Consider the following 57671-nt stretch of genomic DNA (forward strand, 5'->3'; position numbering starts at 1 on the left):
CACCCCCCGCGGGGGTCACCCACCCCAACCCCAAAACCCTCCGCTGGGGGCACGGGTTTTGAAACTACCAAGGGGTTAATGTCAATCCGACGTGCCCCTCGGGGGAGGATGCCTTCGTGATGGGGCTCAGTGCGCGAGCGAGATGCCCTGGGTGCTGGGGTTGCCGCTGTAGACGCCGTCGATCACGTCGGCGAAGTCGGCGAGGATCACGTTGCGCTTGATGCTCAGCTTGGGCGTGAGGTGGCCGCTGGCCTCCGTCAGCTCCGTGGCGAGGATGACGAACTTGCGGATGCTCTCTGCGCGGGAGACGTTGTCGTTGGCCGCGTCGATCGCCCGCTGGATCTCGGCGTTCACCGCCGGGTTCACGGACGCCTCGGCGAGGGTCATGTCCTTGTCCTCGCCGTTGTTCGCCAGCCAGGTCGGCAGCATCTCGGTGTCGAGCGTCACCAGCGCCGCGATGAACGGCTTCTGGTCGCCGACGACGATCACCTGTCCGACCAGCGGGTTGGCGCGGATCGGGTCCTCCAGCACGGCGGGGGAGACGTTCTTGCCGCCCGCAGTGACGATGATCTCCTTCTTGCGGCCGGTGATGGTCAGGTAGCCGTCCGCGTCGAAGGAGCCGAGGTCGCCGGTGCGGAACCAGCCATCGTCGAACGCCGCGGCCGTCGCCTCCGGGTTCTTCCAGTACTCCTTGAAGACGTTGATGCCGCGGACCTCGATCTCGCCGTCCTCGACCAGCCGGAGGTCGACGCCGGGGAGTGCGGGACCGACGGTGCCGATCTTGAACATGTCGGGCCGGTTCACGGTCGCGGGCGCCGTGGTCTCGGTGAGGCCGTAGCCTTCCAGGATCTTGATGCCGAGGCTGTGGAAGAAGTGGCCGAGGTGCGAGCCGAGCGGCGCGGAGCCGGAGACCGCGTACTTCACGCGGCCGCCCATCGCGGCACGCAGCTTGGAGAACACCAGCCGGTCGTAGAGCGCGAACTTGAGCTTGAGGCCGAAGGGCACCGAGCCCGCCTCGACGGCCTTGGAGTGCTCGACGGCGACCTCGGCGGCTGCGCGGAAGATCTTGCCGCGGCCGCCGGCCTCCGCCTTCTGCTCGGCCGAGTTGTAGACCTTCTCGAACACGCGCGGGACCGCGAGCAGGAAGGTCGGCTTGAAGCTGGCGAGCGCGGGCAGGAGCTGCTTGGTGTCCGCCTGGTGGCCCACCTTCACGCCCGCGGTGACGCAGAGCGCGGCGATGAACCGGGCGAAGACGTGCGCCGTCGTGATGAAGAGCAGGGTGGAGGCGCCCTCCAGGACTTCGCCGAGCGCCTCGGTGGCGTTGCGCGACAGCTCCACGAAGTTGGCGTGGGTGAGCACGCAGCCCTTGGGGCGGCCGGTCGAGCCGGACGTGTAGATCAGGGTGCCGATGTCCTCGCCGCGGGCCAGGTTCCTGCGCCGCTCGATCTCGGCGTCCGGGACGTCGACGCCGGCCGCGACGAGCTTGTCCAGGTCGCCCAGGTGAAGCTGCCAGACGTCCTGGATGAGCGGGAGGTCGGCGTGCACCTCGTCGAACCGGGAGAACATCTCCGCGGTCTCCAGGATGACGGCCTTCGCGCCCGAGTCGGACATGTTCCACTGCACCTGGGCGGGCGACGATGTCTCGTAGATCGGCACGAGCACGGCGCCGGCGAACCAGGTCGCGAAGTCGATCAGCGTCCACTCGTACCGGGTCTTGCACATCAGGCCGATCATGTCGCCCGGCTGGATGCCGGCGGCGACCAGGCCCTTGGCGAGCGCGACGACCTGGCGGTGGAACTCGGCGGCGGTCACGTCCTTCCAGCCGTCGCCGTCCGGGAGGCTGAACAGCGGCGCGTCCGGAGTCGCGGCGACCCGCTGCACGAGCAGGTCCGTCGCGTTGGCCTCAGGGTCGGCGGGGACGACGACGGGGGTTTCGAACTGGTTCACGGTAGCTCCCTCGATACCGGGCGGGCGGGCAATCGGGCCGAATCGCTCCGGCTCGCAGTGGTTGATTACACTCTAGATGGTGCGGCAGGGAGTCTTCCGAGACGGCCCGGTCCGCTCACCCCACCTTCGCCCGACCCACGCCCATCCGGAAGGGGCCCGCCTGTGCATGCCATCGGAATCGACATCGGCGGGACCAAGATCGCCGGAGCGGTCGTCGACGAGCTCGGCACGATTGTCCGCGAGGACCGCGTGCCGACCGACGCGAGCCGCCCGGAGGAGATCGAGAACGCCGTCGTCGCGATGATCGAGCGGCTGTCGGACGGGCCGGAGGAGATCGCGGGTGCGGGCGTCGCCGCCGCCGGCTTCATCGACGCGTCGCAGTCGACCGTGTACTACGCGCCCAACATCAACTGGCGGCACGAGCCGTTCCGGGAGAAGCTCGAGAAGCGCATCGACCTCCCCGTGCTCATCGAGAACGACGCCAACGCGGCGGGCTGGGCGGAGTTCCGCTACGGCGCGGGCCGCCTGGTCAGCGACATGGTCATCCTCACCATCGGCACCGGCGTCGGCGGCGCGATCGTCAGCAACGACCGGCTGTTCCGCGGCGGCTTCGGCGCGGGAGCGGAGATCGGTCACATGCGCGTGGTGCCGGGCGGGCTGCCCTGCGGCTGCGGCGCGCACGGCTGCATCGAGCAGTACGGTTCCGGCCGGGCGCTGCAGCGGATGGCCAACGAGCTCGCCGACGCGGGCGGCATCGGGCAGTCGCTCGCGGACATCCGCAGCAGGACGGGCGAGCTGAGCGGCAGCGACATCTCCGGACTGATCATGGCGGGGGATCCCGGCGCGCTCGCCGCCCTGCGCCAGCTCGGCGACTGGCTCGGCCAGGCCTGCGCGAGCCTCGGCGCCGTCCTCGACCCGCAGCTCTTCGTCTTCGGCGGCGGCGTCGCGCAGGCGGGGGAGCTGCTGCTGGAGCCGATCCGGCAGGCGTACCTGGAGAACCTCCCGGCGCGCGGCTACCACCCGGAGCCGGAGTTCAGGATCGCGGAGCTGGTCAACGACGCCGGGGTGGTCGGCGCGGCCGACCTCGCGCGCCTTCACGCGGCGCTCTGAGCCGGTCCTCCCTCTGAGCCGGTCCTCCCCCTGCGCCGGTCCTCCCCCTGGGCCGGTCCTCCCCCTGGGCCGAGCGGGGCACTAGGCTTTCGATCGATGTTCTACTGGCTGATGAAGAACCTGATCGCGGGGCCACTGCTCCGCGGCGTCTTCCGCCCGTGGGTCGTCGGCCTCGAGAACGTCCCCGCCAACGGCGCGGTCATCCTCGCCAGCAACCACCTGTCGTTCATCGACTCGATCTTCCTGCCGATCGTCGTCGACCGGCACGTCTCCTTCCTCGCCAAGAGCGACTACTTCACCCGGCGCGGCCTCAAGGGCTGGGCGACCAAGGCGTTCATGAACGCCACCGGCCAGCTCCCCATCGACCGCTCGGGAGGCAAGGCCTCCGAGGCCTCGCTCAACACCGGCCTCGCAGTGCTGGCGCGCGGCGAGATCCTCGGCATCTACCCGGAGGGCACCCGCAGCCCCGACGGCAAGCTGTACCGCGGGCGCACCGGCGTCGCGCGGATGATCCTGGAGGCCGGCGTCCCCGTCGTGCCCGTCGCGATGATCGACACCGCCGAGATCATGCCCATCGGCCGCCGCATCCCGCGGATCGGCCGGATCGGCATAATCATCGGGGAGCCGCTCGACTTCTCCCGGTTCGAGGGCATGGAGGGCGACCGCTTCATCCTCCGCTCGGTCACCGACGAGATCATGTACGCGCTGCACGGTCTGGGCGCACAGGAGTACGTCGACGTCTACGCCAGCACGGTCAAGGAGAAGCGCGCGGCGCTCGCCGACCCGGCCTCCCCGCCGCCGGTCGCGGTCCCGTCACAATCCGCTCCGACGGCGCCGGAGGCCCGTCCGGCGCGATAGGCTCGGTTATCCCAATCCACCCGACCGAGCGGAAACAGAACAGTGCTGCAGACCACAGATCCCGTCGTGAAAGCTGACGACTCCGTGATCGAGGGCCTGGACTATTGGCGCACGCTCCCGATCAAGCAGCAGCCGCAGTGGCCCGACGCGGAGGCAGCAGCCGCGGCGTCCGCGGAGATCGCGACCCTGCCCCCGCTGGTGTTCGCCGGCGAGGTGGACCAGCTCCGCACCCGGCTCGCGCGCGCGGCCGAGGGCAAGGCGTTCCTGCTGCAGGGCGGCGACTGCGCCGAGACGTTCGCGGGAGCGACCGCCGACCAGATCCGCAACCGGGTCAAGACGGTGCTGCAGATGGCCGTCGTGCTGACCTACGGCGCGTCCGTCCCCGTCATCAAGATGGGCCGGATGGCGGGGCAGTTCGCCAAGCCGCGTTCCAGCGACACCGAGACCCGCGGCGATGTGACGCTGCCGGCCTACCGCGGCGACATCGTCAACGGCTACGACTTCACGCCGGAGTCGCGAGCCGCCGACCCGCGCCGGCTGATCCAGGGCTACCACACGGCGGCCTCCACGCTGAACCTGATCCGCGCGTTCACCCAGGGTGGCTTCGCCGACCTGCGCGAGGTGCACAGCTGGAACAGGGGCTTCGCCGCGAACCCGGCCAACCAGCGCTACGAGGGCCTCGCCCGCGAGATCGACCGCGCCATCAAGTTCATGGAGGCCGCAGGCGCGGACTTCGACGAGCTGACCCGCGTCGAGTTCTACAGCAGCCACGAAGGGCTGCTGATGGACTACGAGCGCCCGATGACCCGCATCGACTCGCGCACCGGCACGCCGTACAACACGTCGGCGCACTTCGTCTGGATCGGCGAGCGCACCCGCGACCTCGACGGCGCGCACGTGGACTTCCTGTCCCGCGTCCGCAACCCGATCGGCGTCAAGCTGGGCCCGGCGACCACGCCGGAGACGATGCTGGAGCTCATCGACAAGCTCGACCCGAACCGTGAGCCCGGCCGCCTGACCTTCATCACCCGGATGGGCGCCGGCAAGATCCGCGACGCCCTGCCGCCGCTGCTGGAGGCCGTCAAGCGCTCCGACGCCAACCCGCTGTGGGTCACCGACCCGATGCACGGCAACGGCCTGACGACGCCGAACGGCTACAAGACGCGCCGCTTCGACGACGTCGTGGACGAGGTCCAGGGCTTCTTCGAGGCGCACCGCGCCGCGGGCACGCACCCGGGCGGCATCCACGTCGAGCTCACCGGCGACGACGTCACCGAGTGCCTGGGCGGCTCGGAGCACATCGACGAGGAGACCCTCGCGACCCGCTACGAGTCGCTGTGCGACCCGCGCCTGAACCACATGCAGTCCCTGGAGCTCGCCTTCCTCGTCGCCGAGGAGCTCAGCCAGGGCTGAACTCCTCGCGACGCCCCCGTCGAAGGGCACGTAAACGCCCCTAAAACGCGGTTTTAGGGGCGTTTACGTGCCCCTCGACGTTTGGGGGTGGGGGTCAGAAGCCGGCGAAGTTGACGGTGATGGTGGAGCCCTTGGGGGCCTCCGTGCCGGGGGAGGGCGACACCTTGGAGACCACGAACCCGCCGGGCAGGAGGTCGGCTGCCGGGCTGTAGTTGAGCTGGAAGCCCGCGGCCTGCAGGGTCGCCTTCGCCTTGTCCCAGGTCTGGCCGACCACGTCGGGCACCGGCACCGGGGCAGGCCCGCGGGACGTCTCGAGCGCGAGCGTGTCGCCCGGGCGCACCGGCTGGCTCTGCGCCTGGGCCGAGATCACGTCGTTCTTGTCGATCGTGTCGCTGTAGCTCTGCGGTCCAGCCGTGGCGTGCAGGCCGACCTTCTCGAGCGCGGCCGTCGCGGACGAGACCGACTTGCCTGTCACGTCCGGGATCGGCCCGACCGACACGACCATGTTCACCGCCGCCGCCTGGAAGTAGCCGCCGCCCCCGGAGATGTCGCTGCCGTCGGAGGCGCGGGTCGCGGAGATGACCGTATTCGCAGGGACTTTGGCGTCGAACTGCTGCGCGACGTCGCCGACCTTCGCCCCGGTCCCCGTGATCGCGGACTTCGCCGCGTCGAGGCTCGCGCCCGCGAGGGCGGGGATGGTGACCGGCTTCGGGCCCTGCGAGACGCGGACCGTGACGGTGCTGCCGCGGTTGGCCGACGCGCCCGCCTTCGGGTCGGTGCTGGACACCTGCCCGGTGGGGACCGTGATGCTGTACTCCTGCGCCTGAACGGTCTTGAAGCCCAGGTTCGTCAGAGTCGTGGCGGCCGTGGCAGGCGCCTGCGAGACGACGTTCGGCACCGTCACGAACGAGCCGGGGCCCGAGCCGAAGTACCAGCCCGTCCCGCCGGCGACCGCGGCCAGCACCAGCACGAGCGCGAACAGCCACCAGCCCTTGCCGCGGCGGCGCCGGGCGGCCTGGGTCAGCGTGTCCGTCGCGGTCGGCGTGCTGGACGCGACCTGCTGCCGGATGGCGGGGTTGATGATCTGGGTGTCGCCGTCGGCGATGTCGAAGGCGGGGGACAGCACCATCGTGGGCTGCATCACGACGTCGCCGCGGATCGACTTCTCGGCCTCCAGGAGCCGGTCGAGCATCTCGCGGGCGTCGGTGGGCCGGCGGTCCGGGTCCTTCTCGGTCGCCCACAGCACGAGTTCGTCCAGTTCCGGCGGGACGGCGGGGTTGGCGCTGCTCGGCGCGGGGACGGCGTCGTTGGCGTGCTGGTACGCGATCTGCATCGGCTGCTCGCCGTGGAACGGCTGCGTACCGGTGAGCATCTCGTACATCATGATGCCGAGGGCGTAGATGTCGCTGCGCGCGTCGGCGACGCCGCGGGTGACGAGCTCGGGGGAGAGGTAGGCGATCGTGCCGAGGAGGGCCTGCCCCGTCGCGGTGTTGGCGCTCGCGGCGCGCGCGAGGCCGAAGTCGCCGATCTTGATGCGGCCGTCGTCGGCGAGGAGGACATTCTCCGGCTTCAGGTCGCGGTGCACGATGCCGGCCTTGTGCGCGGCGGCGAGGCCGCTGAGCACGGCCTCCATGATGTCGATGGTCTGCTCGGGCGTCAGCTTGCCGTAGTCCTTGAGCAGGTCGCGCAGCGTGATGCCGGGCAGGTACTCCATGACCAGGTACGCCATGTCGGAGTCCTGGCCCTGGTCGAAGACGTTGACCACGTTGGGGTGGGCGAGCCGGGCGGCGGAGCGGGCCTCCTGCACGAAGCGGCTCTTGAAGGTGCTGTCGTCGGCGAGGTGGCCGTGCATGACCTTGATCGCGACGCGTCGTTCCAGCCGCAGATCGGTGGCGAGGTACACCGTCGCCATGCCGCCCCGGGCGATCCGCGAGCGCACCTGATAGCGGCCGTCGACGAGACGGCCGATCATCGGGTCTGTCTGGCTCGTGGTCACGGATCGAGTCTAGGGAACGGGGCGGTCGCGAAACCTGCAAAACACCGGTGTGCGCCGGGCCTGTGACCCGGCTGTGACCTTCGGCGCGCCGCGCCCGTCAGCCGAGCTGCGCCAGCCACGCGCGCGCCGACGTCTCCCACTTGGCGTAGGCGGTCGGGAAGGCCGAGATCTGCACTGCCTGGGCGGCCTGCGCGACGGTCATCGACGGCCAGCCCGGGATGTCGAGGAGGCCGCGCGTGTGGCCCTTGTTGGGGTTGTTCGCCCCGCCGTAGAAGGCCAGGGTCGCGCGGGCCGGGTCGAGCACCTGGGCCGCCGTGCCCCAGCCGGTGCTCGGCCGCTGCTGGAACAGGCCGAGGGAGTCGCGGTCGCCGTAGCGCACGTTCTTCAGGCCGGACTCCTGGGCGGCCGCCGCGAGGGCGATGACGATGCCCTGGGCCGGGACGCCCTCCTGGTGGCCGATGCGGATGATCAGCTGCGCGTTCACCCGCATCTCGTCGCTGAGCGCGACCACCTGGCCCGGCTGGATGACCGGTGCCGGCGCCGGGGCCGGCGCGGTGACGACCGCAGCGGGCGCAGGGATCGGTGTGGCTGCCGCGATCGGGGTGTTCACCGCCGCCGTGGTCATCCCCGGGATGGCGAGCTTCTGGCCCGGGTAGATGATGCTCGCGCCGCTCAGGCCGTTGGCGGCGAGGACGGCGGAGGTGCGGAGGCCGAACCTGGCAGCGATGCCGCTGACCGTGTCGCCGCGCGCGACGGTGTACGCCGTCCGGGACGGCGCGGGCGCCGCTGCGGGGGCCGGCGCTGCCGGGGCGGGAGCTGCGGCCGCTGGCTTCGGCGCACCGCTCAGCGCGAGCACCTGGCCGGGGAAGATCAGGCTCTTCCAGCTCAGCCCGTTGAGCGCGAGCACGGCGGCGGTGGACATGCCGAAGCGGGCGGCGATCCCGGAGACGGTGTCGCCGGTCTGCACGCGGTAGCTGGCGGGGGCGGCCGCGATCTCGACCTGGGCGGGGGAGGCCGTGGTGGCCTCCAGCGCCGTTGCGGCGCGGATCGTGTTCCGGGGCCCCGTGGCATCGCTGTTCTCGGGGACCCGGTCGCGCACCTCGCCGCTGGCGGCCTGCGCGGGGGCGAGGAGGTTCAGCGTCACCGCGATGGAGCCGGCGATCGCGATCGGCACCGTGCCCAGCATCCGCCGGTTGGTGCTCTCGCTCAGAGACATGGTCGACCCCCTTATGAGTGGCATAGCCGTTGTCCACGCTGACACACAGTGAGTAAGGAGTCAACCAGTGTGGCTGTTGTGACAACAGTTAACACAACCGTAACATTCACCCGATCGTGTGATCTGCCGCCGGACATGGCACGCTTGTCTGTGTGAACGAGCAGGTCCAGGCCACAGAGTGGCTCACCATCCCCGACCTCGTGGAGCAGCTCGGACTCGGCGTCAGCCGTGTCCGCCGCCTCATCGAGGACCGTCATCTCGCGGCGAAGCGCATCAACGGCGTCCTCAAAGTCCCCGCACTGTTCCTCCGAGACGGCGAGCCGCTCGGCGAGCTGCACGGCACGCTCATCGTGCTCGCGGACAACGGCTTCGACGACGACGAGGCGGTGGACTGGCTGCTCGCCGACGAGGAGAGCCTCGGAACGGCCCCCATCGAGGCGCTGCGCGCCGGCCGCAAGGCCGAGGTGCGCCGCGTCGCCCAGGCGCTGGCCTGATCGCGCTGGGCTGATCGCGCTGGCCTGATCGGACCTCCGGTCAGGACGCCCGGCGGGTGACCGTCACCGCGAGCTCGCGCAGCTGGGCCCGCGCCGCCGGGCCGATCGGCGCTTCGTCGAGCGCCTCGATCGCGCTCGCGACGTTGTCCGCGATCATGCGCTCCACCGTGTCGACGGCGCCGGAGTCCCGGATCGTCATCTGGAGGGTCTGGACCTGCTGCGGCGTCAGGTCGGGGTCGCCGAGCAGCTCGTCCAGGGTCGCCCGCGCCCCTGCGGGGACGGCCTGCCTGGTGAGCGCGATGAGGACGGTGCGCTTGCCCTCGCGCAGGTCGTCGCCGCTCGGCTTGCCGGTGACCTCCGCGTCGCCGAAGACGCCGAGGAGGTCGTCGCGGAGCTGGTACGCGATGCCGAGCGGGAGGCCGAAGCGGCGGAGCGCGTCGAGCTGGCCGACCGTCGCGCCGGCGAGGCTGGCGCCGATCAGCAGCGGCGACTCGATCGAGTACTTGGCCGACTTGTAGACGATGACGCGCTCGGCCCTGGCGAGCTGGTCGGCGTCCGGGCGCCCTGCCCAGCCGATCTCCTCGAAGATGTCGAGGTACTGGCCCGCGGTGACGTCGAGGCGCATCCGGTTGAACTCGGCCCGAGCCGACCGCCGCGCCGACGCGCTCACGGTCTGGGTCATGCCTTCGTCGAAGAGCTCGTCGCTGAGGATGAGCAGGTAGTCGCCGAGCAGCGTCGCCGCCCCGGTGCCGAACGTCGCACCCGAGCCCTGCCAGCCCTCCTGGTCGTGCAGCCGCTCGAAGCGGCGGTGCGCAGACGGGGCGCCGCGGCGGGTGTCGGAGTTGTCGATGAGGTCGTCGTGCACGAGTGCGGCGGCGTGGAAGAGCTCGAGCGCAGAGGCCACGGAGACGACCGCGTCGAGCGGCCCGCCCGCCGTCACCGCCGCGCTGTCACCCGGTTCGTCGGCGGCCGTCCGCACCGCCTGCCAGCCCCAGAAGCAGAACAGCGCCCTGAAACGCTTCCCGCCGCTGAGAAAATCCCTCGAAAAAGCCGCGATCGGGGCGAGTTCGTCGGCGATGGAGACGAGAATGGATGCACGTGCATCGAAGAATCCATCGATTCTTGACTGGATGAGGTCGACGAATCGGATGCTTTCAGACACACGTATAGCCTAGTCAGAGTGGTGCGGCTACAATCGGCCACACAACGCCTAGAACCCGCTAGAAAGAGGGGGATCCGGATGCCGCTTTCAGAACATGAGCAGCGCCTCCTCGAAGAGATGGAACGCAGTCTCTACCAGAATGACGCGGACTTCGTCGCGAAGGTCGGAGGCAAGCGGGCACGTCCCGCGTACCGGTCGATCGTCCTCGGAATCCTGGTCGCCGTCATCGGCGTGGCGGTCCTCGTGACCGGCGTCTTCGTCCAGCTCCCCATCGTCGGGATCCTCGGATTCGTGGTGATGTTCGGCGGCGTGCTCCTGGCCATCGCGCCGGGCAAGCGCGTGGCGATCGATCCCGACGCGGCGGCCGCCGGCTCGTCCGGCAAGCCGACCCGTGGCCAGCCCGGCTTCATGGACCGCATGAACGACCGCTGGGACAAGCGCCAGGACGGGCAGCAGTAGCCCCTCCACCGCACTCCACTCCGCACCCGCCTTTCGGGCCGATCTTCGGATCGGCCCTTTTTCGTGCGCTCTGCGCTCCCTGCGAGTGTTCTCACCCTCCATTTCCCTCCACCGCGTTCTCCCGCGTGATTTCGCGGCGCAAACACCCCTAAACGGGGCAAAATTCCCGATTGGGCAGATTTTGTGGATGGGAGTGGAGTAAAGTGGAGGCACACCGCAACCGTGGCCGGGAGAGTGGGGGGTGGCACCGATGTTCCTCGGTACCTATGCCCCCAAACTGGACGAGAAGGGGCGCATCATCCTGCCGGCCAAGTTCCGGGATGAGCTCGCGTCCGGGCTCGTCCTGACCCGCGGTCAGGAGCACTGCGTCTACGTCTTCTCGCAGCGCGAGTTCGAATCGCTGCACGAGAAGATCCGGCAGGCGCCGGTGACCAGCAAGCAGGCCCGCGACTACCTGCGCGTCTTCCTCTCGGGGGCGAGCGCGGAGGTCCCGGACAAGCAGAACCGGGTCACCGTCCCGACCTCGTTGCGGTCGTACGCGGGTCTCGACAGGGATTTGGTCGTGATCGGCGCGGGCAGCCGCGCCGAGATCTGGGACGCGGAGGCGTGGGAGACGTACCTCGCCGAGCAGGAGGCAGCATTCGCGAACACGGAGGAGGAGGTGATCCCGGGACTGTTCTAGCGCCTGGCGCCGGACTCCCAGCCATACGCCCTGACACCACTTCCCCGGTGGCAGGTCGGAATGGATGGGGATCCGGAACCAGGAGCCGATCCTCCCGGGTGCGGACATGACAGACGACATCCACACCCCCGTCCTCCTCGAACGCTGCATCGAGTTGCTCGGCCCCGCCCTCCAGAAGCCGGGCGCCGTCTTCGTGGACGCGACCCTCGGCATGGGCGGCCACTCGGCCGGCGTGCTGGAGCGCTTCCCCGACGTCACCCTGGTCGGCCTCGACCGCGACCAGGAGGCGCTGGCCATCGCCGGCGAGCGGCTCGCGCGCTTCGGCGACCGGGTCCACCTGGTTCACACCGTGTACGACGGCATCCGCGACGCCATCGAAGGGCTCGGGTTCGACGAGATCGACGGCGTGCTGTTCGACCTCGGCGTCTCCTCGCTGCAGCTCGACCGCGTCGAGCGCGGCTTCTCGTACTCCAAGGACGCGCCGCTCGACATGCGCATGGACGCCACAAGCGACCTCACCGCCGAAGTCGTGCTCGCCACCTACTCCGAGGCGGACCTGCGCCGGATCTTCCGCGAGTACGGCGAGGAGAAGCTCGCCGCCCGCTACGCCCGCCGCATCGTGGAGGAGCGGCAGAACGCGCCGATCGTCCGCTCCGGCCAGCTCGTCGACATCCTGCAGAAGGCCACGCCCGTCGCGGTGCAGCGGCAGGGGCATCCGGCCAAGCGCGTGTTCCAGGCGCTGCGCATCGAGGTGAACCAGGAGCTGGCGGTGCTGGAGCGCGCCATCCCGGCCGCCATCGACGCGCTCGCGGTGGGCGGCCGCATCGTCGTCGAGGCGTACCAGTCGCTGGAGGACCGCATCGTCAAGCGCGAGCTGCAGACGCGGTCGCGCTCCAGCGCACCGGCGGGGCTTCCCGTCGAGCTGCCGGAGCACCGGCCCCAGCTGAAGCTGCTGATCCGGGGCGCGGAGCTGGCGGACGACGAGGAGAAGGCCGCGAACCCGAGGGCCACTCCGGTGCGCCTGCGCGCGGCCGAACGAGTGAGGAGGGACTCGTGAGCAACACCGCATTGAAGGGGACGGGCGTCCGCAGGCGTCCGACGATGGCCTGGCACGTTCCGGCGTCCACGGCGGCGACCGCGCCCAAGCTGGACGCGCCCGCGCCGCTGCTCGACAGGCCGGAGCAGCCCGCACGCGAGCGCCGCTCCCACCTCGAGGTGGTGTCGACCCGCAGCCAGCGCCGCGCGCGTCCGCGCACCGTCTACGCCATCACCGCGGTGTCGTCGCTGCTCGTGATCGTGGTCGCGCAGCTCCTGCTCAGCATCGGGGTCTCCCAGGGCGCCTACCAGCTCAGCTCGCTGCAGACCCAGCAGACGCAGCTCCAGCGCAGCTACCAGGCCGCCTCCGAGGACCTCAACCGGCTGACGTCGCCGCAGAACCTCGCCGCCAACGCGAACGCGCTCGGCATGGTGAGCAACAGCAACCCCGCCTACCTGCGCCTCTCCGACGGCGCGGTCCTCGGCGCGCCCATCCCGGCGACCGGCGCGGCCGGCACCGTGACAGGAGGCCAGGGCAACCTGGTCCCGAACTCGCAGCTCAACGGCGTGCCGCTCGCGGCGGCGCCGGGGCAGACCGTGACCGGCGCTCCCGCGGCCGCCGCGGGGGCCGCCCAAGCTGGGAGTTCCGCAAGCGCGGGTGCGGCCTCCACGACTCCGGCGAAGCCGTCCGTACCGTTGCAGGGAGCGTTGCCGACACCGGTGACGCACTGACGACGCGACGGGACGGACGCGGGGCGTGATCAACAGGAAGATGCTGCGGAGGCGCACAGCCCTCACCGTCGTGGCGGTCGCCGCGTTCGTCGCCATCCTCGGCGGCAAGCTGGTCGACATCCAGGTGGTCCGCGCCGACGCCCTGCAGAAGGCGTCGGTCAACGCCAAAGAGGACTCCAACACCCTCTACGGCAACCGCGGCGACATCGTCGACGCGAGCGGCAAGATCCTGGCGACGACGATCTACACGTACACCGCGCAGGCCTCGCCATCCGACGCGATCGCCGGCGGCCGCGACAAGATGGTGGAGGCCGCCGCCAAGATCGGCGCGGTCACCGGGCAGGGCGGCGACGCCGTCGTCAAGCTGTTCGACGACGCGCTGAAGGCCGACGCGAAGTCCAAGTACGTGCTCATCAAGTCGGGCATGGACGTGACCACCTTCGACAAGCTCGACAAGCTGCCGTACCCGTGGCTCACCTTCGGCAAGACGCAGGCGCGCAGCTACCCGAACGGCGCCGTCGCCGGCAACCTGATCGGCTATGTCTCGCAGGGCGGCAACGGCGGCCTGGAGGACAGCGAGAACGGCTGCCTGGCCGGCAAGAACGGCCTGGAGACCTACCAGCGCGGCGCGGACGGGGTCGCCATCCCCGGCAGCACGGTCGTGCAGCAGAAGGCGAAGGACGGCGGGACGCTCGAGCTCACGGTCGACAGCGACCTGCAGTGGTTCGCCGAGCAGACGCTGGCCCAGCAGGTCACGGCGACCGGGTCGAAGTTCGGCTTCGTGACCGTGGCGGAGGCCAAGACCGGCAAGATCAAGGCGATCGCGCAGTGGCCCGCGCTCGACCCGAACAACATCGACGCCACCGACCCGTCGTACTGGCGCCTCCAGTCGCTCACCGACCCGCGCGAGCCGGGCTCGACCTTCAAGGCGCTCACCGCCGCCATGCTCATCGACCAGGGCAAGGCGACGCCGGCCAGCCAGGTGCTCGCCCCCTACGAATGGAAGTCGGGCAACGGCGCCGACCTGCACGACTCGGGCTACCACGCGCCGGAGCGGCTGACCCTCACGGGCGTGCTGATGAACTCGTCGAACACGGGCATGTCGCAGCTCGGCCGCGCGCTCACCGACCAGACCAGGTACGACTACCTCAAGAAGTTCGGCATCGGCGACGACACCGGGCTCCCGTACCCGGGCGAGTCCTCCGGCATCCTGAACCCGGTCAAGGACTGGGACGACCAGACCAAGTACGCGACGATGTTCGGCCAGGGCGTCTCGACGACCCAGCTTCAGATGGTGAGCGCCTACCAGACGCTGGCCAACGGCGGCACCCGCATCCCGCTGACGATGGTGGCGGGCTGCAAGCAGGCGGACGGCGCCGTCACCGATGTCCCGAAGCCCACGCCCGTGAAGGTCGTGTCGCCTGCCGCGGCCGGCACGACGCTCGGAATGCTGGAGTCGGTCACCACCCAGGGCGAGCTCTCGAAGCAGCTCAAGATCCCCGGCTACAACGTCGCCGCGAAGACCGGTACGGCCCAGCAGCCGGACGGCAAGGGCGGCTATCTGCCGTCGTACTACGTGTCGGTGATGGGGGTCGCTCCGGTGCACGATCCGCAGTACGTCGTTTCGGTCAACCTCGGGTTCCCGACTACCATTACTTCGTCGGCTGCTGCCGCTCCGCTGTTCCACACGATCATGAGCCAGGTGCTGAAGACCTACCGGGTGAAGCCGTCGACGTCGAGCCCGGCAGACTACCCGCCCTACTACTGAACCCCGACCGAGACGCCGTCGCCCAGACCGTCTTGCGATCCACGAACCCCCGACTGAAAGTGAGCCCCGTGACAGGACCGGCGCCCTCCTCCCTGCGCCCCGAGCATCCCGTCGCCCGCCCGCTCGCCCAGTTGGTCGCGGAGTTCGGGCTGGATGTCCGGGGAGACCTCGACGCCGTCGAGGTGACCGGAGCAGCTCTCGCGAGCTCGGCGGTCGAGCCGGGTGACCTGTACGTCGGCGTGCCGGGCAAGAACGCGCACGGCGCGAGCTACGCCGCGGCCGCCGTCGAGGCGGGAGCCGTCGCGGTCCTGACCGACGCCGCGGGCGCGGAGCTCGCGGCCGACGCGGGCGTCCCCGTCATCGTGACCCCCGATCCGCGCGCCGCCCTCGGTGCGGTGGCGAGGTGGGTCTATCGCACCGGCGACAATTCGGCCACGCTGTTCGGCGTCACCGGCACCAACGGCAAGACCAGCGTCGTCTACCTGCTCTACGGCATCCTGGGCCAGCTCGGCGTCGTCGCCGGCCTGTCCTCGACCGCGGAGCGCCGCATCGGCGAGCACGCCATCACCAGCAAGCTGACCACCCCGGAGGCCAGCGAGCTGCACGCGCTGCTCGCCCGGATGCGCGAGGAGGGTGTCCGCGCCGTCGCGGTCGAGGTCTCCGCGCAAGCGCTCAGCCGGCACCGCGTCGACGGCATCGAGTTCGACGTCGTCGGCTTCACCAACCTCAGCCACGACCACCTCGACGACTACGCGGCGATGGACGACTACTTCGCGGCCAAGCTGGAGCTCTTCCAGCCCGACCGCGCCCGCCGCGGCGTCGTCACGGTCGACTCCGAGTGGGGCCGTTCGCTGGTCGAGCAGTCCCGCATCCCGGTCTCCACGCTCGCCAGCGTGCCGGGCGTCGACGCCGACTGGACGCTGACCGTGATCGAGGAGACCATCGCCGAGACGGTCTTCGAGCTCGCCGGCCCGGACGGGCGCCGCCTGGAGACCAGCGTGCCGCTGCTCGGCGCGTACAACGCCGCCAACGCGGCCCTCGCGATCGTCATGCTGGTGGAGTCCGGCTACGACCTCGACGCCATCGGCGCGGCGCTGGAGCGCGACGGCGGAATCGACGCCTACGTCCCCGGCCGCACCGAGCGCCTCTCCGGCGACCGCGGCCCCGTCGTCTTCATCGACTACGGGCACACGCCCGACGCCTTCCTGTCGCTGCTGGGCGCGCTGCGCCGGGTCACCGACGGCCGGATCGTCATGGTCTTCGGCGCCGACGGCGACCGCGACACCACCAAGCGCGCCGACATGGGCGCGATCGCCGCGCGCGGCGCCGACGCCGTGGTCATCACCGACTTCCACCCGCGCTCGGAGGACCCGGCCCTGATCCGCGCCGCATTGCTCGACGGCGCCCGCGCCGCCGTGCCGGACGCCGAGCTCTACGAGGTGGCCGACCCGCGCGCCGCCTTCCGCACGGCGCTCTCGCTCGCCGGCGACGGCGACGTGGTGCTCTACGCGGGCCCGGGGCACGAGGACTACCAGGAGGTCGCCGGACAGCGCCTCCCGTACTCCGCCCGCGACGACGCCCGGCTCGCGCTGCGAGAGGCCGGGTGGCTCTGATGATCGCCCTCACCCTCGCCGAGGTCGCCGCGGCGACCCGCGGCGAGCTTCTGCTCGACGGCACAGCAGCGACCCTGGAGACCGTCGTGACGGGGCTCTCGACCACCGACTCCCGGGAGGTCGTGCCCGGCACGATCTTCTTCGCCAAGCCAGGCGAGACGACGGACGGCCACCTCTTCGCGCCGCAGGCCGTCGAGGCCGGCGCGGCCCTCCTGGTCGTCGACCACGCCCTCGACCTGCCGGTCCCGCAGCTTGTCGTGCCCGACACCGTCGTGGCCCTCGGCGACCTCGCCACCGAGGTGATCGCCCGCGTGCGCGCGCTCGGCACACTGAGGATCGTCGGCGTCACCGGCTCCAACGGCAAGACGACCACGAAGAATCTCCTGCGCGCCATCCTCGAGCAGCTCGGCCCGACGATCGCGCCGCGGGCGTCGTTCAACAACGAGGTCGGCGCGCCGGTCACGATGCTGGAGGTCACCGAGGAGACGCAGTACCTCGTCGCCGAGATGGGCGCGAGCGGCATCGGCGAGATCGCCCGGCTGATCCGGATGGCCCGGCCGGACATCGGCATCGTCCTCAAGGTGGGCCTCGCGCACGCCGGCGAGTTCGGCGGCATCGAGAAGACCCTCGCGGCCAAGACCGAGATGGTCAGCGACCTGCTGGAGTCCGACGTCGCCGTCCTCAACCTGGACGACCCGCGCGTGGCCTCGATGGCCGACAAGACGCTCGCCCGCGTCCTGTGGTTCGGCCTGGACGACCGCGCGGCGGTGCGGGCCACGGACGTGCGCTCGACCGCGCGCGGCACGGCGTTCGTGCTGCACCTCCCGCCGGCAGACGGCGGCGAGGGCGCGGGGGAGTCGCGTCCCGTGCAGTTCCGCGTGCTCGGCGAGCACCACGTCATGAACGCGCTGGCCGCCGCGGCCGCCGCGCACACCCTCGGCGTGGACATCGACACGATCGTGAGCGCCCTGGAGACGGTCCAGCGCGCCGAGCGCTGGCGGATGGAGGTCATGGGCGGCGCCCGCGGCGTCACCGTCATCAACGACGCGTACAACGCGAGCCCCGACTCGATGTCCGCCGCCATCAAGACGCTGGCCCAGATCGCGGAGCCGGGGGAGCGCACCATCGCCGTCCTCGGCGAGATGAGCGAGCTGGGCGAGTTCTCCGGCGAGGAGCACGACCGGATCGGCCTGCTCGCCGTCCGGCTGGGCATCGACCAGCTGATCATCGTCGGGCCGTCAGCACGGCGCATGCACATCACCGCCATCAACGAGGGCTCGTGGGACGGGGAGTCCCTGTACTTCGAGACCCAGGACGCGGCGTTCGACCACCTCAGCGGAGCGTTGCGCTCCGGGGACACGGTGCTCGTCAAGTCCTCCAACTCGGCGGGGCTGCGCTTCCTCGGCGACCGACTGGGAGAATTCTTCTCGTGAGAGCCCTTCTGACCTCCGGCGCGCTGTCGATGGCGTTCACGCTGTTCCTGACGCCGCTCTTCATCCGGCTCTTCCGGCGGCTCCAGTGGGGCCAGTTCATCCGCGACGACGGGCCGCAGAGCCACCACGCCAAGCGCGGGACGGCCACGATGGGCGGCATCGTCGTCATCCTCGGCACGCTGTTCGGCTATTTCACCGCGTTGCTGCTGACGGGTGACGAGACGAGTGTGTCCGCCCTCCTGGTGCTGTTCCTCATGGTCGGCCTCGGGGTCGTCGGGTTCGTGGACGACTTCCTCAAGACGCGGCGCGAGCGCAGCCTCGGCCTGACCGGCTGGGCGAAGGTCGCCGGGCAGGTCATCGTTGCAACGGTCTGGGCCTTCCTGGCCGTCCGGTTCCCGGACGGGCGCGGCTACACGCCCGCGACGATGAGTGTCTCGTTCATCCGCGATCTTCCGATCGACTTCGGCTCGATCACCAAGTTCGGCGTGATCGGCGTGCTGGTCGGCTACGGCCTCTACCTGATCTGGATCAACTTCCTCGTCGCGGCGACCTCCAACGGCGTGAACGTGACGGACGGCCTCGACGGCCTGGCGTCCGGCGCGAGCATCCTCGCCATCGGCGCGTACATCATCATCGGGTTCTGGCAGTCGATCCAGTCGTGCGCGAGCCCCAACCTCAATCCCGAGAACCTCGCCAAGTGCTACGACGTGCGCGATCCGTTCGACCTGGCGATCGTCGCGACGGCGATCGTGGGCGCCGTGGTCGGGTTCCTCTGGTGGAACACCTCGCCCGCGCAGATCTTCCTCGGCGACACCGGCTCGCTCGCCCTCGGCGGCGCGGTCGCGGCGCTCGCGATCCTCAGCCGCACCGAGCTGCTGCTCGTCCTCATCGGCGGCCTGTTCGTGATCGAGGCGGGCTCGGTGATCGTCCAACGGGCGTACTTCAAGATCACGCGCGGCAGGCGCATCTTCCTGATGAGCCCGATCCACCATCACTTCGAGCTGAAAGGCTGGGCGGAGGTGACGGTCGTGGTCCGGTTCTGGATCATCGGCGGCCTCCTCGTCGCGGCCGGCGTCGGATCGTTCTACCTCGAGTGGCTCGCGACGTGACCGGTTCCCGGGAGCGCCTGGAGGCGCTCACGAGCTGGCACCACGACTGGTCTGGGCTGAGGGTCGCGGTGTTCGGCCTCGGCGTCACCGGCTTCTCGGTCGCCGACACGCTCGCCGAGCTGGGGGCGGAGGTGCTGGTCGTCACCTCCCGCGCGGACGCCGAGCGCGCCATGCTGCTGGAGGTCATCGGCGCCGAGCTGCTGGAGGAGCCGGACCTCGGCGCGCCGCCCGAGCGGCTCGTGGAGTTCGACCCGGAGCTCATCGTCGTCTCGCCCGGCTTCCACTGGGACCACCCGCTGCTGCTCTGGGCCGACCGGGGCGACCTCCCGGTCTGGGGCGACATCGAGCTGGCCTGGCGGCTGCGCGACAAGGTCGCCCCTCCCGGATCGGGCAACAGTGCGGCCGACTGGATCTGCGTCACCGGCACCAACGGCAAGACCACGACCGTCCAGCTCACCGCGACCATGCTGCTCGCCGGCGGCTCCCGCGTCGCGCCGTGCGGCAACATCGGCGTGCCGGTGCTCGACGCCATCCGCGACCCGCAGGGCTTCGACGTGCTCGTCGTGGAGCTGTCGAGCTACCAGCTCCACTGGATCAACCGGAACCGCGGTGGCGTGCTCTCGCCGTACTCGGCCGCCTGCCTGAACATCGCCGACGACCACCTCGACTGGCACGGCTCGATGGAGGCGTACATCGCCGCCAAGGCCAAGGTCTACGACAATGCCCAGGTCGCCTGCGTCTACAACCGTGCCGACAAGAACACCCTGCGCATGGTCGAGGAGGCCGAGGTGATCGAGGGCGCCCGCGCCATCGGCTTCGGCCTCGACATCCCCGGCCCGAGCGACTTCGGCATCGTGGACGGCATCCTCTGCGACCGCGCCTTCCTGGAGGACCGCCGCAACAGCGCCATCGAGCTGACCACGCTCGACGAGCTCGCGGAGGCCGGCCTCGCCGCCCCGCACGTCGTCGCCAACATCCTGGCCGCCAGCGCCCTCGCGCGCTCCTACGGCGTCGAGCCGCAGGTCATCCGCGACGTGCTCACCGCGTTCCGCCTCGACGCCCACCGCATCGAGCTGGTGCGGGTGGAGGCCGGCGTGAGCTGGGTGGACGACTCCAAGGCCACGAACCCGCACGCCGCCGACGCGTCGCTGCGCGCGTACCCGTCTGTCGTGTGGGTGGTCGGCGGCCTCCTCAAGGGCGTCGACATCGACCAGCTCGTGGCTGCGCACGCCGAACGGCTGCGCGGGGCGGTCCTGATCGGGGTCGACCGCGCCGCCCTGCTGGCCGCATTCGAGCGACACGCCCCCGGGCTGCCGGTGCTGGAGGTGGACGCCGACGAGACTGAAGGTGTCATGCCGCTGGCGGTTCGGCTGGCCGGCGGTCTCGCCCGCGAGGGGGACACCGTCCTGCTCGCACCGGCGGCGGCGTCGATGGACCAGTTCGCCGACTACGCCGAGCGCGGGCGCCTCTTCCAGGCGGCCGTCAACGAGTTCTTTGGAGGTGAGGCGGATGACGACGAGCCCGCCTCGCGTCCGCCGGGGGCCTGACCCGCGCGATCAGCCGGAACAGCCGGGACAGTCTGGCCAGCCCGGGCAGCCCGCGGACTCCCGTGGCTTCTCCACCCGCATCTCGCTCGGCCGGGCGATGAACAGCGAGTCCTCCGACTACTTCCTGCTGCTGGGCATCACGCTCTTCATGGTCGTGTTCGGGCTGGTCATGGTGCTCTCGTCGTCCGCCGTCGAGTCGCACAACGACACCGACAACTTCTTCTCGCGGTTCTGGTCGCAGGGCATGTACGCACTCGTCGGCCTCCCGCTGATGTTCATCGTCTCGCGCATCCCGATGACCTTCTGGAAGCGCTCGATCTGGTTCATCCTCGGCGCCGCGTGCTTCCTGCAGTTCCTGGTGCTCGTGACACCGCTCGGCGTGGAGATCGGCGGCAACCGCAACTGGATCCGCATCGGCGGGTTCGTCGGCCAGCCGTCGGAGGCGATCAAGATCGCGCTCGTCATCTGGCTGGGCGTCGTCCTGGCCCGCAAGCAGGACCTCCTCGACGACTGGCGGCACGTCGCGCTGCCGGTGCTCCCGATCGCGGGCGGCGCCATCGGCGTCGTCGTGCTCGGCGGCGACCTCGGCACGACCATCGTCATGTCGGCGTTCGTGCTGGGCGGGCTCTACTTCGCCGGCGTGCGCCTGCGCTACCTGTTCACAGGACTCGTCGGCGTCGCCATCGTGGCCGTCGTCGTCGCGATGTCGAGCGCCAGCCGGATGGGGCGCATCGCCGCGCTCTTCGGCGGCACGAGCGCCGCGAACCCCGACGTCAACTGGCAGATCAACAACGGCTTCTACGCGCTCGCCTCGGGCGGCGTGTTCGGCGTCGGCCTCGGCAACTCGCACTCGAAGTGGTCGTGGCTGCCCGCCGCCGACACCGACTTCATCTTCGCCATCATCGGCGAGGAGCTCGGCCTCATCGGGGCCGTCGTGGTGCTGTTGCTGTTCGTGATGCTCGCGATCGTCTTCCTGCGGATCATCCACGCGTCCACCGACACCTTCCCGCGCGTCACGACCGCGGCGATCATGGTGTGGCTGATCTTCCAGGCGTTCGTGAACATCGCGGTCGTGCTCGGGGTGATCCCGGTGCTCGGCGTGCCGCTCCCACTGATCTCTGCGGGAGGGACTGCGATGATCAGTTCCATGATCGCAATCGGCATCGTGATGTCCTTCGCCCGCCAGAACGCCCGCGACGCCCGTCGCGCGGGCGGCAGCGCCCTGTGAGCCGGTACCTCCTGGCCGGTGGTGGGACCGCCGGCCACGTCAATCCGCTGCTCGCCGTCGCCGACCGCCTGCGCCGCGACGACCCGTCGGCGGAGGTCGTGGTCCTCGGCACGAAGGAGGGGCTGGAGGCGCGGCTCGTCCCGGCCCGCGGCTACGAGCTCGCGACCGTCCCGAAACTGCCGTTCCCGCGCCGCCCGAACGGCGCTGCGCTGCGCTTCCCCGGCGAGTACCGGCGCGCGGTGCGCTCGGTCACCGACCTGATCCGCGAGCGCGGCATCGACGTCGTGGTGGGCTTCGGCGGCTACGCGGCCGCGCCGGCCTACTCGGCCGCCCGCAGTGCGCACGTGCCGTACGCGCTGCACGAGGCGAACGCCCGGCCGGGGCTCGCGAACCGGCTCGGCGCCCGGTCCACCCGGTGGGTCGGCGTCGCGTTCGAGGGCACGCCGCTGCGGCACGCCCGGTTCGTCGGGATGCCGCTGCGCCGCGAGATCGAGGAGCTCGACAGGGAGGCCTCCCGCCCGGCGGCCCTCGCCGAGTTCGGGCTCTCCGCCGACCGCCCGACCCTCCTGGTCACGGGAGGCTCGCTCGGCGCGCGGCGGCTCAACGGCACCATCGCCGAACGCGCCGCGCAGCTCACCGCCGCCGGCTGGCAGGTGCTCCACATCCAGGGCGGCCGCGGCGAGCTGACCGATCCCGGGGTGGAGCACTACCGGCTGCTCGACTACTGCGACCGCATGGACCTCGCCTTCGCGCTGACCGACTTCGCCGTCGCCCGCGCCGGCGCCGCGACGGTCTGCGAGTTCGCCGCCCTCGGCGTCCCGGCCGTCTACGTGCCCTTCCCGATCGGCAACGGCGAGCAGCGCTTCAACGCGGCGGGCGTCGTGGAGGCGGGCGGCGGCATCCTGGTGGACGACGCGGACTTCGTGCCCAGCTGGGTCGACGGGCGCCTGCTTCCGCTGCTCGCCGACCGCGCGGCGGTGGCCGAGATGGCGCGCAGAGCCGCGGTCACGGGCGTGCGGGACGGCTCCGACCGCATGGTCGCCCTGATCCGGAGCGCCCTGACCGTATCCTGAGGTTCGCCGCGTAGCCTGTAACCTGTCAACTCGACTCGCGGACCGAAAGCAGCACCTGTGACGATCAAACCCGACCTCAACGCCACCATCCCCGACGAGCTGGGCAGTCTCCACTTCGTCGGCATCGGCGGCTCAGGGATGAGCGGCATCGCGCGACTGTTCCTGGAGTCCGGCCACACGGTCACCGGCTCCGACGTGCGCCACTCGGCGAACGTCGACGCGCTGCGCGCCCTCGGCGCCACCGTCGCGATCGGCCACGACGCGGCGAACGTCGGCGACGCCGACACCCTCGTGGTCACCGGCGCGCTCTGGCAGGACAACCCGGAGTACCAGCTCGCGCTGGCCAACGGCATCCCGGTGCTGCACCGCTCGCAGGCGCTGGCCTGGCTGATCAACAGGAAGCGCCTCGTCGCGGTCGCGGGCGCGCACGGCAAGACGACGTCGACCGGCATGATCGTCACCGGCCTCCTCGGCCTCGGCGAGGACCCGAGCTTCGTCAACGGCGGCGTCATCGCCTCGCTCGGCAAAAGCTCGCAGACCGGCAGCGGCGAGCTGTTCGTCGTGGAGGCCGACGAGTCCGACGGCTCCTTCCTGCTCTACGACACGGCGGTCGCGCTGATCACCAACGTCGACCCCGACCACCTCGACCACTACGGCTCGCTGGAGGCGTTCGAGGACGCCTTCGTGACCTTCGCCAGGGAGGCCGACGAGCTCGTCGTCGTCTCCTCCGACGACGCGGGCGCGAAGCACGTCCACCGCCGGCTGGTGGAGGTCGCGCCCGACAAGCGCGTCGTCACCTTCGGCGAGGCGGAGGACGCCGACGTGCGCGTCCACTCGATCGACACCGACGGCCCCGTCGCGTTCACGCTGAGCCACGCCGGCGCCGAGTACTCGGCGCGCCTGCGCGTGCCTGGGCGGCACAACGCGATCAACGCCGCCGGCGCCTTCGCCGTGCTGACCGGCCTCGGCTTCGACCCCGCCGCCGCGCTGGCCGCCATCGCGGAGTTCGGCGGCACGGAGCGCCGCTTCGAGCTGCACGGCAACGTGGGCGGCGTGAGCGTCTACGACGACTACGCCCACCACCCGACCGAGGTCGCCGCCGCCCTGTCGGCCGCGCGCACGGTCGTCGGCGAGGGCCGCATCATCGCGGTCCACCAGCCGCACCTCTACAGCCGCACCCGCCTGTTCGCGCAGGAGTTCGCCGAGACCCTGGAGACGTACGCCGACGAGACCGTCGTGCTCGACGTCTACGGCGCGCGCGAGGACCCGGAGCCCGGGGTGACCGGCGCGCTGGTCGCCGACCGGTTCCGGCATCCCGAGCACGTCGCATTCATCGCCGACTGGCAGGAGGCCGCCGACCACACCGCGCGGATCGCGCGCGAGGGCGACTTCGTCATCACCCTCGGCTGCGGCGACGTCTACCGGATCGTCCCGCAGCTCCTCGACTCGCTCCGCCGCGTCCGGGAGTAGCCGCGGTGAAGCGTCCAGCGGGGTTCGACCGGTCGGCGGCACGGCAGAGCGGCGCTCCGGCGCCCTCCGCGCCGGAGACCGCGGCCCCTTCGCGCCCTGAGCCGGGCCGTGCGCCGTCCGCATCGCCGGTCGGGACGATCACCGAGCCGATCCCGATCGTGCGCACGCAGGAGCCGATCCCCGAGCCGATCCTCGAGCACAAGCTCCGCCCGTCCCGCGCAGCGGCCGACCGCCTCCCGCTCACCGAGCGCGTGCCGAGCAACCGCGAGATCTCCAAGGCCCTCCGCGCTGCCCGCGCCGAACGCAAGCGGGTGGAGCGCGGCGAGGTGCGCCGGTTCACCAAGCGCTCGCGCCGCCGCAGGATGGCGTGGCTCGGCGCCGCGGGGGTCGCCGTCGCGCTGGTGCTCGGCGTGATCCTGGTCGGCCTCTCGCCGCTGCTGGCTCTCCGGCACATCCAGGTCGTCGGCGCATCGCGGCTCGACGCCGGCGCGATCTCGGCCAAGCTCGGCGACCAGGTCGGCAAGCCGCTCGCGCTGCTCGACCAGGCCGCGATCTCCAGCGACCTGGCGGCCTTCCCGCTGATCCGCAGCTACACGCTGGAGAGTCACCCGCCGGACACCCTGGTGGTGCGCATCGTCGAGCGCCAGGCGATCGGCGCGGTCCAGCGCGGGTCGGCGTTCGTGCTCGTGGACGCGGCGAAGGTGCCCATCTCCTCCAGCGCGAACCGCCCGGCCGGCTATCCGATCATCGCCGCGACAGGAGCCGCGGCCGACGCGAACGCAGACTCCGGCTTCGCCGCTGCCGCCTCCGTGCTGTCGTCGCTGCCCGCCGATGTGCTGAGCCGGGTGGACACCATCTCGGCGAAGACGAAGGACGACGTGTCGTTCACCCTCCGCGAGGGCGGAGCGACCGTGGTCTGGGGGAGCGCGGAGGACTCCGCGCTCAAGTCAGCGGACCTCGCAGCGCTGCTCAAGGGTGCGCCCAAGGCGAGCCGTTTCGACGTCTCGTCGCCGCACAGCGTGACGACAGGATGACCGGGTTTCCGGCGCATTTGCCGACACGCCTGCGAACTGCGGCGGGAGCGGCCCCTGCGGCCCTACCGTCGAAATCGAGAATTGCATACTCAGCATAACTTTAAGCCTCGACTAGAGGTTGAAGGTTCCCGTGGAGGCCGGACGTGACAGCAAACCAGAACTACCTCGCCGTGATCAAGGTCGTCGGCATCGGCGGTGGCGGCGTCAACGCCGTCAACCGGATGATCGAACTCGGCCTGCGCGGCGTCGAGTTCATCGCCATCAACACGGACGCCCAGGCGCTGCTGATGAGCGACGCCGACGTGAAGCTCGACGTGGGCCGCGAGATCACCCGCGGCCTCGGCGCCGGAGCCGACCCCGAGGTCGGCCGCCGCGCGGCGGAGGACCACGCGGAGGAGATCGAGGAGGCGCTCGCCGGAGCCGACATGGTCTTCGTGACCGCGGGAGAGGGCGGCGGCACCGGCACCGGCGGCGCGCCCGTCGTGGCCCGCATCGCGAAGTCGATCGGCGCCCTGACCATCGGTGTCGTCACCAAGCCGTTCTCGTTCGAGGGCAAGCGCCGCCAGCAGCAGGCCGAGTCCGGTGTGCAGCGGCTCAAGGAAGAGGTCGACACCCTCATCGTCGTGCCGAACGACCGGCTGCTGGAGATCAGCGACCGCGGCATCAGCATGCTGGAGGCGTTCTCCACCGCCGACCAGGTGCTCCTCGCCGGTGTGCAGGGCATCACCGACCTGATCACCACCCCCGGGCTCATCAACCTCGACTTCGCCGACGTGAAGTCGGTCATGCAGGGCGCGGGCTCCGCGCTCATGGGCATCGGCTCCTCGCGCGGCGCGGACCGGGCCATCAAGGCCGCGGAGCTGGCTGTCGCCTCCCCGCTGCTGGAGGCCTCCATCGACGGCGCCCACGGCGTGCTGCTCTCCATCCAGGGCGGATCGAACCTCGGCATCTTCGAGATCAACGACGCGGCCCGCCTGGTGCAGGAGGCCGTCCACCCCGAGGCGAACATCATCTTCGGCGCGGTCATCGACGACACCCTCGGCGACGAGGTCCGCGTCACGGTCATCGCGGCCGGGTTCGACGGCGGCGAGCCGAAGTCCGTCCAGGCCTCGGCCGCCGACGCGCGTCGGTCGACCTACGTGGAGGCCGGCTCCGAGGAGCCTGCGGTCACCTCGTCCGCGACGGTCGAGCACGCCGAACAGGAGGCCGCGGCCACCGAGTGGCACGCGACCGGCGAGACCCCGGTGACAGAGACCACGCAGAAGGACCCGGCGTTCGACGACGAGAATGACGACCTCGACATCCCCGACTTCCTCAAGTAGCCCGCTCGCGGAGCGGCTCGCCGCGGTCCGGGAGGGCGTCGCCGACGCCGCCCGGGCCGCCGGCCGCTCCCCGGACGAGCTGACGACGATCGTGGTGACCAAGTTCCACCCGGCGTCGCTCGTCCGCGAGCTCGCGGCTCTCGGCGTGCGCGACGTGGGGGAGAACCGCCACCAGGAGGCGCAGGAGAAGGCGGCAGAGCTCGCCGACCTCGACCTGCGCTGGCACTTCGTCGGCCAGCTCCAGAGCAAGAAGGCGCGGCAGGTGCGGCGCTACGCGGCCGTCATCCACTCGCTCGACCGGATCGCGCTGGTCGACGCGCTGAAGCTGGACGACGCGCCCGACGTGGACGTGTTCGTCCAGCTCAACCTCACCGACGACCCGGGCCGTGGCGGCGTGGCCGACCGCGACCTGGAGCCGCTGGTCGAGCATATGCTCGCGACGCCCGGCCTCCGCCTCCTCGGCGTCATGGCGGTCGCCCCGCTGGACGAGGAGCCGTCGCGTGCGTTCGAGCGCGTGCGCGTTGCCAGCGAACGGGTCCGCGGACTCGCGCCGGAGGCCACCGCGATCTCGGCCGGGATGTCCCAGGACTACCGGGAGGCCGTCGCCGCCGGTGCGACACACCTTCGCATCGGCACCGCCATTACCGGGAATCGGCCGAGCCTTCGTTAATCTCGAAAGAGAAGAAGGTTCATTCAGTGCGTGCGAGGCGTCGGCGCACCGGTCTACACGGAGGAAGCGCATGGCCAACCCGCTGAAGAAGACGATGGTCTACCTCGGCCTCGCCGACGAGGAGCTGGAGTTCGACGAGCACGAGCAGGTGCAGCACCAGCCGGTGCAGCAGCCGCGCCGCGAGGCCCCGGCCCCGTCGCCCGTCCAGCCCGTCCCGCACCCTGCACCGGTCGCTCCCGTGGCCGGCCGCGCACCGGTGACCCCGCTGCGCAAATCGTCCACCGCACGGAATGTTTCGGTACAGGAAATGAACGAGATCCTCACAGTCCACCCCCGTCAGTACCGCGACGCGCAGGCGATCGCCGAGTCCTTCCGCGAGGGCATCCCGGTGATCATCAACCTGTCGCAGATGAGCGAGGGCGACGCCCGCCGCCTCATCGACTTCGCCAGCGGCCTCTCGCAGGGCCTCTACGGCAAGATCGAGCGGGTGACTCCCAAGGTGTTCCTGCTCTCGCCGTCGCACGTCGTGGTCTCCGGCGAGCACGGCGGCCAGGACGCCGACGTCGACGCCTCCTTCTTCGCGCAGGCCTGATCCACTCCTCGAAAGCGCACCGTCCGGCAGGGCGGTGCGCTTTCGTGCATACGCGGTCGTTCATACTGGAGGGGTGCTTGTCGTCTCGATCATCGCGAACGTGCTCTACTACGTCCTGCTGATCTACTTCTTCGTCCTCTGGGCCCGGTTCGTGCTGGACCTGGTGCGCACGTTCGCGCGGCAATGGCGCCCGCGCGGCTTCGGACTCGTGCTCGCCGAGTCGACCTACGTGGTCACCGACCCGCCGATCCGCTTCTTCCGCCGGATCATCCCTCCGCTGTCGATGGGGCCGGTCGCGATCGACTTCGGCTGGAGCCTCACCATGCTGGTCGTCATCATCGGCCTCTACGTGACCCTGAGTTTCACCTGACGCACTGCGAGCGTCGGTTGGGGTCGGGCTGGGCTGCCGTTGTAGTGTGGTCGAGGCCGACGCACCACGGGTGCGGCGGAGTGCGCGGCGGCCGTGCACTTTGCTAGCGTTGGCTGAACGCACTCATTGTTCGTCCTTTTTAGATCTAAGGTGGCTTCTCATGGCGCTGACTCCGGAAGATGTGGTCAACAAGCGGTTTCAACCGACGAAATTCCGTGAGGGCTACGATCAGGACGAGGTCGACGACTTCCTCGACGAGGTGGTCGTCGAGCTCCGACGACTGACCCAGGAGAGCGACGAGCTCAAGCAGCGCCTCGTGGCCGCCGACTCGCGCATCGCAGAGCTGCAGCGCAGCGGCGGCTCCGGTCAGGCCGCGGCTCCCGCGCCTGCTGCCGCCGACAACGGCGAGGTGCAGCGCCTCCAGCAGGAGAACGACGACCTCAAGCAGCGCCTGGCCGCCGCGCAGCAGCAGGCCGCGCAGGCGCAGCAGGCTCCCGCCGCCCCGGCCGCGGCCGCGGGCGCCGCAGCGGGCTTCGCCGCAGGCGCCGCCGACGCGAACGACCCGAACGCGACCAACAACCTCCTCCAGCTCGCGCGCCGCCTGCACGAGGAGCACGTCCGCGAGGGCGTGGAGAAGCGCGACGCGCTCATCGCCGAGGGGCACGCCACCGCCGCCCGCATCGTCGCCGAGGCCGAGTCCAAGCAGCGCGCCCAGATCAGCGCCCTCGACCAGGAGCGTGCCGGCCTCGAGCGCCGTATCGACGAGCTCCGCGGCTTCGAGCGCGACTACCGCCAGGGCCTGAAGGGCTACATCGAGGGCCAGCTCCGCGACCTCGACAGCCAGTCGGCCTCCTTCGGCGGCAACGCCCCCACTCCGGTGCCTGCGGGCTCCTCCGACGGCCAGGACCAGGGCGCTCAGCCTCCGGTCTTCCCGGGCTTTGGAGGCTAGCCCCTCGAGGGCCAAGGTCAGCATCAGGGCCTTGGTGATCCTGGCGGTGGTCGCGCTCTGCGTGTACCTCCTGGACCAGATCGCCAAGGTCCTGGTCGTCTCGAACCTCTACGAGGGCCAGCAGGTCCAGGTCCTCGGACAGCTCCTCCAGCTCCACTTCGTCAAGAACCCGGGCGCGGCCTTCTCCATCGGCAGCGGGTCGACCTGGATCTTCTCGATCGTCGGCGTCGGCGTGCTCGGCTTCGTCATCTGGTACGCGCCGCGCATCCGCTCGACGGCGTGGGCCATCCTCTTCGGCCTCCTGCTCGGCGGCCTGCTCGGCAATCTGACCGACCGGCTCTTCCGGGAGCCGGGCTTCGGCGTCGGGCATGTGGTGGACTTCCTGCAGATCCCGCTGCTGCCGGCCATCTTCAACCTCGCGGACGTCGCCATCGTCTCCAGCATGGTGCTGTTCCTCATCCTCACGCTGCGCGGCGTCGGCCTCGACGGCCGGGAGCCTGCCGATGCGGACGACGAGGCCGAGGAAGACGACGCGGCCGTTGAGGCCGAGCCCGCCCCCGACGCGCACGAGCCCCGGAACCCGCAGCCCTGATGGAGTCGCGCAGCCTCCCCGTCCCGGACGGCCTCGAAGGCTCCCGCGTCGACGCGGGCCTCGCCAAGCTCCTGGGCTTCTCGCGCAGCTTCGCCGCCGAGGTGGCCGAGGCCGGCGGTGTGACGGTCGACGGCCGCGAGGCCGGGAAGTCGGACCGGCTCTCCGCCGGCTCCTGGCTCGAGGTCTCCTGGCAGCCGCGCGAGGAGGCCCGCATCGTGCCGATCGCGGTGCCAGAGCTGACGATCGTGCACGATGACGACGACATCGTGGTCATCGACAAGCCGGTCGGCGTCGCCGCGCATCCGTCGGTCGGCTGGGAGGGCCCGACGGTCCTCGGCGCCCTGGCGGCCGCGGGCTTCCGCATCTCGACCTCCGGCGCCGCCGAGCGCGCGGGGATCGTCCACCGCCTCGACGCCGGCACCAGCGGCCTGATGGTCGTCGCCAAGTCCGAGCACGCCTACACCGTGCTCAAGCGCGCCTTCCACGACCGCACGGTGGAGAAGATCTACCACGCCGTCGTCCAGGGCCACCCCGATCCGCTCACCGGGACGATCGACGCGCCGATCGGGCGGCATCCCCGCAGCGACTGGAAGTTCGCGGTCGTCGCCGGCGGCAAGCCGTCCGTGACGCACTACGAGACCATCGAGGCGTTCCCGGCGGCGAGCCTGCTGGAGATCCACCTGGAGACCGGGCGCACCCACCAGATCCGCGTGCACATGGCGGCCCAGCGGCACCCGTGCGCCGGCGACGCGATGTACGGCGCGGACCCGGCGCTGTCGGCTCGGCTGGGGCTCACCCGGCAGTGGCTGCACGCCGTCCAGCTCGCCTTCGACCACCCGGCGACGGGGGAGTGGGTGACCTTCACCACGACCTACCCGGAGGATCTGCAACACGCTCTGGACGTGCTCCGAGCGTCGTAGGTCCGACGTAGTCTTAAGCCCTCACCTCGACCCGGAGCAATAGTGCCGACCGACTCCTTCGTCCATCTCCACGTCCACAGCGAGTACTCGATGCTCGACGGGGCCGCACGCGTCAAGCCGCTCATCGAGGCGGCTGTCGAGCAGGGCATGCCGGCCGTCGCGATCACCGACCACGGCAACATGTTCGGCGCGTTCGACTTCTGGCGCACCGCGACGGACGCGGGCATCAAGCCGATCATCGGCACCGAGGCCTACCTGACCCCGCGGACCCACCGCACCGACAAGACCCGCGTGCGCTGGGGCGACGGCGGCGGCGACGACGTGTCGGGCTCCGGCGCGTACACGCACATGACGATGCTCGCGGCGACGACCGAGGGCATGCACAACCTCTTCCGGCTGTCTTCGTACGCCTCCACCGAGGGCTACTACTTCAAGCCGCGCATGGACCGCGAACTGCTGAACCGGTACTCGAAGGGGATCATCGCCACCACGGGTTGCCCGTCCGGCGAGGTGCAGACCCGGCTGCGGCTCGGGCAGTACGAGGAGGCCAAGAAGGCCGCGGCGGAGTTCCGCGACATCTTCGGCCCGGAGAATTTCTTCGCCGAGATCATGGACCACGGGCTCGGCATCGAGCGCCGCATCATGAGCGACCTGATCCGGCTCGCCAAGGAGCTCGGCCTCCCGCTAGTGGCGACCAACGACCTCCACTACACGCACGCGGCCGACGCCAAGAGCCACGCGGCGCTGCTGTGCGTGCAGTCCGGCTCGACGCTGGACGACCCCAACCGGTTCAAGTTCGACGCCGACGAGTTCTACCTCAAGACGCCGGAGGAGATGCGCCGGCTCTTCCGCGACCACCCGGACGCCTGCGACAACACGCTGGCCATCGCCGAGCGCGTCGATGTGAAGTTCGACACCGCGGCCAACTACATGCCGCGCTTCCCGGTGCCGGAGGGCGAGACCGAGCAGAGCTGGTTCGTCAAGGAGGTCGAGAAGGGCCTCCACGAGCGCTACCCGGGCGGCATCACCGAGGAGGTCCGCAAGCAGGCCGACTACGAGACGGGCGTCATCCTGCAGATGGGCTTCCCCGGCTACTTCCTCGTCGTCGCCGACTTCATCAACTGGTCGAAGAACAACGGCATCCGCGTCGGCCCGGGACGTGGCTCCGGCGCCGGCTCGATGGCCGCCTATGCGATGCGGATCACCGACCTCGACCCGCTGCGGCACGGCCTGATCTTCGAGCGCTTCCTCAACCCCGACCGCGTCTCGATGCCCGACTTCGACGTCGACTTCGACGACCGCCGCCGCGGCGAGGTGATCAAGTACGTGACCGAGAAGTACGGCTCGGAGCGCGTCGCGCAGATCGTCACCTACGGAACCATCAAGGCCAAGCAGGCGCTGAAGGACTCCGGCCGGGTGCTCGGCTTCCCGTTCTCGATGGGCGAGAAGCTCACCAAGGCGATGCCGCCGCCCGTCATGGGCAAGGACATCCCGCTCACGGGCATCTTCGACAAGGAGCACCCGCGCTTCAAGGAGGCCGTCGACATCCGCGCGGTCGTCGAGAGCGACCCGGAGGCCAAGACGGTCTTCGACACCGCGCTCGGCCTCGAGAACCTCAAGCGCCAGTGGGGTGTGCACGCGGCCGGCGTCATCATGTCGTCCGACCCGCTGATCGACGTCATCCCGATCATGAAGCGCGAGCAGGACGGCCAGATCGTCACGCAGTTCGACTATCCGGCCTGCGAGTCGCTCGGCCTGATCAAGATGGACTTCTTGGGGCTGCGCAACCTCACGATCATCAACGACGCTCTCGACAACATCCGCGACAACCGGGGCGAGAACCTCGTGCTCGAAGAGCTGGAGCTGGACGACCGCGGCGCCTACGAGCTGCTGTCCCGCGGCGACACGCTCGGCGTGTTCCAGCTCGACGGCGGCCCGATGCGCTCGCTGCTGCGCCTGATGAAGCCGGACAACTTCGAGGACATCTCGGCGCTCATCGCGCTGTACCGCCCGGGTCCGATGGGCGCGAACTCGCACACGAACTACGCGCTGCGCAAGAACAACCTCCAGGACATCACGCCGATCCACCCGGAGCTCGCGGAGCCCCTCGCGGAGATCCTCTCGACCAGCTACGGCCTGATCATCTATCAGGAACAGGTCATGGCCATCGCGCAGAAGGTCGCCGGGTTCTCGCTCGGACAGGCCGACATCCTGCGCCGCGCGATGGGCAAGAAGAAGAAGTCCGAGCTGGACAAGCAGTTCGAGGGCTTCTCGCAGGGCATGGTCGACCGCGGCTTCTCGATGGCGGCGGTCGGCAAGCTGTGGGAGATCCTGCTGCCGTTCTCGGACTACGCGTTCAACAAAGCGCACTCGGCCGCCTACGGCGTCATCTCGTACTGGACCGCGTACCTCAAGGCGCACTACCCGGCCGAGTACATGGCCGCGCTGCTGACCAGCGTCGGCGACTCCAAGGACAAGATGGCGCTCTACCTCAACGAGTGCCGCCGGATGGGCATCAAGGTGCTCCCGCCGGACGTCAACGAGTCCAACCTTTACTTCGCCGCCGTCGGCACCGACATCCGCTTCGGCATGGGCGCGGTCCGCAACGTCGGCGCGAACGTCGTGGACGGCGTGCGGGCGGCCCGCGAGGACAAGGGCCGGTTCGAGTCGTTCCACGACTTCCTCAGCAAGGTCCCTGTGCACGCGGCCAACAAGCGCACGGTCGAGTCGCTCATCAAGGCGGGCGCGTTCGACTCGCTCGGGCACACCCGACGCGCGCTCGTGGAGGTGCACGAGGACGCGGTGGAGTCCGCGGTCAAGATCAAGCGCAGCGAGGCGAACGGCGACGTCGGCTTCGACTTCGACAGCCTCTGGGGCGAGGACGAGCAGAACCAGACGCAGCACCACATCCCGGATCGCCCGGAGTGGGTGAAGCGCGACAAGCTCGCGTTCGAGCGCGAGATGCTCGGGCTCTACGTCTCCGACCACCCGCTGGCCGGGCTGGAGCTGCAGCTCGCCAAGCTCGCGAGCACGTCGATCGCCGAGCTGCTCTCCTCCGACAGCGTGCAGGACGGCGACACCGTGGTCATCGCGGGACTCGTCACGAGTGTGCAGCACCGCGTGGCGAAGGCGTCGGGCAACCAGTACGGCATGATCCAGGTCGAGGACTTCGGCGGCGAGATGACCGTCATGTTCATGGGCAAGGCGTACACGGAGTTCTCGCCGATGATGCAGGGCGACTCGATCGTCGTCGTGCGCGGGCGCGTCAGCATGCGCGACGACGGGATGAACCTGCACGCGTTCAGCCTGATGGTGCCCGACCTCGGCCAGGCCGACGACATCGGGACGCTGATGATCACGATGGCCGACCAGCGCGCGACGACCGACACGGTGGCCTCGCTCGCGGAGGTGCTGTCGCGGCATCCCGGCGACAGCGAAGTGCGGCTGCGGCTGGTCAAGGGCCAGGTCGCGCGGGTGTTCGAGGTCCCGAGGCCCGTGAAGGTCTCGCCCGACCTCTACGGCGAGCTCAAAGGCCTCCTCGGCCCCAACTGCCTCGTGTAGGCGCCGCGGGTCAGTCGAGTTCGCTGGGGCGGTGGTAGCGGCGCTCGTGGTACAGCAGCGGCTCGTCGGGGGCGCCGAGCTCGCCGTCCTCGATCTGGACGACGACCACCGCGCTGTTGTGCACGTGGAACCGCTCCACGATGCGGCCGACCATCCACGCGGTCACGTCGTTGATGACCGGGAGGCCGTACGGTCCGCGGCGCCAGTGGTCGCCGAGGAACCGCCGCGTGTTGTCGTCCGAGAGGATCTCCGCGACGCCCTTGTTCCGCACGCCGAGCATGTGGATGATGACCCGGTCGGTCTCCGCGATCGCCGGCCAGCTCGACGCCGACAGCGCCATGTTGAACGTCGCGAGCGGCGGGACGGCGGACAGCGAGGCGAGCGAGGTCGCGGTGAACCCGACCGGCGTGCCGTCGGCGGTCAGCGCGGTGACGATCGCCACACCGGCGGCGTGCCGGCGGAACGCCTGCCGGAAGGCGGAGAGGTCGGGGGTCGCGTCAGTCATACGCAGTTATCAAGCGCCGATCGGGGTGAGGAATTCCGCGCCAGCGTTCGGGCTGAGCGGAGCGGGTGGTGCGGATAGGCTTGACCGGTCATGATGCAGACCATCGATCTCCGCGGAGTCCAGCCTACCCGGGCCGCTTTCGAGCGCCTCGTCCCCCGTCCCGTCGTGGACATCCAGGTCGCCGTGCGCGTCGCGACCGAGCTGATCGACGACGTCCGGACCAGGGGAGCGGCCGCCCTCGCGGACCAGGCGGCGAAGTTCGACGGCGGCGCGCCCGCCTCGGTGCGCGTGCCTGCGTCCGAGATCGCCGCGGCCGTCACCGCGCTGCCTGCCGACGTGCGCGCTGCGCTGGAGGAGGCCATCGTCCGCGTCCGCGAGGCGACCGCCGCGCAGGTCCCTCCGCCCGCCGAGACCCGGATCGGGCCCGGCGCGACCATCGTGCAGCGCTGGCAGCCGGTGGAGCGCGCGGGGCTGTACGTCCCGGGCGGCAAGGCCGTCTACCCGTCGAGCGTCGTGATGAACGCCGTGCCGGCGCAGGTCGCCGGCGTCGCCTCCGTGGCGCTCGCCAGCCCGCCGCAGCGCGCGTTCGGCGGCGCGGTGCACCCGGTCATCCTCGGCGCGGCCGGACTGCTCGGCATCGACGAGGTCTACGCGATGGGCGGGGCCGGCGCGATCGGCGCGCTCGCCTGGGGCGTGGAGGACATCGGACTCGACCCGGTCCAGGTCATCACCGGCCCCGGCAACATCTACGTCGCCGCGGCCAAGCGCGTCGTCCGCGGCCAGGCCGGCATCGACTCGGAGGCCGGGACCACCGAGATCCTCGTGATCGCCGACGACACCGCCGACGCCCGCTTCGTCGCCGCCGACCTGATCAGCCAGGCCGAGCACGACGAGGCCGCTGCCTCCCTGCTCGTCACCGACAGCCCGGCGTTCGCCGAGCGGGTCGCGGCCGAGCTGGAGGCCCTCGCCGGCGCCACCAAGCACGCCGAGCGCGTGCGCACGGCGCTGGCGGGCCAGCAGTCGGCGCTCGTGCTCGTGGACGACCTCGCAGCGGCGGCCGCGTTCAGCAACGCCTACGGCCCGGAACACCTCGAACTGCAGACGGGCGACCCGGACGCCCTGCTCGCGCTCATCCAGAACGCCGGCGCGATCTTCGTCGGCCCGAGCGCCCCGGTCAGCCTCGGCGACTACCTCGCCGGCTCCAACCACGTCCTCCCCACGGGCGGCCAGGCCCGGTTCTCGCCCGGTCTCGGCGCGTACTCCTTCCTGCGCCCGCAGCAGGTCATCCGCTACGACCGTGACGCGCTGAGGACGGTGGCCGACCGCATCGTCGCGCTGTCGTCGGCGGAGGACCTGCCCGCGCACGGCGAGGCCGTCACCATCCGGTTCCAGTGAGGCGCACGGCGATCCGTCCCTCCGGGCGTCCTCCCGTGAATCCCGGCTAGGATTTCCCTCATGTTCTGCCCCTTCTGCCGCCACCCGGACTCCCGCGTCATCGACTCCCGCACGAGCGACGACGGGCTCTCGATCCGGCGCCGCCGGCAGTGCCCGGAGTGCGGTCGCCGGTTCTCCACGACGGAGACTGCGAGCCTCAGCGTGATCAAGCGCAGCGGTGTGGTGGAGCCGTTCAGCCGCGAGAAGATCGTGCTCGGCGTCCGCAAGGCCTGCCAAGGCCGCCCGGTGACGGACTCCGACCTCGCGGTGCTCGCCCAGAAGGTGGAGGAGACGATCCGCTCGACCGGCGCCTCCCAGATCGAGGCGAACGACATCGGGCTCGCCATCCTCCCCGAGCTCCGCGAGCTGGACGAGGTAGCCTACCTGCGCTTCGCGAGCGTCTACCAGGCGTTCGACTCGCTGGAGGACTTCGAGGAGGCCATCCAGCAGCTCCGCGTCGAGCACCGCGGCGAGCCGGCCGACCTGCGCGGTTGAAGCCTCGGTCGCAGGCTCCCTCGGCGCTGGGGTCGCGGCGTCGCTCCGCGCCGCCCCTGAGCTCCACCGCGCGCGCGAGCGGTTATTCTCGTAGCGGCATGTATCGCACACTCTTCTCCCTCGTCCTGTCGAAGCTCGACCCGGAGCGCGCGCACCACCTCGCCTTCCTGGTGATCCGGGCCCTTCCCGCGCTCGGTCTCGGCGGTCTCGTCCGCCGGTTCACCGCGCCCGACTCGTCGCTCGCCGTGGACGCGCTCGGCCTGCGGTTCGCGTCCCCGTTCGGCGTCGCCGCCGGCTTCGACAAGGACGGCGAGGCCGTCGTCGGCCTCGGCGACCTGGGCTTCGGCCACGTCGAGGTGGGCACCATCACCGCCCTCCCGCAGCCCGGCAACGACCGGCCGCGCCTGTTCCGGCTCATCCCGGACCGCGCCGTGATCAACCGGATGGGCTTCAACAACCACGGTGCGGGGGATGCCGCCAACCGGCTGCTGAAGGTCCGTCGCGCCGGCCACCGGCCCGTGCTCGGTGTGAACATCGGCAAGAGCAGGGTGGTCGCCGTCGAGGACGCCACCCAGGACTACCTAACGAGTGCCCGCGCACTCGCGCCGGTCGCCGACTACCTCGTCGTCAACGTGAGCTCGCCGAACACGCCCGGCCTCCGCGGACTCCAGGAGCTGGAGCTGCTGGCCCCGCTGCTCACCGCCGTCAAGCAGGTCGCGGGGGAGACCCCGCTGCTGGTCAAGATCGCGCCCGACCTCACCGACGACCAGGTCGAGAAGATCGCGGGCCTCGCCGTCGAGCTGGGCCTCGCCGGGATCATCGCGACGAACACCACGATCTCCCGCGACGGCCTCGTGACCGACCCGGCCGTCGTGGCGGCCGCAGGTGCCGGGGGACTCTCCGGCGCACCGCTCGCCGCGCGTTCGCTGGAGGTGCTGCGCCTGATCCGCGCGCACGTCCCCGCCGAGCTGTGCGTGATCTCGGTCGGCGGCGTGGAGACCGCGGAGGACGTGCAGCAGCGACTCGACGCTGGGGCCACGCTCGTGCAGGGCTACACCGCGTTCCTCTACCGCGGCCCGCTGTGGGCCCGGCAGATCAACCGCGGGCTGCTACGCCTCCGGCGTTCCCTGGTGGAAGCGTAGGCGCCAGCGGCCTCCCACGCGCAGCCACAGCGAGCTGCGCAGGCTGGCGCCGCGGTCGTCCACCGTGCGCGCCGTGAGCAGGATGGCGTCCGAGCCGATCCGCTCGGCGCCCAGCACCGCGAGCTCCGCGGCGGGGGCGTCCTCCTCGGCCAGGGCCTCCAGGATCGCGTCGCGACCCCACAGCCTGCCCGAGCGGCCGATCTCCTCGAAGTCGGGGTGCAGCAGCGCGGCGACCCGCGCGGAGTCCGCGCGGACGGCCGGCTCCACGAGCTCGCGCTCCAGGCGCGTCACCACATCCTCGTCCGTCTCGGTCGCGGACAGCAGGTCGTCGAAGAGGTCGAGCTCGACGGTCTCGGCAGCAGGCTGGGCAGCAGAGCCCGCAGACGCCGGCTTGGCCACAGCCAGCGCGGGCGCCGGCTCGTGCACCGCGGCGCCAGGCCAGCCCGGCCCGATCGGGATCGCGTCGTCGTCCCGGTAGGCGGTCGCCGCCGCGCGGGCGCGCTTGTCCGCCGCCTCGTTCAGGTCGTGGCCGGCGTGGCCCTTGACCCACTCGAAGGTGTACGTCCGGCCGTGCAGCGCCCGGTCCAGCCGCTCCAGCAGCTCGCGGTTGAGCACAGGCGCGCCGTCGGACTTGCGCCAGCCCTTGCGCTTCCAGCCCGGCATCCACTTGGTGACCGAGTTGATCACGTACTGGCTGTCGCACAGGATGCGCAGGTCCTCGTCCACGTGGGCGGTCGACTCCAGGAGGTCGATGACCGCCATGAGCTCGCCCATGTTGTTGGTGCCGTGCGGCCAGCCGCCCGCCGACCAGCGCTCGTCGTCGACGTACCAGGACCAGCCCGCAGGGCCGGGATTACCGAGGGCGGAGCCGTCCGCCGCTGCGACGATCGTCACGTCAGGCGGGGTACTGGCCGCGCTTGACCTGCGGCTTCGGGAGGCGCATGACGCGCAGCTGGAACGCGCGCATGGCGGCGTACCACTTGAGCCCGCGCTCCACCTTGGTCTTGCCGAACTTGTCGCCGACCTTCCTGGTCACCAGGAGGCCGAGGACGATCCCGTCCACCACGGCGACGAAGAAGAACGCCCACAGCGCCACCAGGCCCCAGACCTGCATGAACGCGTACGGGAGGAAGCTGAGCACGATCACGATCAGCATGACCGGGATGAGGAACTCGCCGATGCTGAACCGGGCGTCGACGTAGTCGCGCACGTACCGGCGCTGCGGCCCGCGGTCGCGCTGCGTGAGGTAGCGCTCGTCGCCCGCCGCCATGCCGGCGCGGGCCCGCTCGCGGGCATCGGCCTGGTGCGTACGCGCCGCCTTGGCCGCCTCTTTGCGGTCGGTCGGCACGAGCGGCCGCTTGCGCGCGGCCTCCTGCTCGCGGCGGGTGGGCGTCGGGGCGCCCTTGCCCTGCAGCCGGGCCGTGGTCTGTTCGGGGGTCTCGGGGCCGGGCGCCTGTGCCTCGTCCGCCGGGTTCTGTCGTTTCGCCAACGCTTGAGCCTTCGTTTGTGGGGTCCCTTTAAGATTACCCGCATGACAGACACCCAGCAGACTCCTTCCGGCCGATCCGCAGCCGGGGACCGGCCGGAGGTGGAGGAGCGCATCCGTTCCTCCGTCGAGACCGGCCTCCCGTCGACCATCGCCGAGCTCTCGCGCCTCGTGCGCATCCCCTCGGTCTCGTGGACCGCCTACGATCCCGGGAACGTCCGGAAGAGCGCGGAGGCCGTGGCGGAGCTGTTGCGCGACACCGGCGCGTTCGAGAGCGTCGAGGTCAAGCAGGCGCCGATCTCCGGGCCGTCGACCGGCGCGGGCGAGTCCCTCGGCCAGCCGGCCGTGCTCGCGACGCGCGCCGCGAAGAACGGCCGCCCGACCGTCCTCCTCTACGCCCACCACGACGTCCAGCCGCAGGGCGACGCCGAGAACTGGGACACCCCGCCGTTCGAGCCGACCGTGCGCGGCGACCGGCTCTACGGCCGCGGCGCCGCCGACGACAAGGCGGGCGTGATGGCGCACATCGCCAGCGTCCGCGCGCTCGTGGAGACGCTCGGATCCGACTTCGACCTCGGCATCGCCGTCTTCATCGAGGGCGAGGAGGAGTTCGGCTCCCGCTCGTTCGCGAGCTTCCTGGAGCAGAACAAGGCGGCGCTGGCCGCCGACGTGATCGTGGTGGCCGACTCCGACAACGTCGACATCGACACGCCCGCCCTCACCGTGTCGCTGCGCGGCAACGTGACCTTCAAGCTCACGGTCTCGACGCTGGAGCACGCGTCGCACTCCGGCATGTACGGCGGCGCGGCCCCCGACGCCATGCTCGCGCTCGTCGCGCTGCTCGCGACGCTGCACGACGAGAACGGCTCCGTCGCGGTGGAGGGCATGCGCTCGCACGACGACGCGGCAGAGCCGCCCGCGCTGAGCGAGGAGCAGTTCCGCCACGAGGCCGCGCTGCTGCCCGGCGTGACCCCGATCGGCACGGGCCCGATCCTGTCCCGGATGTGGTCCCAGCCGACCGTCACGATCACCGGGATCGACGCGCCCAGCGTCGTCGACGCCTCCAACACCCTGCTGCCGAGCGTCGCCGTGCGGCTGAGCGCCAGGGTCGCGCCCGGCCAGAGCGCCGCTGAGGCCTACGAGGCCCTGAAGCGCCACCTGCGCGCGCACGCGCCGTTCGGCGCGCACGTCGATATCAGCGACGTCGACACCGGCGACGCCTTCCTGGTCGACACCGCGGGCTGGGCGGCGACCGAGGCGAAGCGTGCGATGACCGACGCATGGGGCAAGGAAGCGGTCGAGACCGGCGTCGGCGGGTCCATCCCGTTCATCGCCGACCTCGTGCGCGAGTTCCCCGAGGCGCAGATCCTGGTCACCGGCGTGGAGGACCCCGACACCCGCGCCCACAGCCCGAACGAGTCGCTCCACCTCGGGGTGTTCAAGAGGGCGATTCTCGCCGAGGCGCTGCTGCTCGCGCGCCTGGACGCCCGGAACTGAGCGAGCTCGCGGGAATGGGACGTACAATCGACCCAGATTTCGCAATCGAATCCTTCAAACACGTGTGAGGAGTCCAATGACCGACACAGCGCTGACCGCGACCAAGGCCCACGGCGTCGGCCTGACCGACAACGCAGCGGGCAAGGTCAGGAGCCTGCTCGAGCAGGAGGGCCGCGACGACCTGCGTCTGCGCGTCGCCGTCCAGCCCGGCGGCTGCTCCGGCCTGATCTACCAGCTGTACTTCGACGAGCGCATGCTCGACGGGGACGCGACCGTCGACTACGACGGCGTGGAGGTCATCGTCGACAAGATGAGCGTGCCCTACCTGGACGGCGCCACGATCGACTTCGAGGACACCATCCAGAAGCAGGGGTTCACGATCGACAACCCCAACGCGACGGGCTCGTGCGCCTGTGGAGACTCGTTCCACTGAGCGTTCTATAACACAAAAAACAGCTCTGGGCCGCCCCGTGTGGGCGGCCTTTTGTGTTCGAAACCGAGTGTCCGGCGGAGTAGGGTAGATAGCGCCACATACAGTTGCATGTGAACTGTCCCCGAGTCTCTCGAAAGGTCACCGGTGCGTCACAATCGCCGTTTCCGATGGGTTGCAATCCCGATCGCAGCGACACTTGCCATCGTCCTCGCGGGCTGCACGCAGGCCCAGCTCCACGGATTCCTGCCGGGCTTCGTCGAGGGCCAGCAGCCCGTCACCAATCACACCGACCGCATCAGCGGCCTCTGGGTGACCAGCTGGATCGTTCTGCTCATCGTCGGCATCATCGTCTGGGGCCTCATCCTCTGGGCGGTCGTCGTGTACCGCCGCCGCAAGGGACAGACCGGGCTGCCGGTCCAGCTCCGGTACAACATGCCGATCGAGATCTTCTACACGATCGTGCCGCTCATCCTGGTCCTCGGCTTCTTCGCCTTCACGGCGCGCGACCAGAACGCGATCGAGCAGCCGTACGCGCACCCCGACCTCAAGATCCAGGTCTACGCGAAGCAGTGGGCGTGGGACTTCAACTACGTCACCGACAACGTGTACGACCCGGGCATCCAGGCGCAGCCGAGCGACACGAACGCGACGCCCGGCTCGGTCCAGGAGAGCCAGATCCCCACGCTCTACCTGCCTGAGAACAAGAAGATCACGATCCAGCTCGACTCGCGCGACGTGATCCACTCCTTCTGGGTGCCGGCCTTCCTCTACAAGAAGGACGTCATCCCCGGCAAGACCAACTACATGTACTTCTCGACCACGGGCCGCTCCGGCACCTTCGTCGGCAAGTGCGCGGAGTTGTGCGGCGAGTACCATTCGGCGATGCTCTTCAACGTGAAGATCGTGTCGCAGAGCGAGTACGACGCCCACATCCAGTCCCTCCGCGACAAGGGCTTCAAGGGCCAGCTCGGGTCCCAGTACGACCGCAACAACAACCTGCCCGGCACGGGCGCCCCCACGGGCAACGAGTGATTCCGGCAACGAGTAGGACAGACGCATGACGACGACAGCACCGGCGCCCGGAGCGACCACCGCGCCCGCTCCGAAGCCCACCCTCCTCACCGCCAACGGTGTGGAGCGCAAGGGCAACATCCTCGTGAACTACATCACGTCGACGGACCACAAGACGATCGGGTACATGTACCTGATCTCGTCGTTCATCTACTTCCTCATCGGCGGCGTGATGGCCCTCATCATCCGCGCCCAGCTCTTCGAGCCGGGACTCGAGGTGGTGCAGACCAAGGAGCAGTACAACCAGCTCTTCACGATGCATGGCACCATCATGCTGCTGATGTTCGCGACGCCGCTCTTCGCCGGCTTCGTGAACGTGCTGATGCCGCTGCAGATCGGCGCGCCCGACGTGGCCTTCCCGCGTCTGAACGCGCTGGCGTACTGGTTCTACTCGTTCGGCTCGCTGATCGCGGTCGCCGGCTTCCTCACCCCGCAGGGTGCGGCGTCCTTCGGCTGGTTCGCGTACGCGCCGCTGTCGAGCACGACGTTCTCGCCGGGAATCGGCGGCAACCTCTGGGTGCTCGGCCTCGGCCTCTCCGGCTTCGGCACCATCCTCGGCGCGGTGAACTTCATCACGACCATCATCACGATGCGCGCGCCCGGCATGACCATGTTCCGCATGCCGATCTTCACCTGGAACGCGATGGTCACCTCGATCCTCGTGCTCATGGCCTTCCCGGTGCTCGCCGCCGCGCTGTTCGCCCTCGCGGCCGACCGCGTGTTCAACGCGCACATCTACGACGCCGCGAACGGAGGGGCGCTGCTCTGGCAGCACCTGTTCTGGTTCTTCGGCCATCCCGAGGTGTACATCATCGCGCTGCCGTTCTTCGGCATCGTGTCCGAGATCTTCCCGGTGTTCAGCCGCAAGCCGATCTTCGGGTACAAGACCCTCATCTACGCGACGATCTCCATCGCGGCCCTGTCCGTCACCGTGTGGGCGCACCACATGTACGTGACCGGCTCGGTGCTGCTGCCCTGGTTCTCGCTGATGACGATGCTCATCGCTGTCCCGACCGGCGTGAAGATCTTCAACTGGATCGGCACGATGTGGCGCGGCTCGCTGACCTTCGAGTCCCCGATGCTGTGGTCGATCGGCTTCCTGATCACCTTCACCTTCGGTGGCCTCACCGGCGTCATCCTCGCGTCGCCGCCGCTCGACTTCCACGTGTCCGACACGTACTTCGTTGTGGCGCACTTCCACTACGTCGTGTTCGGCACGGTCGTGTTCGCCATGTTCGCCGGCTTCTACTTCTGGTGGCCGAAGTGGACGGGCAAGATGCTCAACGACCGTCTCGGCAAGTGGCACTTCTGGCTGCTGTTCATCGGCTTCCACACGACGTTCCTCATCCAGCACTGGTTGGGCGTCGTGGGCATGCCCCGCCGGTACGCGACCTACCTGCCGTCGGACGGCTTCACCTGGATGAACCAGGTCTCCTCGATCGGCGCCGGCATCCTGGCGATCTCGATGATCCCGTTCTTCGTGAACGTCTACCTGACGGCGCGCAACGCCCCGAAGGTCACCGTCAACGACCCGTGGGGCTACGGCCGCTCGCTCGAGTGGGCGACCTCCTGCCCGCCGCCGCGGCACAACTTCACGTCCATCCCGCGCATCCGCTCCGAGTCGCCGGCGTTCGACCTCAACCACCCGGAGGCCGGCATCCCGATCGGCATCGGCGCTGGCAAGGACGCCCCGGACGGCCCTGTGTTCGACCTCGCAGACAACAAGGTGAAGTAACCCATGAGAGCCAATTCCATCCTCTTCTGGATCCTGTCGGTCTTCTTCATCCTCTCGGCGATCGTCTACACGCTGTGGAGTCTGCTCGACCCGATGCACATGAAGGTCGAGTGGGTCGGCACTGTGGCGCTGACGCTGAGCGCCATCCTGGCCGCGTTCATCGCGTTCTACGTGGGCCGCTCGCACTCCGCCCAGGGCGGCGAGCTGCCGGAGGACCGCCTCGACGCGAACATCGACGACGGCGACCCCGAGCTCGGCCACTTCTCCCCGTGGAGCTGGTGGCCCGTGGCCCTCGCCACCGGCGCCGCACTGGTCATGCTCGGCCTCGCGGTCGGCTTCTGGATCTGCTTCATCGGCGTGGCCTTCAGCATCGTCTCCATCGTCGGCTGGGTCTACGAGTACTACCGCGGCTACTTCGCGCGCTGAGCGCGCACCGCACGCAGGCCGTCTCCCTCGGGAGGCGGCCTTCGTCGTTCCCCGAGGCGGCGCACTCTCCGCCGCCTCGCGTCCCCCACCTACCTGACAGAACACGCCGCCCGACGGGCGCGTCAGGCGGCGTGTCCTGTCAGCTAGTTCGTCCAGGGGGCGCAACACGCCGCGTAGCGGCTCGTGCGGCGGCGAGTTGCGTCCCCTCGTTCGCGCGGCGGCCGGCGTTGTGCCGGGATCTACGTGACAGAACACGCCGCCTGGAGGGCACGTCAGGCGGCGTGTTCTGTCAGGTGGTTCGTCCGGTGAAGGTGAGGACGTCGACGGAGACGGTGGTCGTGTCGGTCGCGGCGGGGGCCGCCGCGGCGTGGCGAGCGGACGGGCCCATGCCGGCCAGGGCGGCCCGGAGGGCGTCGTCGAGTGCTAGCTCGTAGGAAACGTGTTCGCGCGTCAGCGGGGCGTACAGCGGCTCTGCGGCCACGATGACGTCCTCCGCCTTGTCGGACGGGATGTCGAGCATGGTGCCCGCCGCCCGCAGCGACGCGAGGTGGTCGGCGCGGGGCACCACGACGGCGAGCGTGCCGCCCGGCCGCAGCACACGGTGGAACTCGGGGAGGTTGCGGGGCGCGAACACGTCCAGCACCGCGTCCGCACTGTGCGAGCGCACCGGGAGCGGCCGCCAGGTGTCCGCCACCAGGCCGTCGACGTCCGGCGACGAGCGCACGGTGCGGGCGACGGCCGCGGGGGAGAGGTCCATCGCCAAGCCGACCGCGCCGGGGGAGGCGGCGAGCACCGCGCGCAGGTAGTAGCCGGTGCCGGCGCCCGCATCCAGGACACGCTCCGCCGATGGGACGGCAGCCGCTACAGCCCGGGCGATCGGCGCGTACGCTCCGCCCTCCAGCACCGTGTCGCGCGCGTCCAGCATCTCGGCCGTGTCGCCGGCGAACTTGCTCCCGCCGCCGAGGAGGGACACGTAGCCGCGCTTGTTGACGTCGTGGCGGTGCCCCGCGGCGCAGCCCAGCGTCAGGCGGTCGACCGGCTCCAGGTCCAGTCCGCAGACGGGGCAGCGCAGCCAGGACGCAAGGCGGGTCAGGTCGGTCACAGCGGCCTCCAGGAGGGTCGGGAGCGAGGGGACGCGGATACACGAAAGCGCCGGTGCAGAAACTGCACCGGCGCTCTCATGACCGATCAGTGGTGGCCGTGGCCCGACTCGAGCTCCGTGCGGGTCGGCGGGATCAGGCGGTCCTCGAAGAACCAGCGGGAGAGGCTCGCGCGCATGCGGGTGCCGGCTGTGATCTTGCCGCGCTTGTTCGGGCGGACCATCAGCGGCTCGTACGCCTCGTAGCTGATCAGGCGCCAGCGCTCGTAGTCGCTGAGCTGCTCGTGCACCTCGATGAACTCGCCACCGGGGAGCTTCACGATGCGGCCGGTCTCGTAGCCGTGCAGGGCGATGGAGCGGTCCTTCTTCGCCAGCGCGATGCAGATGCGCTTGGTGAGGAAGTACGCCACGACCGGGCCGACGAAGAGCAGCGCCTGGAGGGTGTGGATGACGCCCTCCATCGTGAGCTTGAAGTGCGTCGCGATGATGTCCGACGAGGCCGCAGCCCAGAACACCGCGTAGAAGGTCACGCCGGCGGCGCCGATGGCCGTACGGGTGGCCGCGTTGCGCGGACGGTCCAGGATGTGGTGCTCGCGCTTGTCGCCGGTGACCCACGCCTCGATGAAGGGGTAGATCATCACGGTCACGATGAAGAGACCGAGGATGGCGACGGGGACGATGATGTTGAACGACCAGGTGCGGTTCAGCCAGACGAACTCCCAGCCCGGCGGGACCAGACGCAGAGCGCCGTCCGCGAAGCCGATATACCAGTCCGGCTGGGTGCCGGCGGACACGGGCGAGGGGTCGTACGGGCCGTAGTTCCAGATCGGGTTGATGGTGAAGAACGACGCCATGAGCGCGATGACACCGAACACGATGAAGAAGAAGCCGCCGGCCTTCGCCGCGTACACCGGCAGGACCGGGTAGCCCACGACGTTGCCCTGCGTGCGACCCGGAGCGGCGTACTGCGTGTGCTTGTGGACGACCACGAACACGAGGTGCAGCGCGATGAACGCGACCACCAGAGCGGGCAGCAGCAGGATGTGCAGCGTGTAGAGGCGTCCGACGATCGCGGTGCCGGGGAACTCGCCGCCGAAGAGCAGGAACGAGATCCAGGTGCCGACGACGGGGAGGCCCTTGACCAGACCGTCGATGATCCGGAGGCCGTTGCCCGAGAGCAGGTCGTCCGGGAGCGAGTAGCCGGTGAAGCCCTCGGCCATCGCCAGGATGAACAGCGTGAACCCGATCACCCAGTTCAGCTCGCGCGGCTTGCGGAACGCGCCCGTGAAGAAGATGCGGAGCATGTGCAGGCCGATCGCGGCCACGAACAGCAGCGCCGCCCAGTGGTGGATCTGGCGCACGAGCAGGCCGCCGCGCACCTCGAACGAGATGTTGAGGGTGGACTCCATCGCCGCGGACATGTGGATGCCCTTGAGGGGCACGTAGGAGCCGTTGTAGACGACCTCCGCCATCGACGCCTGGAAGAAGAACGTCAGGAACGTTCCGGTCAGCAGGATGACGATGAAGCTGTAGAGGGCGACCTCACCGAGCAGGAAGGACCAGTGGTCGGGGAAGATCTTGCGCCCGAACTCCTTGACCGCGCCCGAGATGCTGGTGCGGTCCTCGATGTAGTTGGCGGCGGCAGCGGTGAAGCCGCCGCTCTTGGCCGTGGTGGGTGCCGCAGGGGCTGCGGCGGTCGAGGTGCTCAATGACGCTCCCAGAAACTCGGGCCGACGGGCTCGTGGAAGTCGCTGCGGGCGACCAGGTAACCGTCGGCGTCAACGGTGATCGGCAGCTGCGGCAGAGGCCGCTTCGCCGGTCCGAAGATGACCTGCGCTTCGTGCGTGATGTCGAACTGCGACTGGTGGCACGGGCACAGCAGGTGGTGGGTCTGCTGCTCGTAGAGCGCCACCGGGCACCCGACGTGCGTGCAGATCTTGGAGTAGGCGACGATGCCGTCGTAGTTCCAGTTCTCGCGGCCCTTGGACACGTGCAGGTCCTCGGGCTTGAGGCGCATGAGCAGGACGGCCGCCTTGGCCTTCTGCTCCAGCATGTCGGGGGCGTCGTTGAGGCCCTCGGGGATGACGTGGAAGGCGCTGCCGAGCGTGACGTCGGAGGCCTTGATCGGGGTGCCGGACGGGTCGCGGGTGAGGCGGATGCCCTTGGCCCACATGGTCTGCGACAGCAGCTCGGCCGGGTCCACGCCCTGCGGCGCCAGGCCGCGGAACAGGATGATGCCGGGCAGCGGGAAGGCGATCAGCGCGCCGATGAGGCTGTTGCGGATCAGGACGCGGCGGTTGAAGCCGGACTCCTCGTCGGCCTGGCGGAAGATCTCCGCGGCGCGCTCGGTGGTCTGCTCGGAGCCGCGCACGGGGTGACGGAGGTCGACGCCCTCCTTCTCGTGCATGAGGGCCTTGCCCCAGTGCACCGCGCCGATGCCGATCGCGAGGAGGGCCAGCGTGATGCCGATGCCGATGAACAGGTTGTTCAGGCGGACCGAACCCGGGTCGCTGGCGTTGATCGGGAACGCCATGTAGGCGGCGACCGCCCAGACGGAGCCCGCGATCGACAGGTAGAACAGCGTGTAGACGGTGCGCTCCGCGCGCCGCTCCTTCTTGGGGTCGAGGTCCGTCACCCGTTGCCGGTGCGGCGGGAACCCGGGGTTCTCCACGGCATCGCGGATGACGATCGCCGTTCCGGGGTCGCCGGTCCGGTGCACGTCGACGGCCGACGAACTGGGCGTCAGCTCGTGACCGCCGTTCTCGTCCTGTGCCATTGTTCTCCTTCTTACGCTGTGCTGCTTCTACAAGTACGACAGAACGGTCAGTTGGACTTCGCCGTGATCCACACGGTCAGCGCCACGATGGCGCCCAGACCGAAGATCCAGAGGAAGAGTCCCTCGGCCACCGGGCCGAGCGAGCCGAGCTCGATGCCGCCCGGGGACGGGTTGTTCTGGATGTACTTGAGGTACGTGATGATGTCGGCCTTGCCCTGGGGCGAGATGTTCAGGTCGTTGAACACCGGCATGTTCTGCGGGCCGGTGACCATGGCCTCGTAGATGTGCTTGGCGCTCACACCGGTGAGCGGCGGGGCGTACTTGCCCTCGGTGAGTGCTCCACCGGCGCCGGCGACGTTGTGGCACATCGCGCAGTTGATCCGGAAGAGCTGGGCGCCGTTGGCGGCGTCGCCCTTGCCATCGAGGTACTTCTGCTCGGGGATCGACGGCCCGGGAGCGAGGGAGGCGACGTAGTCGGCCAGGGCCGCGACCTCTTCGTTCGAGAACTGGACCGGCTTCTCCTGGGCCTGCGGGCCCTGCATCTGCATGGGCATGCGGCCGGTGCCGACCTGGAAGTCGACCGCGGCGGCGCCGACGCCGATGAGGGACGGCGCGTTGACCGTGCCCTCCGCGCTCATGCCGTGGCAGGTGGCGCAGTTGGCCTGGAAGAGCTTCTCGCCCTGCGAGACCGACGATTTGGAGGCCGTCTGCACCTGCGGGGTGTCGGCGGAGGCCGTGGTGGTGGTGAACGCGGCGTAGGCTCCGCCGGTCAGGCCGAGGCCGATGGCGAGCAGGGCGACAGTGGCGAGCGGGTGTCGGCGACCGGTCTTGCGCGCGGCCTTCGCGTTACGCGATGGCGCTGCTGCGCGGGACTTCTGGGTGCCGGGGACGCGGGGACGCATGAGGTGAGGTCAGCTCCTGTTGATCTATCGGATGATGTAGATGACCGCGAACAGTCCGATCCACACGACGTCGACGAAGTGCCAGTAGTACGACACGACGATGGCGCTCGTGGCCTCTTTGTGGCCGAAGGTCTTGACCGCGAAGGCGCGGCCGATGACGAGCAGGAAGGCGATGAGGCCGCCGGTGACGTGGAGGGCGTGGAAGCCGGTCGTCAGATAGAAGGCGGAGCCGTAGGCGTTCGCGTCGAGCGAGATGCCCTCGGAGACGAGCGTGGCGTACTCGAGCACCTGGCCGGAGACGAAGATGGCGCCCATCACGTAGGAGAGCGCGAACCACTCGACGAGGCCCCACTTCCAGAACTGCAGCACGCCGCCCGCACGCCGCGGCTGGAGCCGCTCGGCGGCGAACACGCCCATCTGGCAGGTCACGGAGCTCAGCACGAGGATCGTGGTGTTCACGGCCGCGTACGGGATGTTCAAGTGCTGCGTCTCGGCGGCCCACAGATCGGGCGACGTCGACTTGAGCGTGAAGTAGATCGCGAACAGACCCGCGAAGAACATCACCTCGGAGCCGAGCCAGACGATCGTGCCGACGGCCACGACATTGGGCCGGTTGATCGCCGGCGCACTCGTTGCAGGGGAAATGGAGGTGCTCGTCACAATTCCCATTATGGCTGAAAAGAAGCCGTGGTTTTCTCACCTGAAAGGCACGAATATGCCTCGATTCAGGAAAGTGCCGCCTGACACCTGGTACAAACGGGCGGCTCCCCGTGGCGTGTCGCCTCCCCATAGGATCGCTGTATGACGGAAAAGCAGTCCTGGTCGTCCGTGCTCACCTCCCTTCTGGCCCGTGAGGACCTGAGTGTGGCGGACGCGGCGTGGGCGATGGACCAGGTCATGTCGGGCGAGGCCACGGAGGCCCAGCTCGCCGCTTTCCTCATCGCTCTGCGGGCCAAGGGCGAGACCGTGGACGAGATCGTCGGCTTCCGCGACGCCATCCTCGACCACGCGGTCCCGCTGCCCGTCGACCCGATGGCGCTCGACATCGTCGGTACAGGGGGCGACCGGTTCGGCACCGTGAACGTCTCGACCACGGCCTCCATCGTCGCCGCGGCCGCCGGAGTGCCCGTCATCAAGCACGGCAACCGGGCGGCCAGCTCGTCGTCCGGATCGTCGGACGTGCTCGCCGCACTCGGCATCGACCTGACTCTGCCGCCGGAGCGCGTCGCGGAGGTGTTCACGCGCACCGGGATCACGTTCGCGTTCGCCAGCGCGTTCCACCCCGGCTTCGCCAACGCGGGCCCTGTGCGGTCGCAGCTCGGCGTGCCGACCGTGTTCAACTTCCTCGGTCCGCTATGCAACCCGGCGCGTCCGGAGGCGTCGGCGGTCGGCGTCGCGACGCTCGACCGCATCCCGCTGATCGTCGGCGTGTTCCAGACCCGCGGCGCGACCGCGCTGGTCTTCCGCGGCGACGACGGCCTCGACGAGCTGTCGACCACCGGTCACAGCCACGTCTGGGAGGTCTCCAGGGGCCTCGTCACCGAGCACGACATCGATCCGCGCGATCTGGGCATCCCGCGCGCCAGGATCGAGGACCTGCTCGGGAAGGACGCCGCGTACAACGCGGCTGTCGTGCGTGCCGTGCTCGCGGGCCAGGAGGGCCCCGTGCGCGACATCGTCCTGCTCAACGCGGCGGCCGGGCTCGTGTCCTACGAGCTCGCGTCCGACCCGTCGAGGGTCCAGGTGTCCATCCTGGATCGGTTCCGTTCGCACATGGCGGTCGCCGCCCAGGCGATCGACTCCGGGGCTGCGGCCGCGAAGCTCGAGGAATGGGTCGAGGCGACGCACTGACAGCAAGTGGAAGGAAGGGTTTTCGATGAAGAAGCTCATCAACGACGTACCCGACGTCGTGACCGAGTCCCTCGCGGGGTTCGGACGGGCTCACGCGGACATCGTGACGGTGTCGCAGGACCCCCGCTTCGTCTCCCGGGCCGACGGCCCGGTGCGCGGCAAGGTCGGCCTGGTCAGCGGTGGAGGCAGCGGCCACGAGCCGCTGCACGCCGGTTTCGTGGGGAAGGGCATGCTGGACGCCGCCGTCCCCGGTGAGGTCTTCACCTCGCCCACGCCGATGCCGATCGTCGAGGCCACCAAGGCCGCGGACGGCGGCGCTGGGGTGCTCCACATCGTCAAGAACTACACGGGCGACGTGCTGAACTTCGAGACGGCCGCCGACCTGGTGGGCGCGGAGGGTATCACGGTGCGCGCCGTCGTCACCAACGACGACGTCGCGGTCCAGGACTCCCTCTACACCGCTGGCCGTCGCGGCGTCGCCGGCACGGTGCTGGTGGAGAAGATCGCCGGAGCGGCGGCCGACCGGGGCGACGACCTCGACGCCGTCACCGCTGTGGCCGAGAGGGTCAACGCCAACGTGCGCTCGATCGGCCTCGCCCTCACCGACGGCACCGTCCCGCACGCGGGCCAGCCCGGCTTCGTGCTGCCTGAGGACGAGATCGAGTTCGGCGTCGGCATCCACGGCGAGCCCGGCCGCGAGCGGATCAAGCTCGAGCCGGCCGACCGCCTGGTGGACCGGATGATGGACGCCATCCTCACCGACCTGCCGTTCTCCTCCGGAGACACCGTGCTGCTGTTCGTCAACGGCATGGGCGGCACGCCGCTCTCGGAGCTCTACATCCTGTTCCGGCGTGCGGCGGAGATCCTCGACGAGAGGGGCATCGTCCTCGGCCGGTCGCTGGTCGGGAACTACGTGACCTCGCTGGAGATGCAGGGCGCCTCGATCACGGTGCTGAGGCTGGACGACGAGCTGACCGCCCTGTGGGACGCGCCGGTGCACACGGCAGCACTCCGTTGGGGTGTCTGAGCCAGGGTGTGTGAGCCGGGGCGTACGCTCCACTGACCGGATGACGGAAACGACGCGAGGAAGGATGCGCTGATGGCGCTGGACACGAACTGGGTCACCTCCTGGGTCTCGGGCGCGGCGACGGCCGTGGGCGAGCACAAGGGTGAGCTGAACACGCTCGACCGGGAGATCGGCGACGGCGACCACGGCGAGAACATGGACCGCGGCTTCCGAGCGTCCGTGGAAGCGCTGGCGAAGCTGCCCGCCGACGCGACGCCGTCCGCGGCGCTTCGCTCGGTGGCGATGACCCTGATCTCCACGGTCGGCGGCGCCTCCGGCCCGCTGTACGGCACGGCCTTCCTCAAGGCGGCCGAGCCGGTCGGCGACGCGGACCCGATCGACGGGGCGACCCTCGTCGCGCTGCTGACGGCGGCGCGCGACGGCATCGTGTCCCGCGGCAAGGCGCAGTCCGGCGACAAGACGATGATCGACGCCTGGACCCCCGCGGTGGACGCGGCTTCGGCCGCGCTCGCCGCGGGGTCCGACCCCGTCGCGATCCTCGACGCGGCGGCCACGGCGGCCGAGCAGGGCTCCGACGCCACCATCCCGCTGGTCGCCCGAAAGGGCCGCGCCAGCTATCTGGGCGAGCGCTCGGCCGGACACCGCGACCCCGGTGCGCAGTCGACCGCGCTCATCCTGCGGGCCGCCGCAGAGGCGGCGGGATGACCGGCGCCCCGGATTCGAATGAGCGCGTCGGGCTCGTCTTCGTCTCGCACAGCTCGCAGCTCGCCGCCGGCGCCGTCGCCCTCGCGGGGCAGATGGCGCCGTCGGTGACGCTGCTGGCGGCGGGCGGCACGGACGACGACGGGATCGGGACCAGCTTCGGCAAGGTGATGACCGCGGTGGGGGAGGCCGACCAGGGCTCCGGCGTCGTGGTCGTCAGCGACCTCGGCTCGGCGCTGCTGACCGCGGAGACCGTGCTCGACCTGCTGCCCGAGGACGAGCGAGCCCGCGTGCGCGTCGTCGACGGACCCTTCGTGGAGGGCGGCGTCGCCGCGGCCGTCGCCGCGGAGACCGGAGCCGACCTCGCGGGGGTCGCGGCCGCAGTGGAGGGCGCGCGCTCGGCGTGGGCAGACGCCGAGGCGGCGGCGGTCGCCGAGGCCTCCACACCCCAGGCGCCGGCTGCCGTGCGCGCCGCGGACGGCTACACGCGCGAGGTTCTCGTGCGCAACCCGCAGGGCCTGCACGCCCGGCCGGCCGCGGAGTTCGTGAAGCTCGCCAACACCTTCCCGGTGAAGGTGACCGTGAACGGCAAGGACGCGAAGAGCCTCCTCGGCGTGATGTCGCTCGGGCTCACCGCGGGCGCGACGGCCTCCATCGCGTCGCCGGACAGCGAGGGGGAGGCCGCGGTGGACGCCCTGGTCGACCTGGTCGAGAGCGGATTCGGGGAGGTCTGAGATGACATCGGCGGTGCGCAGGCTCATCCCGGCGTCCTTCACCCCCGTCCCGTCGTACCGGCCGGAGCGCGTCGTCGGCTTCGAGGCCGTGACCTCCTTCGCGCCCGGGCTCGATGCCATCGGGATAGCCGTGGGCACGGACGGTCAGGTGGACGCAGACGTCGGCCTCGACCGGGACGCGCTCACGCGCGCCGGGTTCGAGGGCAAGGCCGGCCAGACCCTCCTGATCCCGACCGAGGCCGCTCCGCTGCTCTACGCGGTCGGCGCGGGCGACCCGGAGGACCTCACGGCGGATGCCGTCCGCGACCTCGCCGCCACCTTCGCCCGCGCGGCGTCGTCGTCGGCCGCGCTCGGCCTGCGCCTGCCGGCGACGGGCGCCGTCCCTCCCGAGCGCGTCGGCCAGGTCGTGGCGGAGGGCGCGCTGCTCGGCCGCTACCGCTACTCCGAGCTGAAGTCGGCGCCGGCGGTCACCGAGCTCACCCGGCTCGAGCTGCTCGTGGACGAGGCGCCGTCCTCGGCCGTGGCCGACGGCCTCCCCGCCGGCGCGGTCACCGCACGCGGCGCCGCGATCGCGCGCGACCTCGCCAACACCCCGCCCGGCCACCTGACCGCCACCGACTTCGGCGAGCTCGCCCTGGAGCTGGCCGGCGACTTCGGGCTGGAGGTGGAGGTCTTCGACCGGCAGCAGCTCGTCGAGCTCGGCTGCGGCGGCCTGCTCGGCGTCAACGCCGGGAGCGCCGAGGAGCCGCGGATGATCCGGCTCCGCTACGTCCCGAACGGCGACCCGACCGGGCACCTGGCGTTCGTCGGCAAGGGCATCATGTACGACTCCGGCGGCATCAGCCTCAAGCCCTCGGACCCGATGCACCTGCTGATGAAGATGGACATGGGCGGCGCCGCGGCGATCTTCGGTGCGCTGTCCGGCCTCCAGGACCTGGGCTGCACGACGATGGTCACGGCGTTCCTGATGTGCACGGACAACATGCCGTCCGGCTCCGCGTACAAGCTGGGCGACGTCCTCACGGCGCGCGGCGGCACGACCGTGGAGGTCAAGAACACCGACGCGGAGGGGCGCCTGGTGCTGATGGACGGGCTCGTCCTCGCCACGGAGGAGGAGCCGGACGCCGTCGTGGACATCGCGACCCTCACCGGCGGGGCGCTGCTGGCGCTGGGGCCGGCCAGGGCGGCGCTGTTCGCGTCCGACCAGGGGCTGGCCGACGCGATCGCGGCGGCCTCCCGCAGCACCGACGAGAAGGTCTGGCAGCTCCCGCTGGAGACCTCCTACCGCAAGCTGCTGGACTCCGACATCGCCGACCTGGCCAACGTCGGCGGCCCGTATGCGGGTGCGACGACGGCCGCGCTGTTCCTGCGCGAGTTCGTCGGCGAGACGCCGTGGGCGCACCTCGACATCGCGGGCACGATGAACGCCGACGCCGACGACGCCTGGCGCTCGAAGGGCGCCACCGGCTACGGCGCCCGCCTGCTGACCGAACTCGCGCTCCGCTTCCGCCGCTGACGGAGGAGATCGGCCCGCCGCACGCCCAAAAGTCGGCTAACGGAGGACATCCAGCCCTCCGCACGCCCAAACTCCTCCGTTACCGACACCCCGACGCCTCCGCCCCGTTGGCAACGGCTAGAGGTCGGCGGCCATTTCGAGTTCGAGCGCGGTGCGGTCGAGGGGGTACGGCTGCGCGCGGCCGGTGAAGGCGAAGCCGCGGCGCTCGTAGTAGCGGATCGCGGCGGCGTTGTGCTCGTGGACCTCCAGCAGCAGCCGGCCTGAGCGCAGGCGCGCCCAGTCGACGACCGCGTCGAGGAGCGCGTCGGTGACGCCCTGATCCCGGCCGCGCGCGGTGGGCGTCACGTACACGCCGACCAGATGCGGGTCGGGGGAGCCGGACGCGTGGAAGCCGCCCATCGTCCCCAGCCAGCGTCCGTCGGGCGCGACCGCGGCGAACAGCCGGCTGCTCGGTGACGTGTTCGCCGCGCGCCGCCGCCAGTGCTCGTCGGGGTGCGTCCGCGCCGCGGCCAGCGTCTCGAGGAACGCGATGGGCGTGTCCTCCAGCATCTCCAGCCGGATGGCGCGGTAGGCGGTCCAGTCGGCCTCCACGCTCGGGCGGACGACCCAGGACGTCACGTCAGTTCCGCTCGGCCAGCAGCGCCTCGGTCTCGGCGAGCAGGATGGCCGTGCAGAGTCCGTCGAGGGCCGCGCGCAGCTCCGCGAGCGGCGGGAACGTCGGCGCGATGCGGATGTTCGCGTCGCGCGGGTCCTCGCCGTACGGGAAGGTCGCCCCGGCGGGCGTCACCGCGATGCCGGCCTCCTTGGCGAGCTGGACGGCGCGCTTGGCGCAGCCGTCGAGCACGTCGAGGCTGACGAAGTAGCCGCCGTGCGGCGCGTTCCACGAGCCGGCGCCCCACGGCTCCAGCCGTGCGCGGAAGGCCTCGTCGACCGCGGCGAACTTGGGCTCCAGGATCGCGCGGTGCTTCTCCATGTGCGCCGCCAGACCCTCGGCGTCGCGCAGGAGCTGCACGTGTCGGAGCTGGTTGAGCTTGTCCGGGCCGATGCTCTGCGCGGCCGAGTTGTGCTGGAACCACGCGATGTTGGCCTCCGACGCGCCGATGAAGGCGACGCCGGCTCCCGGGTACGTGACCTTGGAGGTGGAGGCGAAGATCAGCGGGCGGTCCGGGTTGCCGGCCTCGGCGGCCAGCGCGAGGATGTCGATCGGCTCCGGCCGGTCGTCGCTCAGGTGGTGGACAACGTAGGCGTTGTCCCAGAACAGCCGGAAGTCGGGAGCGGCGTCCAGCGACACCAGCGCGCGCGCGACCTCCTCGCTGTAGACCGCGCCGGAGGGGTTGGAGTACACCGGCACGCACCACACGCCCTTGATGCTGTCGTCCGTCGCCAGCAGGGTCTCGATCGTGGCGATGTCGGGGCCGTCGTCGTTCATCGGCACGGCGATCATCCGGATGCCGAAGCGCTCGCAGATCGTGAAGTGCCGGTCGTAGCCGGGCACCGGCGCGAGGAAGCTGATCGGCTGGTGGCTCCACGGGAGGTCACCGCCGGGGACGCCGTGCAGCAGCGCCTGCGCGACCGTGTCGTGCATGATCGTGAGGCTGGAGTTGCCGAGCGCGAGCAGCTGACCGACCGGCACCCGCAGCGCGTCGGCGAAGATCGCGCGCAGCTCGGGGAGGCCGTTCGGGCCGCCGTAGTTGCGCAGGTCCGTCCCCGCGGCGTCGCGGTAGGCGCCATCCGGCAGGTGCAGGAGTTCGTTCGAGAGGTCGAGCTGCTCGGCGGACGGCTTGCCGCGCGTGATGTCGAGTGCGAGGCCGGCGGCCTTCAGCTCGTCGTAGGCGCGCGCGAAGTCGGCGTGCGCGGCGCGGAGCGCTTCGGTGTCGAGGTCGGCGAGAGGTGCGGGAGCGGTGGTCACAATCCGATCGTAGCGGCGCGCTGGCCTTGTCGCCCTGGCGGGACGTGCGAACATCCGTTGTGTGACGGACGAACTGAAGCGCGGACGCGGGCACACCCGCGTGAAGCTGTACGTGGCCCTGGCGGTGGGCGTCGTCGTGGCGGTCGTCCTGTCGTTCTTCGAGGTGGTCCACCACGCGATCCTCACCGGCTGGGCGGCGGCCTGCCTGGTGTACGTCGTCTGGATCTGGTCGACGGTCTGGCGCATGGACGGGGAGCAGACCCGCAGCCACGCGAGGCTGGAGGACCCGGGACGCCGGACGGTGGACCTGGTGCTGACCATCACCGCGCTGGCGAGCGTGTTCGCGGTCGTGTGGGTCCTCGTCGAGGCGCGCAGCCTCAAGGGTGGCGCGCAGCTCGCCATCGCGCTGCTCGCGATCGTGAGCATCGCGCTGTCGTGGGTGCTCGTCCACACCCTCTACACACTGCGCTACGCGCGGATCTACTACCGCAGGGACGGCGGCGTCGACTTCAACCAGGACGAGCAGCCGCAGTACAGCGACTTCGCGTACCTCTCGTTCACGCTCGGGATGACGTT

General features: G+C 70.3%; 52 protein-coding genes and 1 pseudogene (1 of these 53 only partly in view). 39 read left to right on the forward strand and 14 right to left on the reverse strand.

What is annotated here, in order from left to right; translation table 11 throughout:
• Positions 1–126: 126 nt before the first annotated feature.
• Complete coding sequence (locus tag ACFQ9V_RS15245) at positions 127–1947, reverse strand: AMP-dependent synthetase/ligase (protein ID WP_382459970.1); 1821 nt, start codon at positions 1945–1947, stop codon at positions 127–129.
• Positions 1948–2109: 162 nt separating this feature from the next.
• Between ACFQ9V_RS15245 and ACFQ9V_RS15250 the strand changes: the two genes are divergently transcribed.
• The 3 genes from ACFQ9V_RS15250 to ACFQ9V_RS15260 all read left to right on the forward strand — a co-directional run bounded on the left by ACFQ9V_RS15250 (position 2110) and on the right by ACFQ9V_RS15260 (position 5328).
• Positions 2110–3057, forward strand: coding sequence for an ROK family glucokinase (locus ACFQ9V_RS15250; protein WP_382459971.1), 948 nt, complete (start codon positions 2110–2112; stop codon positions 3055–3057).
• 96 nt (positions 3058–3153) lie between these two features.
• Positions 3154–3915 (forward strand): lysophospholipid acyltransferase family protein, encoded by a 762-nt coding sequence (locus tag ACFQ9V_RS15255; protein ID WP_382459972.1) that lies wholly within the window; start codon positions 3154–3156, stop codon positions 3913–3915.
• 84 nt (positions 3916–3999) lie between these two features.
• Positions 4000–5328: a class II 3-deoxy-7-phosphoheptulonate synthase gene (locus ACFQ9V_RS15260; RefSeq protein WP_382460020.1), complete on the forward strand. Its 1329-nt coding sequence runs from the start codon at positions 4000–4002 to the stop codon at positions 5326–5328.
• A 94-nt stretch (positions 5329–5422) separates the two neighbouring features.
• Here ACFQ9V_RS15260 and pknB read toward each other — a convergent pair whose 3' ends face one another.
• Positions 5423–7324, reverse strand: a complete 1902-nt coding sequence (gene pknB, locus ACFQ9V_RS15265) for a Stk1 family PASTA domain-containing Ser/Thr kinase (protein WP_382459973.1) — start codon at positions 7322–7324, stop codon at positions 5423–5425.
• Positions 7325–7421: 97 nt separating this feature from the next.
• Positions 7422–8540, reverse strand: coding sequence for a LysM peptidoglycan-binding domain-containing protein (locus ACFQ9V_RS15270; protein WP_382459974.1), 1119 nt, complete (start codon positions 8538–8540; stop codon positions 7422–7424).
• A 152-nt stretch (positions 8541–8692) separates the two neighbouring features.
• Here ACFQ9V_RS15270 and ACFQ9V_RS15275 point away from each other — a divergent pair, with 152 nt between their 5' ends.
• On the forward strand, positions 8693–9034 hold the full coding sequence (locus ACFQ9V_RS15275; RefSeq protein WP_382459975.1) for an Rv2175c family DNA-binding protein: 342 nt from the start codon (positions 8693–8695) through the stop codon (positions 9032–9034).
• A 40-nt stretch (positions 9035–9074) separates the two neighbouring features.
• Here ACFQ9V_RS15275 and ACFQ9V_RS15280 read toward each other — a convergent pair whose 3' ends face one another.
• Positions 9075–10196 (reverse strand): polyprenyl synthetase family protein, encoded by a 1122-nt coding sequence (locus tag ACFQ9V_RS15280; RefSeq protein WP_382459976.1) that lies wholly within the window; start codon positions 10194–10196, stop codon positions 9075–9077.
• A gap of 78 nt (positions 10197–10274) precedes the next feature.
• Between ACFQ9V_RS15280 and ACFQ9V_RS15285 the strand changes: the two genes are divergently transcribed.
• The 21 genes and pseudogenes from ACFQ9V_RS15285 (at position 10275) to dnaE (ending at position 34355) form a co-directional block, all read left to right on the forward strand.
• Positions 10275–10655, forward strand: a complete 381-nt coding sequence (locus ACFQ9V_RS15285) for a DUF3040 domain-containing protein (RefSeq protein ID WP_179605608.1) — start codon at positions 10275–10277, stop codon at positions 10653–10655.
• A gap of 250 nt (positions 10656–10905) precedes the next feature.
• Complete coding sequence (gene mraZ, locus ACFQ9V_RS15290) at positions 10906–11337, forward strand: division/cell wall cluster transcriptional repressor MraZ (RefSeq protein WP_382460021.1); 432 nt, start codon at positions 10906–10908, stop codon at positions 11335–11337.
• 106 nt (positions 11338–11443) lie between these two features.
• Positions 11444–12394, forward strand: a complete 951-nt coding sequence (gene rsmH, locus ACFQ9V_RS15295; protein ID WP_382459977.1) for a 16S rRNA (cytosine(1402)-N(4))-methyltransferase RsmH — start codon at positions 11444–11446, stop codon at positions 12392–12394.
• Positions 12391–13104 carry a hypothetical protein gene (locus ACFQ9V_RS15300; RefSeq protein WP_382459978.1) on the forward strand — a complete coding sequence of 238 codons (714 nt, stop codon included), beginning with the start codon at positions 12391–12393 and terminating at the stop codon, positions 13102–13104. Before rsmH ends, ACFQ9V_RS15300 begins: the two co-directional genes overlap by 4 nt.
• A 25-nt stretch (positions 13105–13129) precedes the next feature.
• Positions 13130–14872, forward strand: coding sequence for a peptidoglycan D,D-transpeptidase FtsI family protein (locus tag ACFQ9V_RS15305; protein WP_382459979.1), 1743 nt, complete (start codon positions 13130–13132; stop codon positions 14870–14872).
• A 68-nt stretch (positions 14873–14940) separates the two neighbouring features.
• The gene (locus ACFQ9V_RS15310; protein ID WP_382459980.1) at positions 14941–16485 is read left to right on the forward strand and encodes a Mur ligase family protein; all 1545 of its coding nucleotides are present in this window, start codon (positions 14941–14943) and stop codon (positions 16483–16485) included.
• The gene (gene murF / locus ACFQ9V_RS15315) at positions 16485–17918 is read left to right on the forward strand and encodes a UDP-N-acetylmuramoyl-tripeptide--D-alanyl-D-alanine ligase (protein WP_382459981.1); all 1434 of its coding nucleotides are present in this window, start codon (positions 16485–16487) and stop codon (positions 17916–17918) included. The genes ACFQ9V_RS15310 and murF overlap by 1 nt, the downstream gene beginning before the upstream one ends.
• On the forward strand, positions 17915–19027 hold the full coding sequence (gene mraY / locus ACFQ9V_RS15320) for a phospho-N-acetylmuramoyl-pentapeptide-transferase (RefSeq protein ID WP_370053993.1): 1113 nt from the start codon (positions 17915–17917) through the stop codon (positions 19025–19027). The genes murF and mraY overlap by 4 nt, the downstream gene beginning before the upstream one ends.
• Positions 19024–20574 carry a UDP-N-acetylmuramoyl-L-alanine--D-glutamate ligase gene (gene murD / locus ACFQ9V_RS15325; protein ID WP_382459982.1) on the forward strand — a complete coding sequence of 517 codons (1551 nt, stop codon included), beginning with the start codon at positions 19024–19026 and terminating at the stop codon, positions 20572–20574. Before mraY ends, murD begins: the two co-directional genes overlap by 4 nt.
• Positions 20537–21802 (forward strand): putative lipid II flippase FtsW, encoded by a 1266-nt coding sequence (ftsW, locus tag ACFQ9V_RS15330; RefSeq protein ID WP_382459983.1) that lies wholly within the window; start codon positions 20537–20539, stop codon positions 21800–21802. Before murD ends, ftsW begins: the two co-directional genes overlap by 38 nt.
• Entirely contained in the window at positions 21799–22875 is a 1077-nt protein-coding gene (locus tag ACFQ9V_RS15335) for a glycosyltransferase (protein ID WP_382459984.1), read from the forward strand. The genes ftsW and ACFQ9V_RS15335 overlap by 4 nt, the downstream gene beginning before the upstream one ends.
• A gap of 57 nt (positions 22876–22932) precedes the next feature.
• A pseudogene (murC, locus tag ACFQ9V_RS15340) lies at positions 22933–24445 on the forward strand (UDP-N-acetylmuramate--L-alanine ligase).
• Complete coding sequence (locus ACFQ9V_RS15345; RefSeq protein ID WP_382459985.1) at positions 24351–25379, forward strand: FtsQ-type POTRA domain-containing protein; 1029 nt, start codon at positions 24351–24353, stop codon at positions 25377–25379. Before murC ends, ACFQ9V_RS15345 begins: the two are co-directional and overlap by 95 nt.
• A 143-nt stretch (positions 25380–25522) precedes the next feature.
• Complete coding sequence (ftsZ, locus tag ACFQ9V_RS15350; protein ID WP_382459986.1) at positions 25523–26701, forward strand: cell division protein FtsZ; 1179 nt, start codon at positions 25523–25525, stop codon at positions 26699–26701.
• Positions 26667–27371, forward strand: coding sequence for a YggS family pyridoxal phosphate-dependent enzyme (locus ACFQ9V_RS15355; RefSeq protein ID WP_382459987.1), 705 nt, complete (start codon positions 26667–26669; stop codon positions 27369–27371). Before ftsZ ends, ACFQ9V_RS15355 begins: the two co-directional genes overlap by 35 nt.
• A 70-nt stretch (positions 27372–27441) precedes the next feature.
• Positions 27442–27963: a cell division protein SepF gene (locus ACFQ9V_RS15360; protein ID WP_370053980.1), complete on the forward strand. Its 522-nt coding sequence runs from the start codon at positions 27442–27444 to the stop codon at positions 27961–27963.
• 73 nt (positions 27964–28036) lie between these two features.
• Positions 28037–28333, forward strand: coding sequence for a YggT family protein (locus ACFQ9V_RS15365; protein WP_179605620.1), 297 nt, complete (start codon positions 28037–28039; stop codon positions 28331–28333).
• A gap of 160 nt (positions 28334–28493) precedes the next feature.
• Positions 28494–29282: a DivIVA domain-containing protein gene (locus ACFQ9V_RS15370; RefSeq protein WP_382459988.1), complete on the forward strand. Its 789-nt coding sequence runs from the start codon at positions 28494–28496 to the stop codon at positions 29280–29282.
• A gap of 34 nt (positions 29283–29316) precedes the next feature.
• On the forward strand, positions 29317–29874 hold the full coding sequence (gene lspA / locus ACFQ9V_RS15375) for a signal peptidase II (RefSeq protein WP_382460022.1): 558 nt from the start codon (positions 29317–29319) through the stop codon (positions 29872–29874).
• Entirely contained in the window at positions 29874–30794 is a 921-nt protein-coding gene (locus ACFQ9V_RS15380; RefSeq protein ID WP_370053976.1) for an RluA family pseudouridine synthase, read from the forward strand. The genes lspA and ACFQ9V_RS15380 overlap by 1 nt, the downstream gene beginning before the upstream one ends.
• Before the next feature lie 90 nt (positions 30795–30884).
• A complete protein-coding gene (gene dnaE, locus ACFQ9V_RS15385; RefSeq protein ID WP_382460023.1) occupies positions 30885–34355 on the forward strand; it encodes a DNA polymerase III subunit alpha in 3471 nt (1156 codons plus the stop codon).
• A gap of 10 nt (positions 34356–34365) precedes the next feature.
• Here the strand turns inward: dnaE and ACFQ9V_RS15390 are convergent, their stop codons facing one another.
• Positions 34366–34860, reverse strand: a complete 495-nt coding sequence (locus ACFQ9V_RS15390; RefSeq protein ID WP_382459989.1) for a flavin reductase family protein — start codon at positions 34858–34860, stop codon at positions 34366–34368.
• A 90-nt stretch (positions 34861–34950) separates the two neighbouring features.
• On the opposite strand from ACFQ9V_RS15390, the gene hisD reads away from it, so the two are divergent.
• The 3 genes from hisD to ACFQ9V_RS15405 all read left to right on the forward strand — a co-directional run bounded on the left by hisD (position 34951) and on the right by ACFQ9V_RS15405 (position 37931).
• Complete coding sequence (gene hisD, locus ACFQ9V_RS15395) at positions 34951–36255, forward strand: histidinol dehydrogenase (protein WP_382459990.1); 1305 nt, start codon at positions 34951–34953, stop codon at positions 36253–36255.
• 60 nt (positions 36256–36315) lie between these two features.
• The gene (nrdR, locus tag ACFQ9V_RS15400; RefSeq protein WP_382459991.1) at positions 36316–36789 is read left to right on the forward strand and encodes a transcriptional regulator NrdR; all 474 of its coding nucleotides are present in this window, start codon (positions 36316–36318) and stop codon (positions 36787–36789) included.
• A 98-nt stretch (positions 36790–36887) separates the two neighbouring features.
• Complete coding sequence (locus ACFQ9V_RS15405) at positions 36888–37931, forward strand: quinone-dependent dihydroorotate dehydrogenase (RefSeq protein ID WP_382459992.1); 1044 nt, start codon at positions 36888–36890, stop codon at positions 37929–37931.
• Here ACFQ9V_RS15405 and ACFQ9V_RS15410 read toward each other — a convergent pair.
• Positions 37899–38825: an RNase H family protein gene (locus ACFQ9V_RS15410; protein ID WP_382459993.1), complete on the reverse strand. Its 927-nt coding sequence runs from the start codon at positions 38823–38825 to the stop codon at positions 37899–37901. The two genes, ACFQ9V_RS15405 and ACFQ9V_RS15410, sit on opposite strands and share 33 nt — an antisense overlap.
• A 1-nt stretch (position 38826) precedes the next feature.
• Complete coding sequence (locus ACFQ9V_RS15415) at positions 38827–39420, reverse strand: DUF3043 domain-containing protein (protein ID WP_382459994.1); 594 nt, start codon at positions 39418–39420, stop codon at positions 38827–38829.
• A 42-nt stretch (positions 39421–39462) separates the two neighbouring features.
• On the opposite strand from ACFQ9V_RS15415, the gene ACFQ9V_RS15420 reads away from it, so the two are divergent.
• The 5 genes from ACFQ9V_RS15420 (at position 39463) to ACFQ9V_RS15440 (ending at position 44579) form a co-directional block, all read left to right on the forward strand.
• Positions 39463–40914 carry a dipeptidase gene (locus tag ACFQ9V_RS15420; RefSeq protein ID WP_382459995.1) on the forward strand — a complete coding sequence of 484 codons (1452 nt, stop codon included), beginning with the start codon at positions 39463–39465 and terminating at the stop codon, positions 40912–40914.
• Positions 40915–40990: 76 nt separating this feature from the next.
• Positions 40991–41347, forward strand: coding sequence for an iron-sulfur cluster insertion protein ErpA (gene erpA / locus ACFQ9V_RS15425; protein WP_382459996.1), 357 nt, complete (start codon positions 40991–40993; stop codon positions 41345–41347).
• 144 nt (positions 41348–41491) lie between these two features.
• A complete protein-coding gene (coxB, locus tag ACFQ9V_RS15430; RefSeq protein WP_382459997.1) occupies positions 41492–42379 on the forward strand; it encodes a cytochrome c oxidase subunit II in 888 nt (295 codons plus the stop codon).
• A gap of 25 nt (positions 42380–42404) precedes the next feature.
• A complete protein-coding gene (gene ctaD / locus ACFQ9V_RS15435; protein WP_382459998.1) occupies positions 42405–44153 on the forward strand; it encodes a cytochrome c oxidase subunit I in 1749 nt (582 codons plus the stop codon).
• A 3-nt stretch (positions 44154–44156) separates the two neighbouring features.
• Complete coding sequence (locus ACFQ9V_RS15440) at positions 44157–44579, forward strand: cytochrome c oxidase subunit 4 (RefSeq protein ID WP_382459999.1); 423 nt, start codon at positions 44157–44159, stop codon at positions 44577–44579.
• 289 nt (positions 44580–44868) lie between these two features.
• Here ACFQ9V_RS15440 and ACFQ9V_RS15445 read toward each other — a convergent pair whose 3' ends face one another.
• The 5 genes from ACFQ9V_RS15445 to ACFQ9V_RS15465 all read right to left on the reverse strand — a co-directional run bounded on the left by ACFQ9V_RS15445 (position 44869) and on the right by ACFQ9V_RS15465 (position 50025).
• Entirely contained in the window at positions 44869–45681 is an 813-nt protein-coding gene (locus ACFQ9V_RS15445) for a methyltransferase domain-containing protein (RefSeq protein WP_382460000.1), read from the reverse strand.
• An 86-nt stretch (positions 45682–45767) separates the two neighbouring features.
• On the reverse strand, positions 45768–47387 hold the full coding sequence (locus tag ACFQ9V_RS15450) for a cytochrome bc complex cytochrome b subunit (RefSeq protein WP_382460001.1): 1620 nt from the start codon (positions 47385–47387) through the stop codon (positions 45768–45770).
• Complete coding sequence (locus tag ACFQ9V_RS15455; protein ID WP_382460002.1) at positions 47384–48454, reverse strand: Rieske 2Fe-2S domain-containing protein; 1071 nt, start codon at positions 48452–48454, stop codon at positions 47384–47386. The genes ACFQ9V_RS15450 and ACFQ9V_RS15455 overlap by 4 nt, the downstream gene beginning before the upstream one ends.
• Positions 48455–48501: 47 nt before the next feature.
• Positions 48502–49356 carry a c-type cytochrome gene (locus ACFQ9V_RS15460; protein ID WP_382460003.1) on the reverse strand — a complete coding sequence of 285 codons (855 nt, stop codon included), beginning with the start codon at positions 49354–49356 and terminating at the stop codon, positions 48502–48504.
• Positions 49357–49380: 24 nt separating this feature from the next.
• A complete protein-coding gene (locus ACFQ9V_RS15465; protein WP_382460004.1) occupies positions 49381–50025 on the reverse strand; it encodes a heme-copper oxidase subunit III in 645 nt (214 codons plus the stop codon).
• A gap of 132 nt (positions 50026–50157) precedes the next feature.
• Between ACFQ9V_RS15465 and trpD the strand changes: the two genes are divergently transcribed.
• The 5 genes from trpD to ACFQ9V_RS15490 all read left to right on the forward strand — a co-directional run bounded on the left by trpD (position 50158) and on the right by ACFQ9V_RS15490 (position 55186).
• Positions 50158–51207, forward strand: coding sequence for an anthranilate phosphoribosyltransferase (gene trpD / locus ACFQ9V_RS15470; RefSeq protein ID WP_382460005.1), 1050 nt, complete (start codon positions 50158–50160; stop codon positions 51205–51207).
• A gap of 25 nt (positions 51208–51232) precedes the next feature.
• On the forward strand, positions 51233–52234 hold the full coding sequence (gene dhaK, locus ACFQ9V_RS15475) for a dihydroxyacetone kinase subunit DhaK (protein ID WP_382460006.1): 1002 nt from the start codon (positions 51233–51235) through the stop codon (positions 52232–52234).
• 72 nt (positions 52235–52306) lie between these two features.
• A complete protein-coding gene (gene dhaL / locus ACFQ9V_RS15480) occupies positions 52307–52939 on the forward strand; it encodes a dihydroxyacetone kinase subunit DhaL (RefSeq protein WP_382460007.1) in 633 nt (210 codons plus the stop codon).
• Positions 52936–53670 (forward strand): dihydroxyacetone kinase phosphoryl donor subunit DhaM, encoded by a 735-nt coding sequence (gene dhaM / locus ACFQ9V_RS15485; protein WP_382460008.1) that lies wholly within the window; start codon positions 52936–52938, stop codon positions 53668–53670. The genes dhaL and dhaM overlap by 4 nt, the downstream gene beginning before the upstream one ends.
• A 1-nt stretch (position 53671) precedes the next feature.
• A complete protein-coding gene (locus ACFQ9V_RS15490; RefSeq protein WP_382460009.1) occupies positions 53672–55186 on the forward strand; it encodes a leucyl aminopeptidase in 1515 nt (504 codons plus the stop codon).
• A gap of 117 nt (positions 55187–55303) precedes the next feature.
• On the opposite strand, the gene ACFQ9V_RS15495 is transcribed toward ACFQ9V_RS15490, so the two are convergent.
• A complete protein-coding gene (locus ACFQ9V_RS15495; protein ID WP_382460010.1) occupies positions 55304–55804 on the reverse strand; it encodes a GNAT family N-acetyltransferase in 501 nt (166 codons plus the stop codon).
• 1 nt (position 55805) lies between these two features.
• Positions 55806–57095, reverse strand: coding sequence for an aminotransferase class I/II-fold pyridoxal phosphate-dependent enzyme (locus ACFQ9V_RS15500; protein ID WP_382460011.1), 1290 nt, complete (start codon positions 57093–57095; stop codon positions 55806–55808).
• Positions 57096–57156: 61 nt separating this feature from the next.
• Here ACFQ9V_RS15500 and ACFQ9V_RS15505 point away from each other — a divergent pair, with 61 nt between their 5' ends.
• On the forward strand, positions 57157–57671 hold the 5' portion of the coding sequence (locus ACFQ9V_RS15505) for a DUF1345 domain-containing protein (protein ID WP_382460012.1). Its footprint extends 130 nt past the window's final position; 515 of the gene's 645 nt are visible here — the first part of the coding sequence; the start codon lies at positions 57157–57159; the stop codon falls past the right edge of the window.

It is taken from the genome of Leifsonia sp. NPDC056665 (genome assembly GCF_042791795.1).
In the GTDB taxonomy this organism is placed as follows: Bacteria; Actinomycetota; Actinomycetes; order Actinomycetales; family Microbacteriaceae; genus Leifsonia.

Excerpts from the sequence above, each read along its gene's own strand:
- ACFQ9V_RS15390 (WP_382459989.1), bottom strand. The coding sequence starts at position 34,860 with ATGACTGACGCGACCCCCGACCTCTCCGCCTTCCGGCAGGCGTTCCGC.
- ctaD (WP_382459998.1), top strand. The coding sequence starts at position 42,405 with ATGACGACGACAGCACCGGCGCCCGGAGCGACCACCGCGCCCGCTCCG.
- dhaK (WP_382460006.1), top strand. The coding sequence starts at position 51,233 with ATGAAGAAGCTCATCAACGACGTACCCGACGTCGTGACCGAGTCCCTC.
- ACFQ9V_RS15360 (WP_370053980.1), top strand. The coding sequence starts at position 27,442 with ATGGCCAACCCGCTGAAGAAGACGATGGTCTACCTCGGCCTCGCCGAC.
- ACFQ9V_RS15405 (WP_382459992.1), top strand. The coding sequence starts at position 36,888 with ATGTATCGCACACTCTTCTCCCTCGTCCTGTCGAAGCTCGACCCGGAG.
- dnaE (WP_382460023.1), top strand. The coding sequence starts at position 30,885 with ATGCTCGACGGGGCCGCACGCGTCAAGCCGCTCATCGAGGCGGCTGTC.
- erpA (WP_382459996.1), top strand. The coding sequence starts at position 40,991 with ATGACCGACACAGCGCTGACCGCGACCAAGGCCCACGGCGTCGGCCTG.
- ACFQ9V_RS15370 (WP_382459988.1), top strand. The coding sequence starts at position 28,494 with ATGGCGCTGACTCCGGAAGATGTGGTCAACAAGCGGTTTCAACCGACG.
- ACFQ9V_RS15270 (WP_382459974.1), bottom strand. The coding sequence starts at position 8,540 with ATGTCTCTGAGCGAGAGCACCAACCGGCGGATGCTGGGCACGGTGCCG.
- murF (WP_382459981.1), top strand. The coding sequence starts at position 16,485 with ATGATCGCCCTCACCCTCGCCGAGGTCGCCGCGGCGACCCGCGGCGAG.
- mraZ (WP_382460021.1), top strand. The coding sequence starts at position 10,906 with ATGTTCCTCGGTACCTATGCCCCCAAACTGGACGAGAAGGGGCGCATC.
- hisD (WP_382459990.1), top strand. The coding sequence starts at position 34,951 with ATGATGCAGACCATCGATCTCCGCGGAGTCCAGCCTACCCGGGCCGCT.
- dhaM (WP_382460008.1), top strand. The coding sequence starts at position 52,936 with ATGACCGGCGCCCCGGATTCGAATGAGCGCGTCGGGCTCGTCTTCGTC.
- dhaL (WP_382460007.1), top strand. The coding sequence starts at position 52,307 with ATGGCGCTGGACACGAACTGGGTCACCTCCTGGGTCTCGGGCGCGGCG.
- trpD (WP_382460005.1), top strand. The coding sequence starts at position 50,158 with ATGACGGAAAAGCAGTCCTGGTCGTCCGTGCTCACCTCCCTTCTGGCC.
- ACFQ9V_RS15460 (WP_382460003.1), bottom strand. The coding sequence starts at position 49,356 with ATGCGTCCCCGCGTCCCCGGCACCCAGAAGTCCCGCGCAGCAGCGCCA.
- ACFQ9V_RS15285 (WP_179605608.1), top strand. The coding sequence starts at position 10,275 with ATGCCGCTTTCAGAACATGAGCAGCGCCTCCTCGAAGAGATGGAACGC.
- ACFQ9V_RS15355 (WP_382459987.1), top strand. The coding sequence starts at position 26,667 with ATGACGACCTCGACATCCCCGACTTCCTCAAGTAGCCCGCTCGCGGAG.
- ACFQ9V_RS15255 (WP_382459972.1), top strand. The coding sequence starts at position 3,154 with ATGTTCTACTGGCTGATGAAGAACCTGATCGCGGGGCCACTGCTCCGC.
- rsmH (WP_382459977.1), top strand. The coding sequence starts at position 11,444 with ATGACAGACGACATCCACACCCCCGTCCTCCTCGAACGCTGCATCGAG.
- ftsW (WP_382459983.1), top strand. The coding sequence starts at position 20,537 with ATGACGACGAGCCCGCCTCGCGTCCGCCGGGGGCCTGACCCGCGCGAT.
- ACFQ9V_RS15440 (WP_382459999.1), top strand. The coding sequence starts at position 44,157 with ATGAGAGCCAATTCCATCCTCTTCTGGATCCTGTCGGTCTTCTTCATC.
- ACFQ9V_RS15465 (WP_382460004.1), bottom strand. The coding sequence starts at position 50,025 with ATGGGAATTGTGACGAGCACCTCCATTTCCCCTGCAACGAGTGCGCCG.
- nrdR (WP_382459991.1), top strand. The coding sequence starts at position 36,316 with ATGTTCTGCCCCTTCTGCCGCCACCCGGACTCCCGCGTCATCGACTCC.
- ACFQ9V_RS15490 (WP_382460009.1), top strand. The coding sequence starts at position 53,672 with ATGACATCGGCGGTGCGCAGGCTCATCCCGGCGTCCTTCACCCCCGTC.
- ACFQ9V_RS15380 (WP_370053976.1), top strand. The coding sequence starts at position 29,874 with ATGGAGTCGCGCAGCCTCCCCGTCCCGGACGGCCTCGAAGGCTCCCGC.
- ACFQ9V_RS15420 (WP_382459995.1), top strand. The coding sequence starts at position 39,463 with ATGACAGACACCCAGCAGACTCCTTCCGGCCGATCCGCAGCCGGGGAC.
- ACFQ9V_RS15455 (WP_382460002.1), bottom strand. The coding sequence starts at position 48,454 with ATGGCACAGGACGAGAACGGCGGTCACGAGCTGACGCCCAGTTCGTCG.